Origin of the sequence: Pseudomonas sp. NPDC089401, assembly GCF_044749485.1 — a bacterium.
Taxonomy (GTDB): Bacteria; Pseudomonadota; Gammaproteobacteria; order Pseudomonadales; family Pseudomonadaceae; genus Aquipseudomonas.
Genome location: NZ_JBIVIA010000017.1, coordinates 1 through 55,849 on the forward strand (window position 1 = coordinate 1; position 55,849 = coordinate 55,849).

The 55,849-nt window shown below is 64.0% G+C and carries 56 protein-coding genes (1 of these 56 cut by a window edge); 28 read left to right on the forward strand and 28 right to left on the reverse strand.

Annotated elements, in window-relative coordinates:
* The coding region (locus tag ACIP21_RS26630) for a lipocalin family protein (RefSeq protein WP_400694304.1) at window positions 1–452 on the reverse strand (452 nt) is incomplete at its 3' end.
* Window positions 453–738: 286 nt separating this feature from the next.
* On the opposite strand from ACIP21_RS26630, the gene ACIP21_RS26635 reads away from it, so the two are divergent.
* From ACIP21_RS26635 to ACIP21_RS26660, 6 genes are read left to right on the forward strand one after another with little or no spacing between them, the layout of a single operon-like run.
* Window positions 739–945 carry a hypothetical protein gene (locus tag ACIP21_RS26635; RefSeq protein ID WP_400694306.1) on the forward strand — a complete coding sequence of 69 codons (207 nt, stop codon included), beginning with the start codon at window positions 739–741 and terminating at the stop codon, window positions 943–945.
* 55 nt (window positions 946–1,000) lie between these two features.
* Window positions 1,001–1,864 (forward strand): McbB family protein, encoded by an 864-nt coding sequence (locus ACIP21_RS26640; protein ID WP_400694307.1) that lies wholly within the window; start codon window positions 1,001–1,003, stop codon window positions 1,862–1,864.
* Window positions 1,861–2,655, forward strand: coding sequence for a SagB/ThcOx family dehydrogenase (locus ACIP21_RS26645; protein ID WP_400694309.1), 795 nt, complete (start codon window positions 1,861–1,863; stop codon window positions 2,653–2,655). Before ACIP21_RS26640 ends, ACIP21_RS26645 begins: the two co-directional genes overlap by 4 nt.
* Window positions 2,656–2,658: 3 nt before the next feature.
* Window positions 2,659–3,855, forward strand: coding sequence for a YcaO-like family protein (locus ACIP21_RS26650; RefSeq protein ID WP_400694311.1), 1,197 nt, complete (start codon window positions 2,659–2,661; stop codon window positions 3,853–3,855).
* Entirely contained in the window at window positions 3,852–4,604 is a 753-nt protein-coding gene (locus ACIP21_RS26655) for a hypothetical protein (protein WP_400694313.1), read from the forward strand. The genes ACIP21_RS26650 and ACIP21_RS26655 overlap by 4 nt, the downstream gene beginning before the upstream one ends.
* Complete coding sequence (locus ACIP21_RS26660) at window positions 4,605–5,306, forward strand: ATP-binding cassette domain-containing protein (protein WP_400694315.1); 702 nt, start codon at window positions 4,605–4,607, stop codon at window positions 5,304–5,306. It abuts the gene before it with no gap.
* Between the two features lie 47 nt (window positions 5,307–5,353).
* Here ACIP21_RS26660 and ACIP21_RS26665 read toward each other — a convergent pair whose 3' ends face one another.
* From ACIP21_RS26665 to ACIP21_RS26720, 12 genes are all read right to left on the reverse strand, one after another.
* Window positions 5,354–6,415 carry a lipocalin-like domain-containing protein gene (locus tag ACIP21_RS26665; RefSeq protein WP_400694316.1) on the reverse strand — a complete coding sequence of 354 codons (1,062 nt, stop codon included), beginning with the start codon at window positions 6,413–6,415 and terminating at the stop codon, window positions 5,354–5,356.
* Window positions 6,405–8,852, reverse strand: a complete 2,448-nt coding sequence (locus ACIP21_RS26670; RefSeq protein ID WP_400694317.1) for an ABC transporter permease — start codon at window positions 8,850–8,852, stop codon at window positions 6,405–6,407. The genes ACIP21_RS26665 and ACIP21_RS26670 overlap by 11 nt, the downstream gene beginning before the upstream one ends.
* On the reverse strand, window positions 8,849–9,508 hold the full coding sequence (locus ACIP21_RS26675) for an ABC transporter ATP-binding protein (RefSeq protein ID WP_400694319.1): 660 nt from the start codon (window positions 9,506–9,508) through the stop codon (window positions 8,849–8,851). The genes ACIP21_RS26670 and ACIP21_RS26675 overlap by 4 nt, the downstream gene beginning before the upstream one ends.
* Window positions 9,509–9,670: 162 nt before the next feature.
* A complete protein-coding gene (locus ACIP21_RS26680; RefSeq protein ID WP_400694321.1) occupies window positions 9,671–10,444 on the reverse strand; it encodes an IclR family transcriptional regulator in 774 nt (257 codons plus the stop codon).
* A gap of 59 nt (window positions 10,445–10,503) precedes the next feature.
* Window positions 10,504–11,961: an amidase gene (locus tag ACIP21_RS26685; protein WP_400694322.1), complete on the reverse strand. Its 1,458-nt coding sequence runs from the start codon at window positions 11,959–11,961 to the stop codon at window positions 10,504–10,506.
* On the reverse strand, window positions 11,958–13,268 hold the full coding sequence (locus ACIP21_RS26690) for a citrate-proton symporter (RefSeq protein WP_400694324.1): 1,311 nt from the start codon (window positions 13,266–13,268) through the stop codon (window positions 11,958–11,960). Before ACIP21_RS26690 ends, ACIP21_RS26685 begins: the two co-directional genes overlap by 4 nt.
* A 97-nt stretch (window positions 13,269–13,365) precedes the next feature.
* A complete protein-coding gene (locus tag ACIP21_RS26695) occupies window positions 13,366–14,541 on the reverse strand; it encodes a M20 aminoacylase family protein (protein ID WP_400694325.1) in 1,176 nt (391 codons plus the stop codon).
* A 234-nt stretch (window positions 14,542–14,775) separates the two neighbouring features.
* A complete protein-coding gene (locus ACIP21_RS26700) occupies window positions 14,776–15,522 on the reverse strand; it encodes an energy transducer TonB (RefSeq protein ID WP_400694326.1) in 747 nt (248 codons plus the stop codon).
* Between the two features lie 2 nt (window positions 15,523–15,524).
* The gene (gene tolR, locus ACIP21_RS26705) at window positions 15,525–15,968 is read right to left on the reverse strand and encodes a protein TolR (RefSeq protein WP_400694328.1); all 444 of its coding nucleotides are present in this window, start codon (window positions 15,966–15,968) and stop codon (window positions 15,525–15,527) included.
* Window positions 15,969–15,981: 13 nt separating this feature from the next.
* A complete protein-coding gene (gene tolQ, locus ACIP21_RS26710) occupies window positions 15,982–16,692 on the reverse strand; it encodes a protein TolQ (protein ID WP_400694330.1) in 711 nt (236 codons plus the stop codon).
* A gap of 71 nt (window positions 16,693–16,763) precedes the next feature.
* The gene (locus tag ACIP21_RS26715; RefSeq protein WP_400694439.1) at window positions 16,764–18,650 is read right to left on the reverse strand and encodes a phytase; all 1,887 of its coding nucleotides are present in this window, start codon (window positions 18,648–18,650) and stop codon (window positions 16,764–16,766) included.
* Window positions 18,651–18,685: 35 nt separating this feature from the next.
* The gene (locus tag ACIP21_RS26720) at window positions 18,686–21,154 is read right to left on the reverse strand and encodes a TonB-dependent receptor (RefSeq protein ID WP_400694331.1); all 2,469 of its coding nucleotides are present in this window, start codon (window positions 21,152–21,154) and stop codon (window positions 18,686–18,688) included.
* A 319-nt stretch (window positions 21,155–21,473) separates the two neighbouring features.
* On the opposite strand from ACIP21_RS26720, the gene ACIP21_RS26725 reads away from it, so the two are divergent.
* The 10 genes from ACIP21_RS26725 to ACIP21_RS26770 all read left to right on the forward strand — a co-directional run bounded on the left by ACIP21_RS26725 (window position 21,474) and on the right by ACIP21_RS26770 (window position 32,512).
* A complete protein-coding gene (locus tag ACIP21_RS26725) occupies window positions 21,474–22,868 on the forward strand; it encodes a fibronectin type III domain-containing protein (RefSeq protein WP_400694333.1) in 1,395 nt (464 codons plus the stop codon).
* A 157-nt stretch (window positions 22,869–23,025) separates the two neighbouring features.
* Entirely contained in the window at window positions 23,026–23,946 is a 921-nt protein-coding gene (locus ACIP21_RS26730) for a GGDEF domain-containing protein (protein WP_400694335.1), read from the forward strand.
* The gene (locus ACIP21_RS26735) at window positions 23,943–24,977 is read left to right on the forward strand and encodes an AraC family transcriptional regulator ligand-binding domain-containing protein (RefSeq protein ID WP_400694336.1); all 1,035 of its coding nucleotides are present in this window, start codon (window positions 23,943–23,945) and stop codon (window positions 24,975–24,977) included. Before ACIP21_RS26730 ends, ACIP21_RS26735 begins: the two co-directional genes overlap by 4 nt.
* Before the next feature lie 41 nt (window positions 24,978–25,018).
* The gene (locus tag ACIP21_RS26740) at window positions 25,019–26,041 is read left to right on the forward strand and encodes an NAD(P)-dependent alcohol dehydrogenase (protein WP_400694338.1); all 1,023 of its coding nucleotides are present in this window, start codon (window positions 25,019–25,021) and stop codon (window positions 26,039–26,041) included.
* Between the two features lie 146 nt (window positions 26,042–26,187).
* Window positions 26,188–27,837, forward strand: a complete 1,650-nt coding sequence (locus ACIP21_RS26745; RefSeq protein WP_400694340.1) for an MFS transporter — start codon at window positions 26,188–26,190, stop codon at window positions 27,835–27,837.
* Entirely contained in the window at window positions 27,834–28,976 is a 1,143-nt protein-coding gene (locus tag ACIP21_RS26750) for an HlyD family secretion protein (RefSeq protein WP_400694342.1), read from the forward strand. Before ACIP21_RS26745 ends, ACIP21_RS26750 begins: the two co-directional genes overlap by 4 nt.
* 114 nt (window positions 28,977–29,090) lie before the next feature.
* Window positions 29,091–29,723, forward strand: coding sequence for a hypothetical protein (locus ACIP21_RS26755; protein ID WP_400694344.1), 633 nt, complete (start codon window positions 29,091–29,093; stop codon window positions 29,721–29,723).
* A gap of 473 nt (window positions 29,724–30,196) precedes the next feature.
* On the forward strand, window positions 30,197–31,495 hold the full coding sequence (locus tag ACIP21_RS26760; RefSeq protein WP_400694346.1) for an MFS transporter: 1,299 nt from the start codon (window positions 30,197–30,199) through the stop codon (window positions 31,493–31,495).
* Between the two features lie 112 nt (window positions 31,496–31,607).
* A complete protein-coding gene (locus ACIP21_RS26765) occupies window positions 31,608–31,913 on the forward strand; it encodes a hypothetical protein (protein WP_400694347.1) in 306 nt (101 codons plus the stop codon).
* 47 nt (window positions 31,914–31,960) lie between these two features.
* On the forward strand, window positions 31,961–32,512 hold the full coding sequence (locus ACIP21_RS26770) for a YbhB/YbcL family Raf kinase inhibitor-like protein (protein WP_400694349.1): 552 nt from the start codon (window positions 31,961–31,963) through the stop codon (window positions 32,510–32,512).
* A gap of 60 nt (window positions 32,513–32,572) precedes the next feature.
* Here the strand turns inward: ACIP21_RS26770 and ACIP21_RS26775 are convergent, their stop codons facing one another.
* The gene (locus ACIP21_RS26775) at window positions 32,573–33,505 is read right to left on the reverse strand and encodes a LysR family transcriptional regulator (protein WP_400694351.1); all 933 of its coding nucleotides are present in this window, start codon (window positions 33,503–33,505) and stop codon (window positions 32,573–32,575) included.
* 122 nt (window positions 33,506–33,627) lie between these two features.
* Here ACIP21_RS26775 and ACIP21_RS26780 point away from each other — a divergent pair, with 122 nt between their 5' ends.
* The gene (locus ACIP21_RS26780; RefSeq protein ID WP_400694353.1) at window positions 33,628–33,894 is read left to right on the forward strand and encodes a DUF2790 domain-containing protein; all 267 of its coding nucleotides are present in this window, start codon (window positions 33,628–33,630) and stop codon (window positions 33,892–33,894) included.
* A gap of 1 nt (window position 33,895) precedes the next feature.
* On the opposite strand, the gene ACIP21_RS26785 is transcribed toward ACIP21_RS26780, so the two are convergent.
* Entirely contained in the window at window positions 33,896–34,591 is a 696-nt protein-coding gene (locus ACIP21_RS26785; protein ID WP_400694355.1) for a tRNA (adenine(22)-N(1))-methyltransferase, read from the reverse strand.
* Window positions 34,592–34,827: 236 nt separating this feature from the next.
* On the opposite strand from ACIP21_RS26785, the gene ACIP21_RS26790 reads away from it, so the two are divergent.
* From ACIP21_RS26790 to ACIP21_RS26820, 7 genes are read left to right on the forward strand one after another with little or no spacing between them, the layout of a single operon-like run.
* Window positions 34,828–35,094 (forward strand): helix-turn-helix transcriptional regulator, encoded by a 267-nt coding sequence (locus ACIP21_RS26790; RefSeq protein WP_400694356.1) that lies wholly within the window; start codon window positions 34,828–34,830, stop codon window positions 35,092–35,094.
* A 53-nt stretch (window positions 35,095–35,147) separates the two neighbouring features.
* A complete protein-coding gene (locus ACIP21_RS26795; protein ID WP_400694357.1) occupies window positions 35,148–36,920 on the forward strand; it encodes a primase-helicase family protein in 1,773 nt (590 codons plus the stop codon).
* Window positions 36,913–37,416: a hypothetical protein gene (locus ACIP21_RS26800; RefSeq protein WP_400694359.1), complete on the forward strand. Its 504-nt coding sequence runs from the start codon at window positions 36,913–36,915 to the stop codon at window positions 37,414–37,416. The genes ACIP21_RS26795 and ACIP21_RS26800 overlap by 8 nt, the downstream gene beginning before the upstream one ends.
* Window positions 37,417–37,427: 11 nt before the next feature.
* Window positions 37,428–37,673 (forward strand): hypothetical protein, encoded by a 246-nt coding sequence (locus ACIP21_RS26805; RefSeq protein ID WP_400694361.1) that lies wholly within the window; start codon window positions 37,428–37,430, stop codon window positions 37,671–37,673.
* Window positions 37,670–37,948 carry a hypothetical protein gene (locus ACIP21_RS26810; protein WP_400694363.1) on the forward strand — a complete coding sequence of 93 codons (279 nt, stop codon included), beginning with the start codon at window positions 37,670–37,672 and terminating at the stop codon, window positions 37,946–37,948. Before ACIP21_RS26805 ends, ACIP21_RS26810 begins: the two co-directional genes overlap by 4 nt.
* Window positions 37,941–38,255, forward strand: a complete 315-nt coding sequence (locus tag ACIP21_RS26815) for a hypothetical protein (RefSeq protein ID WP_400694365.1) — start codon at window positions 37,941–37,943, stop codon at window positions 38,253–38,255. Before ACIP21_RS26810 ends, ACIP21_RS26815 begins: the two co-directional genes overlap by 8 nt.
* Before the next feature lie 57 nt (window positions 38,256–38,312).
* Window positions 38,313–39,164 carry a hypothetical protein gene (locus ACIP21_RS26820; RefSeq protein WP_400694366.1) on the forward strand — a complete coding sequence of 284 codons (852 nt, stop codon included), beginning with the start codon at window positions 38,313–38,315 and terminating at the stop codon, window positions 39,162–39,164.
* A 30-nt stretch (window positions 39,165–39,194) separates the two neighbouring features.
* Here the strand turns inward: ACIP21_RS26820 and ACIP21_RS26825 are convergent, their stop codons facing one another.
* The 9 genes from ACIP21_RS26825 to ACIP21_RS26865 are packed head-to-tail and all read right to left on the reverse strand — an operon-like array spanning window position 39,195 to window position 46,408.
* Window positions 39,195–39,323, reverse strand: coding sequence for a hypothetical protein (locus tag ACIP21_RS26825; protein WP_400694368.1), 129 nt, complete (start codon window positions 39,321–39,323; stop codon window positions 39,195–39,197).
* A 12-nt stretch (window positions 39,324–39,335) separates the two neighbouring features.
* The gene (locus ACIP21_RS26830) at window positions 39,336–39,728 is read right to left on the reverse strand and encodes a helix-turn-helix domain-containing protein (protein WP_400694369.1); all 393 of its coding nucleotides are present in this window, start codon (window positions 39,726–39,728) and stop codon (window positions 39,336–39,338) included.
* On the reverse strand, window positions 39,725–40,681 hold the full coding sequence (locus tag ACIP21_RS26835) for a hypothetical protein (RefSeq protein WP_400694370.1): 957 nt from the start codon (window positions 40,679–40,681) through the stop codon (window positions 39,725–39,727). Before ACIP21_RS26835 ends, ACIP21_RS26830 begins: the two co-directional genes overlap by 4 nt.
* Window positions 40,674–41,237 (reverse strand): hypothetical protein, encoded by a 564-nt coding sequence (locus tag ACIP21_RS26840; protein WP_400694372.1) that lies wholly within the window; start codon window positions 41,235–41,237, stop codon window positions 40,674–40,676. The genes ACIP21_RS26835 and ACIP21_RS26840 overlap by 8 nt, the downstream gene beginning before the upstream one ends.
* Window positions 41,230–41,484 carry a hypothetical protein gene (locus tag ACIP21_RS26845; protein ID WP_400694374.1) on the reverse strand — a complete coding sequence of 85 codons (255 nt, stop codon included), beginning with the start codon at window positions 41,482–41,484 and terminating at the stop codon, window positions 41,230–41,232. Before ACIP21_RS26845 ends, ACIP21_RS26840 begins: the two co-directional genes overlap by 8 nt.
* Window positions 41,481–44,870: a hypothetical protein gene (locus tag ACIP21_RS26850; protein WP_400694375.1), complete on the reverse strand. Its 3,390-nt coding sequence runs from the start codon at window positions 44,868–44,870 to the stop codon at window positions 41,481–41,483. The genes ACIP21_RS26845 and ACIP21_RS26850 overlap by 4 nt, the downstream gene beginning before the upstream one ends.
* Before the next feature lie 6 nt (window positions 44,871–44,876).
* Window positions 44,877–45,824: a hypothetical protein gene (locus tag ACIP21_RS26855; RefSeq protein WP_400694377.1), complete on the reverse strand. Its 948-nt coding sequence runs from the start codon at window positions 45,822–45,824 to the stop codon at window positions 44,877–44,879.
* Between the two features lie 33 nt (window positions 45,825–45,857).
* Window positions 45,858–46,010: a hypothetical protein gene (locus ACIP21_RS26860; RefSeq protein ID WP_400694379.1), complete on the reverse strand. Its 153-nt coding sequence runs from the start codon at window positions 46,008–46,010 to the stop codon at window positions 45,858–45,860.
* Entirely contained in the window at window positions 46,007–46,408 is a 402-nt protein-coding gene (locus ACIP21_RS26865) for a hypothetical protein (RefSeq protein WP_400694380.1), read from the reverse strand. Before ACIP21_RS26865 ends, ACIP21_RS26860 begins: the two co-directional genes overlap by 4 nt.
* 723 nt (window positions 46,409–47,131) lie before the next feature.
* Between ACIP21_RS26865 and ACIP21_RS26870 the strand changes: the two genes are divergently transcribed.
* On the forward strand, window positions 47,132–47,698 hold the full coding sequence (locus ACIP21_RS26870; protein WP_400694382.1) for a recombinase family protein: 567 nt from the start codon (window positions 47,132–47,134) through the stop codon (window positions 47,696–47,698).
* Window positions 47,699–48,087: 389 nt separating this feature from the next.
* Here ACIP21_RS26870 and ACIP21_RS26875 read toward each other — a convergent pair whose 3' ends face one another.
* Window positions 48,088–49,404: a tyrosine-type recombinase/integrase gene (locus ACIP21_RS26875; RefSeq protein WP_400694384.1), complete on the reverse strand. Its 1,317-nt coding sequence runs from the start codon at window positions 49,402–49,404 to the stop codon at window positions 48,088–48,090.
* 194 nt (window positions 49,405–49,598) lie between these two features.
* On the opposite strand from ACIP21_RS26875, the gene ACIP21_RS26880 reads away from it, so the two are divergent.
* Window positions 49,599–49,973 carry a RidA family protein gene (locus tag ACIP21_RS26880; RefSeq protein WP_400694385.1) on the forward strand — a complete coding sequence of 125 codons (375 nt, stop codon included), beginning with the start codon at window positions 49,599–49,601 and terminating at the stop codon, window positions 49,971–49,973.
* 158 nt (window positions 49,974–50,131) lie between these two features.
* On the forward strand, window positions 50,132–52,234 hold the full coding sequence (locus ACIP21_RS26885; protein WP_400694387.1) for a TonB-dependent receptor family protein: 2,103 nt from the start codon (window positions 50,132–50,134) through the stop codon (window positions 52,232–52,234).
* Window positions 52,235–52,352: 118 nt separating this feature from the next.
* On the opposite strand, the gene ACIP21_RS26890 is transcribed toward ACIP21_RS26885, so the two are convergent.
* Genes ACIP21_RS26890 through ACIP21_RS26900 form a run of 3 tightly spaced genes read right to left on the reverse strand, consistent with a single transcriptional unit; the run spans window position 52,353 to window position 55,307 of the window.
* Window positions 52,353–52,667 carry a hypothetical protein gene (locus ACIP21_RS26890; protein WP_400694441.1) on the reverse strand — a complete coding sequence of 105 codons (315 nt, stop codon included), beginning with the start codon at window positions 52,665–52,667 and terminating at the stop codon, window positions 52,353–52,355.
* 2 nt (window positions 52,668–52,669) lie between these two features.
* Window positions 52,670–54,016 (reverse strand): acyclic terpene utilization AtuA family protein, encoded by a 1,347-nt coding sequence (locus tag ACIP21_RS26895; RefSeq protein WP_400694389.1) that lies wholly within the window; start codon window positions 54,014–54,016, stop codon window positions 52,670–52,672.
* A gap of 1 nt (window position 54,017) precedes the next feature.
* Window positions 54,018–55,307 carry a CitMHS family transporter gene (locus ACIP21_RS26900; protein ID WP_400694390.1) on the reverse strand — a complete coding sequence of 430 codons (1,290 nt, stop codon included), beginning with the start codon at window positions 55,305–55,307 and terminating at the stop codon, window positions 54,018–54,020.
* Between the two features lie 99 nt (window positions 55,308–55,406).
* Between ACIP21_RS26900 and ACIP21_RS26905 the strand changes: the two genes are divergently transcribed.
* Window positions 55,407–55,849, forward strand: the 5' portion of a protein-coding gene (locus ACIP21_RS26905) for a LysR substrate-binding domain-containing protein (RefSeq protein ID WP_400694392.1). Its footprint extends 436 nt past the window's final position; 443 of the gene's 879 nt are visible here — the first part of the coding sequence; its start codon is at window positions 55,407–55,409; its stop codon lies off the right edge, out of view.

The following is a 55,849-nucleotide window of genomic DNA, read 5'->3' on the forward strand; positions in this document are numbered from 1 at the left end:
TCCTGATCATGCGTATTAGCCTGTAAACCATGTCCCCGGTTTGGAATGTAAACGATGTCTCCGGTTTGTACCGCGGGTAAACCCGCTCCCACAGGATCACCACTGGTCCGAACATTGCGCGAGCCCTGTGGGAGCGGGTTTACCCGCGAAGAGGCCATCAGCCGCAGCACAAGTCCCCACAAATACCCCGTCATCTCCAGATACCCCCGCCCCTGCCCGCTGCCAGTCACCCGCACCGAACCTTCCCAGTAAGGGAAGCGCGTCCCCATCCAGGCCTTGCCCTCCATCGACCTCGCCGCTGACCCGACAGAGCAGTCAAATGGACTAACACGACCACGGGTCCGTGTGGAATTTATCTCTTTAGCCTTCAGCGCTCGGCAATATGCTCTCCCTGTCTGCTCAAACGAGTGCCAACTCACACTATTTACATCCTGAAACATTATGGCACACATGAAAGCCACGGCTAGTCAGCCGCGAAGATACGAGCCCAAGAAGCTATTAAAAGAAAAGAACTACATCGGAAGGTAACTTTTCCCGCATAAAAACTAATAACTCCCCACAAGCGCCCATACTCACGACTGATCTCTTTCGGGATTTTCGCAATATCTGACGGATATATCCTACTGCCACCCGTTATTTTCAGAAAACCAACCGAGCCAGCCCGCCTTGACTTTGAATATTTGATCTTCTATTGCTGAAAGTACCCCGGCACTCGGGGTAACAAACAAGGAGAGAGACATGGATAACCAATATGGCATTAGCCTCATGGAACTGTCGCTTGACTACACCTGCGATATGGAATCGGAGTTTTTCGGAGGATCCGGTGGCGCTGGTGGATGCGGTGGAAGTGGTGGGTGCGGCGGCGGCGGCGGGTGCAGCGGTGGCAGTGGCGGGTCTGGTGGTAGCGGTGGTAACGCTATTGAAAAGGATCACGCTGACCGCTAACTAGAATGCGGGTGTCATCTCGATGACTTGATGGCACCCGCCAATAGGTGACCTGATGAAAATGCTAAGAGTTCATAATTATGAAATTCTCAACTTTGAGAGTGACCCAGTCCTATTCACATCAGTTGGCTTCACACGATTAGTTGACCCTAAAATAACAAGAGCACTTGCTCGAATTGAGGGCATGAACGCTCAATACCTCTCGGAAAAAGAGCTTGAGACGGTTCTCCTCACAGAAGATCTTCAGCCGACATCGGCTACCCATTTTCTCAAATCATTATCGGTGATTGGAGAAGCCGCTTGCCTGCCTCACTTCAAGAGCGCAACAATTTTTACAGATTTACCCTTGCCAAACTCACTCAAAAAACATATGGAGGAGCAGCGATATGGGCGACTCAAAATCCTCCCGTTACCGGTAGAAGCCCCCTTTGCCGCGTCCCCTGCCTTGTACATTTTTGCATGCATGACACTGCGACCTCATACAATCAAATTTTTATACCATGATACTCTTAAGAAAAATCCAAGCTGCGCCGTCAGTATAGGTTTTGTCAGTGGGAACTCCTTCCACTTGACGGAGGCATATTTGCCAGAAATCGGGAATCCCTGTGCATTTTGCACGCTTGATCGAATTTCATATTATGAAAACTTAAGAGGCAGTCATCATAACTGGAGCAACATTTGGGCCTTCTGTAACTCCAATAACATGGATATGCCTACAGCACCGTTAAACGAGTATCAAGCAACGCTTATTATGGGGTCAATTGCTGAATATGCAGACAAACTGACACGCGCCCCGAAATTTCGGGTCACTCAGGATCGAAACCTCACCTCACGAACACTGAATTTACAGAACGGCGCTCTCACTGAAGACAGCAGTATTCATTGGCCGCTTTGTGAATGCATAGGCGGTGGATCATGAATGTCTCACACGATCAATATCTTAGATTTGTCAGCAATGGCTTGCTGGATGACGTATTGAGCTTTCACGCCAAAGGGAATTATGTAATACATTCAACCACTCAACATTTCAGCACCCTTCATCACGTTCCTGCCAGCGATCTCCAAAAGCTCTCAGGCGTTGAACTTTCACTCGATCCTTTGCCGCCTCCTGAAGGCCGAATCAGCCCTCTTCTGTGCGCCAGCCCACTGCAGCCCGATCACCCCTTACGGAGGAATGATTCGTGCGATCACTTCCAACCCAGGCCAATGACGTTCGAAACGGTTAAAGAGATTATTGCCCCTTTACTCCGAAAAACCAGCGACAGCAAGCGAGGCTATCCCAGTGGCGGGGGTATATACCCAATCGAAGTATTCTGCGTAAACGTGGGGGATCGTATTGAAGGCTGGCCAGGGGAAACCAATGCACTGCACCTGCTGGCAGCATCCAAAACGTTTGAGACTCACAGCCCATTGATTGACGCCCGGAAGCTATCCTGTTCCATCACGCCTTTAAACACACAAATAGGATCGCCCACACTCGCGCTTGTGTACTGCATGTACTTACCCAAGGCGCTGTTCAAGTATAGATACAGAGGATATCGCCTCGCACTGATGGAGGTAGGATCAATGTACATGTTGACTGATTTACGCTGCAAAGAGCTATCACTGGATAGCCGCCCATGGGCAGGGTTCACCGACCACCAAGTTACCAAAAGCCTTAATCTTAATCCCGCCTTGTTCCTCACCATCTGTATCCAATTGATAGGCTGAGCCATGAACAATTACAACGAAGTCCATAACCCCGGGATTGCAGACTTTGTGCATCTGCGGCCCAATGCAGTCACACCTATGCCTCACAGCGTGGAGTCCGGCTCTCGCTGGCGTACCTACGGGTCAAGCAGTGGATGGACATCGGACGTGTATGCTGCGGCACTGGGGGAGCATTTTGAACGGAAGCATTTCTACCTTGACGTGCCAATCGATGACACAGCTCCACTGCAAAAAACATTATCACCTGAAGAATGCCATTCTTTCGTAAAAGCCTTTTCTCAAACGTCAATTAAAACCTCAGTTCCGGCAATTGCAGGCCATGCATTTGATTTAACTCGCGCATTCAGAATTGATAACCTCACACCTTGCAGTGTGCCGACAGCTTGCATTTCAATTAGCCACTCAAATAACGAAGCAGACAACGACATCTACCCGACAAGAGACACCTGCGGCTGCAGTGTTCATCTGACGGTCGAGCAGGCAATTCTGGGCGCTTTAAAAGAGTCATTCGAAAGACAGTTTCTACTTCGCTTCTGGCTGACCAATAGTTGCACGGAAAAGATTGAATTCCATCAAGCTTGTCAACTACTCCAGCAAAGTCGGAGCCTCCCACTCTTGAGAAAGTTAAAACTGGCAGAGGAGCTGACAATCCTTGATCTCACCGACAGTCGCTTTCCAGGAGCCTGTGTTTTGCTATGTTATGGTAACTGCCAGCAAGGAAACGTCAGGGTCAAGTACTGCGCAGGAATGGCGTACAGCGACCATCTGAGTATCGCACTGGAAAAATCGATCATTGAATTATGGCAAACATTTCGATTCATGCAGTCTCATGACCACACTCAAACGACACACATCATCGACCCTTACCTTCGGCACTTTCTGAACTGTAACAATTACGATACCTACCAACTCATCGCCGACACCAGAGTATCTTCAATACGCCGGCCGACACGCAGCACTTTCGAGCCATTATCAGCCAGGCGACTGATAGACACAGCAAAAAACCTCAGCCTGAATGGCTATCTTTACTTAAACAACCTAAACACGCAACATGCACGCTATTCCTGTAAATATTTGTCGCCGAATGTATTCATGCACATGAATAATGCGCACAAAATCAACCTTGAAAACACCTATTCAACACCTTTCCTCCAAGAGATAATCGAATCCCGACTAAAATGCATGGTTCCCTTCCCATGAGCCGATCAGCACACACCTTATCATCAAAATTCATGACCATTACGAACATCATGAAAATCTTCCTGCTCGAACATCTACGAGAGCCCACCACTTTTCTGTGGACCGGCATCGCACCTTGCCTGATGTTCATACTTGTAGCAGACAATACCGTCTCCAACCCTGACGCCTCCTATAGGACTGCAGCCGCCTGGTTCTACTCCTACCTGTCATCCAGCTTCGCATTCTTTGGCTTCAGCTTCTATCTGGTCGGCAGAAGAGAAAGTGGTTTCGTTCGCTCATTCATCTACCAGCGTGATGCTGTTATTACCTTCCTGCTTTCGCACACCCTAAGCTATTCGATCTTGAGCCTACTTTATGCGAGCACCTTTTATCTAATAACGAAGCCTCTTTACGGGAACTATCAACTGTCTGAATTCGCGCATTTGACGGCGTGTTTTTATACCGGATATCTGGCATTTTCCTGCCTAGGGCTGATCGTGGTTGCACTGCCTTTGAAATTCAGCACCACGGGCACTGTCTTTTCCCTCCTTTCGTTCTGGATGCTGATTTCCGGTTACGCCGGGGCGTCTCAGCACTCAACGCTGGCTGTCTCAGTTGCATACTTCAACCCTCTAGCCCTCAGCGCAAAGCTCTACGATGGCCGTTTTCCACTGCTGTTCAGCTTCGCAACCGTACTGACGCTTTTACTGATTGGCCTCTATCTTTGCGCGAAATATTTCAGAATACATCCCGTATGGAGCAGATATTAGTTGAACATCCTATCCCTCTCGGACCTCACGTTTTCCTATCCTGGACGTCCGTTATTCGACAGCGTCAACCTTCATGTCAGCCAAGGTGAGGCCGTGGGCTTGCTGGGTATGAACGGCGCCGGTAAAACTTCACTTTTCGATTTGATATGCCAACTCAAAAAGCCACAAAGTGGCACCATCGTCAATCTGGCGCAGCAGCAGGCCTATCTCAGCCAAGTGCTCACGCCACCTCCGCTGTTGCGCATGCATGAAGCCGGAAAACTGATTACGTTATTCAACACCAGGCAAGCGCCGAAGCTTGAGGCGTCACGCGCTCGTTTATACAGTTGGTCTCCCCCCTTGGCCAAACGATACGCCGACATTGGTGAAAAACGGGCATCAACCTGCAGCTATGGTGAAATCCGCAGCTACTTCACATTGACACTCCTTCTGATGGGAAGTGACCTCATCATCCTCGATGAACCCACCGCGGGTGTAGACCCCGAATTCAGGCACTTCATTTGGTTAGGCATCCAGCATGCTTGCGATGAAGGCGCGAGCGTATTGGTGTCTTCACACTATACGGAGGAAATTGCTCAGCATTGCACGCGTTTCTACATGCTCGCTCACCGAAAGCTTGCGGCTTATGAAAGTGGCCAACAGTTCCTCGTACATTACAATGCAGACTCACTCGACACGGCTTTTATGAGAGCGTCTCTTTGAGGACGGGTGTGTCCTGCCAAGGGGGAAGCCTCGGGATTACAGGCCCACTAATACCCCGTCATCTCCAGATACCCCCGCCCCTGCCCGCTGCCAGTCACCCGCACCGGCCCTTCCCAGTAAGGGAAGCGCGTCCCCAACCAGGCCTTGCCCTCCAGCGCCTCGACTTGCACATCCAGCTGCACCGCCGGCACCTGCACCCGCCAGCGGGTCGGCAACTGCTTGCCGTTATCCTGCCGGGTCCACGCCAGCGGTGTCAGTTCGACCTCAGCGCCCTGCAATGCCCTCACCTGCCCCTGGGGATCGACCCAGGTCCCGGCCCGGTAAGGCGTGCCCTGGTCTTCGCGCACCTGGAACAGCATCAGCTTGGCGCCATTGGCCAGATGCAGCGAAAACCAGTCCCAGCCACTTTGCCCGGCTGCCAGCGGCTGGCTGCTCCATTCCCGGTCCAGCCACGCCTGGCCCGTGACCGGGAAGCGCTGCCCACCCCGCTCGACCTCGCCGCTGACCCGATAAAATGGCTGGCTGTAGTAATACGACGCCTGGCCCTTGCCGGATTTCTCGCTGTAGCCCTGAACACCCTGCAGCACCAGTGGCTTGTCGCTGCTCAGCGTCAGATCGTAGCGAAACCCCTGGCCATTGGCGGCCATGCGCAGGTGATCGATGTCGTCGCCCTGCAACGCCCAGTCATCGATCCAGGCGCGAAACGGCTGGGCCTCGACGCCTGCCTGGCCGATGCCCCCGCGGGCCAAGCGTTCGCCGACCTGGTGCCCGCCCGGACCGGTCAGCGCGGCATGGCCCATCCACAGGTTCGGGCTGTTCCAGCCCAGGGTCTCCGGGCCTGGGCGCAGGGCCGAGCGGAACAGCGTCCACTGCACGCCCCAGTCGCGCCCCTGGGCATCCTGCAGGTTGGCGGTGACGTACCACCATTCGATGCGATAACCATCGTGGGCACCATGGTCGCGGGGAAACACCAGCGGCACGCCAGGGGTGACCGGCTTGAACGCCGCCGCCTCGCTGCCAAGCCCGGCGAAGCTCTTGGCCGGCGGCACAGGCGCATCACACCCGGCCAGCAGCAGGCAGGCCAGCAGACAAAGGGCTTCAACTTTCATCGGCGAACTGCCGCAACAGGTCACTGGGCTGGCGCTGTGCCAGTTGCCACAGCGGCCAGGCACTGGCCAGCAGGCTGGTCAGTACACCCAACAGGGCCAATTGCACGAGCTGGCCGGGGAACACATGCCAGGGCAGCCGCCAACCGAACGCCTGCACATTCACCACCGCCACCAGGCACCACGCCAGCAGCAGGCCCAGCGGAATCGCCAGGGTCACGGTGAACCCACTGAGCATCAGCGTCTGCCCCAGGCTCAACCAGGCCAGCCGGCGCCGCGGCACGCCCAGCGCCCACAATGGCGCCAGTTGGCCCAGGCGGCGCTGGCCGAGGGTCAGCTGGCTGATGAACAGAGCCACGCCGGCCACGCCGAGGGTGAGGCTGTTGAGCGCGGCGGTGACGGCGAAGGTGCGGCTGAACACCTGGTTCGACCAGGCCTTGAGGCTGGCCTGCTCGACCAGTTGGTTGTCGTCCAGGGCGAAACGTTGCCGCAACCCGGCTTCCACGGCGGCGAGCTGCCCGGGCTGCAGCAGCAGGCTGAGGCCTGCGAGGCTGGCAGCGGGCGCGTGGGCGCGTAGCCAGTCGGCATTCACCAGCACATGCCCTTTGGGATTGCCGTAGTCGGCGTAGAGGCCCACCACCACCATCCCCTGCGGCGGCTCGCCCGGGAGCAGCACGGTATCGCCCAGCCCGACCTGCAGGCGGCGGGCGAGCTGCTCGCTGAGCATTGCAGCGTGCCCGCTGGCCAGGCGCTCCCAGGCCTGCGGCGCTTGCTCCAGCAACGGCCAGTGGCTGCGGTAAAACGCATGCTCGATCACGCCCTGCACCTGCACTGGCCACTGTTGCAGGCGCCACTCCACTCGCCAGCTCGGCAGTACCGCAAGCACTGCGGGGTCGCCCGACAGCTGCGCGGCGATCTGCTGCCCCTGGCCACTGTCATGCGGCGTGAGGTAAAGGTCAGCCGCCAGGCGCTGGTCCAGCCAGCCGACGAAGGTGCGCCGAAAGCCCTCGGTCATGCCGCCCACCCCGACACTGGCGGCCATGGCCAGCAACAGCGCCATCAGGGCCAGGCTCAGGGCCGGCAACTGTTGTCGGCTGTCGGCGACAAACCATTGCGAGAGCGGCCGCCGGCAATGGCGTGCCAGGCCCGCCAGCAGCAAAGCCAGCGCCCCGGGCAGCAACAGCGCTGCACCCAGCAGCAGCGCGGCCAACATCACGAACGCGCTGGGCAAGGCGTTGCCGAGGTAACCGCAGCCCAGCGCGACCACCAGCAAGGCCAACCCTGCCAGGGCCTGGCGCTGCAACCACGGCACCTGCGCCAGGCGCCAGGCCTGGGGTTGCGCCAGGGCCAGCAGCGGCAGGCGTGCGGCGCGCAGCAGGCTGTCGAGCCCGGCCAGCAACGCGCCGAACAGGCTCACGCCGATACCCGCCAGCCACCAGTACAGCGGCAGGTGCAACTGCCCGGCCACCTGGGCGCCGTACAGGCCGCGCAGGCTGGAAGCAAAATCAGGCAGCAGGGACGCGGCCAGCACATAGCCCACCGCCACCCCGCAGATGCCACCTGCCAGGGCGAACGCGCCCAGCTCCAGGGCCAGTGCCGTCAGCAGCACCCGCAGGCTCACCCCGCAGGCGCGCAAGGTACGGATCAGCCCGCGGCGCTGCTCCAGGGCCAGGCCGATGGCCGCATGGGCGATGAACAGCCCGACCACGAAGGCCAACAGGCCCAGTGCGGTGAGGTTGAGGTGGAAGCTCTCGGTCAGGCGTTGCAGGTCGGCGTTATCGCCAGGCGGTTGCCGCTTGAGCTGGCTGGCGACGTCAGCCGGCAGCGCCCGGTCGCTTTCGCCCAGCAACCGTGACAGTTGCCCTGGGGCGCCAAGCAAGCCTTGGGCCTGGCCGATATCGACCAGCACCACACCGGGGGCCAGTTGCTCGTCGAGCATCAGCGGCGGTAATGGCTTCCCCTCTGCCGTGTGGGCATTGCGCCCCAGTTGGCGCAACGTATCCGGCCCGACCCAAGCCTGCCCTGGCGTGCCGATGAAGGCCGCCAGGTCGAAGCCGGCCGGGTCGGCACCGGCCACCGCCATGCCGGCCGGCAAGCTGAGCGGTTCAATGCCGATCAGCCGCACCGTGGTGTCCTGCTCGCCAATCAGCCGTAGCCGCCCTTCGAGCACCGGCGTCAACTGCCAGCCGAGCCTGCGCAGTTGCACGTAGAGCGCCTGGCCGAAGCGCTGGCCGTCACGCGCCAGCCACTGCGCCTGTGCCGGGCCGCTCAGCACCGCGCTGGCCTGGGCATAGTCGCTGCGGGCCTGGGCGTTGAGGGCCTGCACCCCGGTCCACAAGGCGGTGGCCAGCCACAGGCCGGTGAAGATGGCGATGCCTTGCAGGCGATGACGGCGCCAGTGGCTGGTCAGCGCCTGCAAGGTGATCGGCAAAGGGTTCATGGCCGCTGCACCCGGCCCTGCTGCAACACGCAGCGTTGTTGCAGGCGCGCGGCCAGGCGCGGGCTGTGGGTCACCATCAGCAGGCTGCTGCCGGCCTCGCCGACCAGTTGCAGGAGCAGCTCCAGTACCTGGTCGCTGCTGGCCTCGTCGAGGCTGCCGGTGGGCTCGTCGGCCAGCAGCAGCGCGGGCCGGCTGGCCAACGCCCGGCCAATGGCGACCCGCTGCTGCTGGCCGCCGGACAGTTGCTCGGGGTAACGCCCAAGCAGTGCCGCCAGCCCCAGGCGTTCGGCCAGGTAAGCCAGCCAGGCCGGATCGTGGCGCCCGGCCAGGCGGGCCTGGAAGGCCAGGTTGGCGGCCACCTCGAGGCTGCTGATGAGGTTGTACTGCTGGAACACCAGGCCGATGCCCTCGCGGCGCCAACGGGCCAGGGCCGTCTCGCCCTGGCTGTCGAGGGGCGCGCCATCGATCAGGATGCGCCCGCTGTCGGCGCGGTCGAGGCCGGCCAGCAGATGCAGCAAGGTACTCTTGCCGCTGCCGGATTCGCCCATCAGCGCCAGGCTGGCACCACGGGCCAGGGTCAGGTCGACACCCTGCAGGACCTGGAGCGGACCCTGGGCGGTAGGGAAGGATTTGTGCAGGTGTTCGACGACCAGCATGGGGGCCTTGGCCTTTTGGTGAAGTCAGACTTTAGGCATAGCTGCTGGTGGCGCTTGCTGGCAAATGGATGTGCGGGTTTCGAGGGCCCCTTCGCGGGTGAACCCGCTCCCACAGGGATCGCACAATGCCTTGGCTTCAGTCATGAGGCCGGCACAGCTGGCCTAGTTCACCAAGGCCCGCTGCACATCGCCGACGGTCGCCGCCAAGCTGTCCAGATGCAGGCTCAACACCCGCTCCACCGGCGCCTGGTCCAGCGGCCAATGCAGGGCGATGCTCCCGGCCAGGCGCCCCTGCACCCGCACCGGCAAGGCAATCGCGCGGATCAGGAACGGCAGGCGCACCGGGTACTCCCAATACCCCTCGGTGCGCTGCCCGAAGCCCTTCTGCGCATCCCCCTCCAGATCCCGCAACAGTTCATCCCCGGCACCCCGCTCATGGGCCGCCAGGCGCTGTACCTCCTCCTCGGCCAACTCCTTCAGGCAAGCCCGCCCCATCGCCGAATGGAACAGGCTGGCATGGTGCCCGACGATCTGGCAGTTGTTCGGGTAGCGCTTGCGCAGCACCTGGGGAATCGAGCTCTCCATCACCTCCAGCCGCTCGCCGTCGAAACACGACAGGTCCGCCACCAGCCCGGTGCGCTCGCTGAGCGCCAGCAGCCATGGCGCCGCGCATTCCACCAACTGCCGCTTGAAGCGCAACTGACGATCGCCGAACAGCCGCCGCGCGCACAGGCGATAGCGCCGGTCGCTCAGGCCGCGGTACACCCAGCCCTGTTCCTGCAAGGTGGCGAGCATGCGCGACGCCGTGGCCTTGGGCAGCCCCGTGAGGTAATGCAGCTCTTCCAGCCCCAGCGCCTGGTGTTCGCCAAGCAGCTCGACGATGGCCAGCGCCCGTTCCACCGAACGAACGCCGCCGCTGTCTATTGCAGTGCCCATGGGTTAGACCTCCCTGCCTGAACGTGGATGGTCAGCATGCGCAGCAAGATACGGGCCGACTACCCTGCCAGCAAGCTCGGCGGCGGGCGCCGTTCGACCCAGCGGGTCAACTGTTCATGGGCGTACGCCAGTTGCAGCACGGCGTGGTCGGCCTGGCTCGGGCCTATGATCTGCAGGCCCATGGGCAGCCCCGCGGCATTGAAACCGACCGGCACGCTCATGCTCGGCAAGCCGGCCAGGGTCGCGCCGATCACCACCTCCATCCAGCGGTGATAGGTGTCCATCGCCCGCCCGCCCACCACCTTCGGCCACGCCTCGGCTGCGTCGAAAGGGAACACCTGGGCCGCCGGCAACAGCAGGAAATCGTAACGTTCGAACAATTTGCCCAGGGCCTGGTACCAGGCGCTGCGGTCCAGCGAGGCCTGGTAAACGGTCGCTGCACTCAGCTGCAAGCCACCCTGCACCTCCCATTGCGCCTCGGGCTTGAGCAGCGCCCGCTTGGCCGGGTCGGCATAGGCCGCGCCCAGGTTGCCGTGCACCAGAAAGTGGCGATGGGTGAGCCAGCACTGCCACAGGCGCGCCAGGTCGAAGCCCGGCTGACAGGCCTCGACGGTGCAGCCCAGCTCGGCGAAGTCGGCCAGGGCCGCTTCACACAAGCCTATCACCCCGTCGTCCATCGCCAGGTAGCCATCGTAGTCACCCAGCCAGCCCAGCCGCACGCCCTTGAAGTCCCGCGCCAGCTCCGCCGCGAAGTCCCGCCGGCCCGCGTTGATCGACAGCGGCGCGCGCAGGTCATGCCCGGCCTGCACTGTGAGCAGCCGGGCGACGTCGGTCACGCTGCGGCCCATCGGCCCCTCGGTGGCCAGTTGCTGGACGAACAGCTCCGGCGTCGGCCCGTAGGGCACGCGCCCCAGGGACGGGCGCAGGCCATAGACGTTGTTGAACGCCGCCGGGTTGCGCAGCGACCCCATCATGTCGCTGCCATCGGCCACCGGTAGCAGGCGCATGGCCAGGGCCGCCGCCGCACCGCCGCTGCTGCCACCCGCCACGCGCGTGGGGTCGTAGGCGTTGGTGGTGGTGCCGAACAGCGTGTTGTAGGTCTGCGAGCCCAGGCCGAACTCCGGCACGTTGCTCTTGCCGACGATGATCGCCCCGCTGGCCCGCACCCGTGCCACGCTGATGGCATCGTGCGCCGGGACGTTCTCGGCGAACAACGGCGAGCCCAAGGTGGTGCGCAGCCCGGCGGTGGCCGCCAGGTCCTTGATCGCCTGGGGCATGCCGTGCATCCAACCCCGCGACTGGCCACGCGCCAGTTCCCGGTCGCGCTGGTCCGCTTCGGCCAGCAAGGCCTCGCCGTCGCGCAGCGACACCAGGGCATTGACCTGCGGGTTGCAGCGTTCGATATGGCCCAGGTAGGCCTGCATCACCTCGCGGCAGCTCAGCCGGCGGGCATGGATGGCCTGAGACAGCGCCTCGGCGTCGAGGGCGACGATCGGGTCGATGGCTAACGCGTTCACGGTTTCACTCCAAGGGTGTAGGCCGCGGCCTTGCCGGCGCGCGGGGCTTCTTTCAGACAATAGGTGCCCAGCAGCGTCAGCAGGCAGGCGAACAAGACGTAGAACGACGGCGCCACCGGGGTGCCGAGCGCCTGGCTCAGCCAGGTGACGATCAGCGGAGCGAAGCCGCCGAACACCATCACCGCCACGTTGTAGGCCACCGACACCCCGGTAGAGCGCACCTCGACCGGGAACTGCTCGGCCAGGGCGGTCGGCGCCGGGCCGAAGAAGCCGCCGATGGCCGTGCACAGCAGCAGTTGCATCACCAGCAGGCGCTCGATCGACGGCGCCGCGGCCACCCACACGTACAGCGGGTAGACCATGACGAAGAACGCCAGGGTGAAGGCCATCAGCACCGGGCGCCGGCCGAGTCGGTCCGATAGCGCGCCGGAAAGCGGGATCACAATGGTCATCAGGCCCACCGCGAGCATCTGCACCAGCAGCACCTGGTCCAGCGGCAGGCCGAGGTTCTTGTGGGCGAAGGTCGGCATGTTCACCAGCACCACGTAGAACGACACCGTCGCGCCACAGGCCAGGCCCATCGACACCAGCAGGCTGCGGCGGTGCTCACGCAGCACCTGCATCAGCCCCGGCGCCTCGCCCTTGGCCTGCCTGCGTGCCTCCAGGAACTCCTCGGGCTCCTCCATGTGCTTGCGGATCCACAGCCCCACCGGGCCGATCAGCAGGCCGAGCACGAACGGGATCCGCCAACCCCAGCTGTCCAGTTGCTGGGGCGTGCACAGGTGGGTCACCAGCGCGACCATCGCCGCTCCGGAAAACACCGCCAAGCACTGCCCCACCAACTGCCATGAGCCATACAGCCCCTTGCGCTTGGCCGGCGCACTCTCCACCAGGAAGGCCGTGGCGCTGGCGTACTCGCCGCCGGTGGCAAAGCCCTGCAGCATGCGCGCGACCACGATCAGCAGCGGCGCGCCCATGCCGATGGCCAGGTAATTGGGGGCGAAGGCGATCAGCGCGATGGACAGGGTCATCAGGCGGATGATCATCTGCATCGCCGCCTTGCGCCCCTTGCGGTCGGAGTAGATGCCCAGCAGCACGCCACCCACCGGGCGCATGAAGAAGCCCACGCCAAAGGTGGCCAGGGCCATCAGCAGCGAAGCGTACTCGTCGCCCGAGGGGAAGAACTGGCGGGCGATGATGCTCGCCAGGAAGCCATACACGATAAAGTCATACCATTCCAGCGCATTGCCGATGACCGCCGCGACCACTTGCCGGGTACGCGACGCGCTGTTTGGGGAAATCTGCATGGGGAACGCTCCATCATCTGTTGACCAGCAAGGTTCAGGTGATCACCCGGGCACAGCCGCGCCCGGGTTCCAGCGGCAGAAAGCAAAAGGAGGCGTGTCAGGCCGGCTCGAGCCAGCGCTCGGTCAGCGCGCCCCAGTAGGCAGCGCCGGTCAGCAGGATGTCGTCGTTGAAGTCATAGGCGGGGTTGTGCACCATCGGCCGCTTCTCGCCGTTGCCGATGAACAGGTAGGCGCCCGGGCAACGCTGCAGCATCCAGGCGAAGTCCTCGCTGCCCATCAGCTTGCGGGTGTTGCCGTCGACCTTGTCGGCGCCGAGCAGCTCGACCCCGACCTGGTGGGCAAAGGCATTTTCCGCCGCATGGTTGACCAGCACCGGGTACGCCGGGCGGTGCTCGATGGTCGCGGTGCAGCCAAAGCTCTGGGCCTGGCTGACGATGATCGCCTGCACCCGCTCCAGGGTCTGCGCCCGCACCTGGGCATCCAGCGCGCGCAGGCTCAGGCGCAGCAGCGCCTGCTGCGGGATCACGTTGGCCGCCTCGCCCGCCTGCAGCGCGCCGACCGTCACCACCGCCGCCTCCTGGGCATCGATGTTGCGCGCCACCACGGTCTGCAGGGCCATCACCACACTGGCCGCCGCCACCAGCGGGTCGACCGTCAGGTGCGGCATCGAGCCGTGGCCACCGACGCCGTCGAGGGTCACCGTGAGCAGGTCCTGCGAGGCCATCATCGGCCCCTCGCGAAAGCCCAGCTGCCCCGCTGGCAGCCCGGGCATGTTGTGCATGCCGAACAGCGCATCGCACGGGAAGCGCTCCAGCAGCCCGTCGGCGAGCATCGCTTCGGCGCCGCCCTGGCCTTCCTCGGCCGGTTGGAAGATCAACGTCAGGGTGCCGTCGAACTGCCGCGTCGCCGCGAGGTAGCGCGCCGCGCCCAGCAACATGGTGGTGTGCCCGTCATGGCCACAGGCGTGCATGCAGCCTTGGTGGCGGCTGCTGTAGGCGGCGCCGGTGGCCTCGTGGATCGGCAGCGCGTCCATGTCGGCGCGCAGGCCCAGCCGGCGCGGGCTGCTGCCATTGCGCAATACGCCGACCACACCGGTCTTGCCGATGTCGGTGTGTACCTCGTAGCCCCACTTGCGCAACAGCGTGGCGACCAGGGCCGAGGTGCGGCTTTCTTCGAAACCGAGTTCGGGGTGGGCGTGGATGTCGTGGCGGATGGCGTGCAGGTCGCTGGCCACATCGTTGAGCCAGGCCAGGATGTGCTGGTGTTTCAGCATGGGGAATCTCCTCGCGCGGGTGGTCCCGTTCTTGTTGTTCGCTTGAGATCACGACGGTCAAGGCAGGTCGTGCTGGTACACAGCAAAGCGCGGGGGGCTCGGGAGCACAATCGTTTGTTGTTCCGTACCGTGGAACATGGCCTGGCAAGGGCAGAACCTGCGGTACGGTGCATGTCTCAGGCACAGTGGAAACCACTGTGGGAGCGGCTTCAGCCGCGAAGAGGCCGGCAGGCCTCAGCGGATCCTGTAGGTGAAGGTGTTCTTCACATTGGCCACCGCCACCGCCTGCCCGTCGACCACCCGTGGCTGGTAGCGGAAGCGCTTGGCTGCCGCCAGCGACGGTTTGACGAACAACGGGTGGCACTGGCCGACCACCTGCGGGTCGCTGACCCGACCGTCCGGCGTCACGGTATAGGCCACCGTGCACTCACCTTCGATATTCCGGTCCAACGCCCGCTGCGGGTAATCCGGCGCCTCCTTGGCGATCGGCAGGTACTGCCGGCTGGCCGCCTCGGCCGCAGCACGGGCCTGGGCGGCGACGGCGTCACGCGCCTGGGCCTCGCGGGCCTGTTGCTGGCGCGCCTGCTCCTGCCGGGCCAGTTGTTGTTCGCGACGTTCTGCCTCCTCGCGCTGCTGCCGGGCTTGCTCCTGCCGCTGCTGCTCGCGCTTTTGCTGTTGCACGCGCTTGAGGGCCAGCGCCGCCTCGTCGACAACTGGCGTCGGGACTTTGGGCGTCGGCGGCGCGGGCTTCTCGGTCACCGGGGTGGCTGCTGGCGGTTCTGGCACCGCCATGGGCGTGGGCACAGGCGCGGGCAATTGCACCAGCTGTGTCTGGATTACAGGTGCTGGTGCCGCAGGCAACTCCGGCGTGTGCGACAGGTTGATCAACAGATAGGCCACCCCCGCATGCAGCGCCAGGGCTACGCCGAAGGCGGTGCCGTGGTCACGCCAGGCCGAGGTCTTGAACGTCGGGCTGCTCATGGTCAAGGCACCTCGGTGATCAGGCCCAGGCGGCTGACGCCCCCGCGCTGCAATTGGGCGATGCCGGCGACCACGGCGGCATAGTCGGTCCCCTTGTCGGCGCGCAGGTAAACCTGGGTCTGCGGGTCCTGGGCAACGACGGCGGCGATCTTCTCGCGCATCTGCGCCGTGTCCACGGCGCTGTCGGTCTGGCTGAGCGTGTCCACCTCGCTGCCGAGGTTCCAGTAGTAGCTGCCATCGGCTTTCACCGACAAGGTGACGATACGCTGCTGGCCCGGCGCGGGCAGCGCTTCGGCCGCCACCTTGGGTAGCTCGATCTGCACGCCTTGCACCAGCATCGGCGCGGTGACCATGAAGATCACCAGCAGCACCAGCATCACGTCGATGTAGGGCACCACGTTCATTTCGGCCTTCAGGCCATGCTTGCGGACGGGTCTGACGAGCATCGCGTATTCCTCCTCAGGCCGCTGCCGCCAGGTTGCCGGCCTGGCCTTGCAGCCGCCGCTGCAGGCGGCCTTGCAGTTCGTTGCCAAAGGCGTAATAGCGGCCGATCAAGGTCTGGCTGCGCGCCGAGAAGCGGTTGTAGGCCATCACCGCCGGGATCGCCGCAAACAGGCCGATGGCCGTGGCGATCAACGCCTCGGCGATACCCGGGGCCACGGTGGACAGGGTCGCCTGCTGCACTTGGGACAACCCCAGGAACGCATTCATGATCCCCCACACGGTGCCGAACAGGCCGATGTACGGGCTCACCGAACCGACCGTGGCCAGGAATGGCAGGCCCTGCTCCAGGCGCTCTTCCTGCTCCGCGATAGCGACCAGCAGGCCGCGCTCGACACCCTCGAGCACGCTATCGGGCTGCTGGCCGGTCTGCAGTTGCTGGAACGCCTGGTAGCCGGCGACGAAGATCTGCTGCAAGCCGGCGTCGGCATGCGGCTGTTGCGTCTTGAGGCCTTGGTACAGCTGGCCGACTTCGCTTTCGCGGAACTGCTTGAGAAAGGCCTTGCCGTGCACTTCGCTGCGGCGCAGGCGGATGCCGCGCTGGACGATCAGGTACCAGCTGAGCAGCGAGGCCAGGACCAGGCATAGCATCACGGCCTGGACCACCAAGCTGGCGTCGCTGACCAGGCTCCAGACGGTGGTGTGTTCGAGCGGGGTCGGGGTTTGCATCGGGGATATCCTTTCGATTCGGTTAACAGTCAAGAACAGTCAGGTTGCGGCGCGATGACAGGCCGGGCGGATCAGTCCAGGCCCAGCGCCTCGGCCACCACCGCCCAGGGCACGTATTTGTAGTTCTGGTTGCCTTCGGGCATCCGCTTGCGCCCGTCCTGCACCACCAACAGGCCCTTGGCCCAGGGCCCGCCGAGGTTGGCCGAGGCCACCTCGAGGCCGTCGGTTTCCGACGCGCCGTCGATGCCCTGCTGCGCGTTCAGGCCGACCTGGAAACTGCCGCGCAGGCGATACGGTGGTTTGCCATCGAGCACCACGTAGCGGTCGTTGCCCTGGCTGGAGATCACCAGGTAATCGCCGCCGCTGCCGTGGTACAGCGCCAGGCCCTCGATGTCGTCCTTGACCGGGCCGCCCACGCCGATCACCTTGTCCAGCCGGGTCGAGCCTTCGGCGCGGGCGTCCAGGGCCCAGACCGCGACATCCTCCTCGCCGATGAACAAGCGCTGGTTGCGGTCATCGGCCACGCAGCCTTCCGACTGGGTCGCGGTGCTGAAACTGCGCACCAGGGTCCCGGCCGCCTGGCCGCTGCCACCGTCGAGGCGGTACTGGACGAACCGGCCGTCCTTGTCGTTGGCGATGGCGTGGATGGCCGCATCGCTGTCCTTGAACAGGCACAGGCCGTAGATGTCCTTGAGTTCAGTCGGCACCTGGCCGATCTCGCTCAGCTCGCCAGTGGCCGGGTCGATGGCGAACAGGTGCAGGCTGTTGCGGTCGCGGTTGCTGGCCACGGCCAGGTCGACCTGGCGGTCGCCGAGCTGGAAGCCGCCGCGCACATCGACATTGTTCAGGCGCCCCACACGCAAGTCCTGCAGCTGCTTGCCGTGCAGGTCGTAGGCCAGCAACCCGCCCTGCTTGTCGGTGCCGAACACGCGGCTCAGCTCGGGCTGGCGGGCATTGACCCAGATCGCCGGGTCGTCTGCGGCATCGCCCAGGCTCGGCACTCCATCGGTTTGCACCTGCGCCTTGATCTGCACCAGCGGTGGCTCGGCTTTCACTGACTGCGGGGCCCAGCCCAGGCTCGCGCGGTGGGTGCCCCGGTCATCGGCCAGCAGCAGCTCCAGGCCCTTGCCCGCCACGCGAGCGCTGACCTGCTCGGGCTTTTTCAGCCCTTGCAGGCCAAGGGAGCCGGCGCGCAACCACTGCCCGGCACTGCGCTGATAGAGGTGCAAGGCGTTCGCGGACGGGTCCAGGGCCAGCAGGCCGCCGGGCACCAGGGCGATGCCGGCGGCAGCCTTGGCCAGGCTGCCGAACGGTGCCACCAGGTCCACGGGCTCACGCAGCAACGGCGCTTCGGCAGCGGCCTCATAGCGCCACAGGCCGACATTTTCTTCGTTCACGTACAGGCTGTGGCTGCTGTCATCGGCCTGGCAGAACCCGCTCTGCGGCGGCAGGCTCAGGGCACGTACCAGGCGTGCCTCGGCCAGCGGCTGGCCGTGCTCGGCAACCAGCCACTGTTCGCCAACGCCCTCCTCGCCAACCAGGAACAGGAAATCGTTCGCGGCGCTGTCGCGGTACAGGCACAGGCCTTCGATGGCATAACGGGTTTTCGGCAAATAGTGCGGCGTGCTCCAGCCGATCTTGGCGTCGAAGCGTGCCAGCAAGGCCTTCTGGCGTTTTTTATCGAGGGTGGTGACCAACACGCCGGCACTGTCGCCACGCTGATCGAGGCCCTCGAAGCGGCCCGGCAGTTCGCCGAGCACGCGGCCCTGGCCATCGACCACCTGCAAGGCCTTGGCGGCCAGTTGCAGGCGCTGGGCTTGAGCGAGGGCCGGCGATGCAGCCAGCCACTGGCTGGCTTGGGCGTCGATGATGTGCTGATCGAAGGTCAGGCTCGGCGCCGCAGTGACGCCGCCATGGGCCAGGGCGACACACAGCCCCAGCACCGACAAAGTGAACATACGCATGAGCAGGCAATATCCCTAGAAGCGGTGGATCAGAAATGGGTGAGCGTCAGGCCGATCTTGTAGGTCGGGCCGTATTCCTCGTACTGGGCGTTGTAGCGGCGGTGGCCGCTGTACACGTAGTAGGGTTCGTCGGTGATGTTCTGCGCCTCGAACGTCAGCTGCAGCTCGGGGGTGAGGAAGTAGCCGGCCTTGAAGTCCACATGCACCTGGTCGTCGGCGTACTGGTCATGGGCCTTGTCGTCGAGGGCGCCGACTTCCAGCAGGTAGCCGGATTTGTAGTTGGCTGCCAGGCGCAGGTTGAGGCGGTCGTTTTCCCAGCCGACCATGAGGTTGCCGACCGTGTCGGACTGGTTCGGCAGGTCGATGCTGCGCTTGCCGCCCACGCCTTCGAGGGTCGCGTGGGACTTGCTCATGGTCAGGTTGGCGCCCACCAGCACGCCATTCCAGGGCGCCGGGAGCCAGTCGAACTTCTGCGAATAGGCCAGTTCCAGGCCATAGAGCCGGGCGCCGCCACCGTTTTCAAAGGTGAGCGCCTCGTCGAAGTCGACCCAGTCGCCGGTGCCGGCCAGGTCGGTGCTGTAGATGAAGTGGTCGATGTCCTTGTAGAACAAAAACGCCGAGGCGGTACCGGCACGGCCCATGTAGTGCTCGATGCCCAGGTCCAGGTTGGATGACTCCAGCGGCTTGAGCTCGGGGTTGCCGAACGAGGCGTCGGCGTCGTCGATGACGAACCCCGGCGCCAGCTGGCCGAAGGTCGGGCGCACCACGGTGTTGGTCCAGGCGGCGCGCAGCGCGGTGGCCGAGCTCAGCTGGTAGCGTGCATGCAGGCCTGGCAGCCAGTGCTCATAGCGGTTGCTGCTGTCGATGCTCTCGTACACGCCGTTGCGCAGGCCCGTGCCCTTGGCGTTGAACTCGGTGCCTTCGTAACGCAGGCCGGCGATCAGGCGCAGGTCGCCAATGTCGACGGTGTTCATCAGGTAGGCGGCGTTGATGTCCTCGCGCATGTCGAAATCGTTGATACGGGACGCTTCCTCGTCGTAGAACGCCGCCCGGTCGAGGTTGCCGATCAGGCCCTTGATGGCGCTGGCGCTGATGCCGTTGCCGAAGTTGCCCAGGGCATAGTCGACGTTGCCGCCCTGGTAGTTGGCCAGGCTGACGTCATCGAAGTCGTCGTAGACCCAGGTTTCGGTATCGCTGGTCTTGTCGCGGCGGCTGACCTTGCCGCCGAACTTGACTTGGGCGGCGTCGGCAAAGTCGTAGTCGCGGGCCAGGTCCAGGCGGATGTTCTTTTCCTGGTCCTTGCCGCTGACCTTTTCCCACTCCACCTCGTCGAGGGTGAAACGGGTCGGGTCGTAGAAGTCGTTGCCCACGCTCAGGCGCGGTTTGCGCGTGCCGTCGAAGCCGACTTCGTCAAAATCGGCGACGAACTTGGCACCGGCGATGCCGCCCGGGTCTTTTTCGCTGGCCTGGCTGTAGCCGGCCTGGGCGCTGACGGTCCACTGGTCGATGATGCGTTCGCCGCCGAGCACGTAGGACTGGATCTCCTGGGTGTCCTTGCGGGACTTCAGGTCGCGCCAGCCTTCGGCTTCGCCCCGCTGGCCGCTGGCCTGTGGGTCGGCGAACTCCAGGCCTTCGGCGTTGCGCGTCTCGGTGTCCTTGAACTTGCTGTAGAGGGTGCGCAGGTAATAGCTGGAGAAATCGTCGGGCTGGTAGTCGAAATTCAGGCCCAGGCCGGTGCGCTCACGGGTGATCTGGTAGTCACGGGCTTCGACTTCCTCCAACCGCGCGCCGTCGTCGAAGTCCCACTTGCCGCCGGTCTCGACGTTGTCGGAACCGAACTTGCGTTTCTGCCAGCTGAACGCCGCGGCCACGCCGAAGTTGTTCACGCCGTCACCCAGGCTGAAGCGGTCGCTGACCGCGCCGGAGAATTTCGGGCTGTTGCGGCTGACGTTGGTGTCATGGCTGGCCTCGCCGCTCAGGGTGTAGAACAGCCCGTCGTGGTCGAAGGCCGACAGGCTCTCCACCTCGATGGTGCCGCCCAGGGAGTTGGCGTCCATGTCCGGGGTCAGGGTCTTGACCACCGACAGCGACTGCACCAGCTCCGCCGGCAGCACGTCCAGCGCCACGGCGCGGCGGTCGCCTTCCGGGGCAGGTACCAGGGTGCCGTTGATGGTCACGCTGTTGAGGTCCGGGGCGATACCGCGCACGCTGACGAAGCGGCCCTCGCCCTGGTCGCGCTCCACCGACAGGCCGGGGATGCGCTGCAGGGCTTCAGCGGCGTTGTCGTCAGGCAGTTGGCCGACGCCATCGGCATGCACCACGCTCTTGATGCTGTCGGCGCTCTTCTGTTCGCGCAGCGCCTTGTCGATGCTCGCCGCCTGGCCGATCACCTCGACCCGCTCGACCGCGTCGTCCTCGGCCCAGGCCGGTGCGGCGGTGATGGCGATGGTCAGCAGGCTGACCCTGAACCCGGCGTTGCGGATGTGACGAAACGGCATTGCCACCTTGGAACCCTCGCTAGCTGTGGCCCGGTGAGCCCGGGAATGGCAGCGAAAGCTAGGAAGAGTGTGTGGCACTTGCGTGACAAGGGGTGGGCTTGGGGGCTCTGGATGGCGGGTTTTGTGGGGGTTTTCGGGGGTTTTGAGCTGAAATGACCTGGGGCGGGATGGGTTCGGCTGGGGATTTTCAGCGCCTGTGGGATCGAGCGCCGCTCGCGCGGCGCTCGATCACCTGAGCCCAATCGACCCCCCACCCGGTAACCCAACCGTCATCCGCCTTTGTTTCCTTTGCGCCCCATCAAGCCACCGAGGAAACCCCATGCATCGCCGCCTGCTACTCGCCACCCTGCTTTGCGCCGCGCTTGCCCAGGCCAATGCCGACACTGCCCTGCCACGCTCGCCTGGCCAGCCCTATGCCGCCGGCGTACTGGCCGATCGCATCGTGCTCACCCCCGGCCAGGACGCCGCCACCCAGATGGCAGTGAGCTTTCGCACCGACCTGGCCCAGGCCGAGGCCATGCTGGAACTCGGCCCGGCCCTGGCCGGCCCGTCACTGGCAAGCAAGGCCAGCCCGCAAGGCGGTAGCACCCAGCGCCTGGACAGCGACAACGGCCCGGCCAACTACCACCAGGTGCGCCTGGAGCACCTGCAACCGGACACCGCCTACGTCTACCGGGTCAAAGGCAGCGCCGGCTGGAGCGAGTGGCACCAGTTCCGCACGGCCAAGGCGGGCTTCGCGCCGTTCTCGTTCATTTACCTGGGCGACACCCAGAACGACATCCTCGCCATCGCCTCGCGCACCATCCGCCAGGCCTTGCGCAGCGTCGCGCACCCGGCCCTGGTGGTTCACGCCGGCGACCTGGTGGCCTCGCGCGACGACCTCGCCCACGACGATGAATGGGGTGAGTGGAACCAGGCAGGCGGCTGGTCGTACGCCGCCATCCCGCAGCTGACCGCGTTCGGCAACCACGAATACCTGGAAACCCTCGACCCCGACGGCAGCGAACGCCGCAGCCTCAGCCCCCACGTGCCGGCGCAGTTCGCCCTGCCGCGCAACGGCGCCCCTGGGGTGGATGCCACCAGCTACTTCAGCGATTACCAGAACGTGCGCTTCGTGGTGCTCGATGGCACCTCGGCCCTCGATCTCGGCACCCTCAAGGCACAGACCGACTGGCTCGAAGGTGTGCTCAAGAGCAGCAAGGCGCAGTGGAACATTGTGGTCATGCACCAGCCGCTCTACACCTGCGCCCGGCCGCAGGACACCGAGGCGCTGAAGAGCGCCTGGCAGCCGCTGCTGGAGCGCTACAAGGTCGACCTGGTGCTGCAAGGGCACGACCACTGCTACAGCCGCCTGACCCACGCCGAAGGCCGCCAGGCGACCCAGGCCGCGCAACGCGCGAAGCAGGCCATCGGCCCGGTGTACATGGTCTCGGTGACCGGCTCGAAGATGTACGGTCTCAACGAGCGCGCCCGCAGCCAGCCGGACCGCACGGCCGAGGATACCCAGCTGTACCAGACTGTCGCCGTCGAGCGGGACCGCCTGCAGGTGCGTACCTATTCCGCGGACGACAGGCTGTATGACGCGTTCGACATCACCCGCGATGCCAAGGGGCGCAAGTTCCTGCATGAGCCGAAGCTGGCCATGGCCAGCGAACGTTATTGCCAGGCCAGCATGGGGCCGGACGGGCTGCCATGCACGGCGCGGGGCAAGTGAGCGTCATCGGATTGAGATAAAGCCCTTGCATGCTGCTTCGCCAGTGCTGGCTCTTTCGCGGGTAAACCCGCTCCCACAGGGGTTATGTGATCCCTGTGGGAGCGGGTTTACCCGCGAAAGAGCCAGCACTGGCAACAACAAAACCACAGGACGCCCCATGCCCCTCAGATCCCTCCTCAAGCAACACGGCCTTACCCTGACCGGCCTGCTCCTGGCCGCCAACGCAGGCCTGCTCATCTACCTGGCCGCAGGCACGCTCAAGGCCTGGGCCGAGATCAACTGGATGGACGTCGCCGGCGAAGGTGGCACCTGCCTGATCCTCTGTGGCTGGCTGGTCATGCTGTTGCGCGGGCGGCCCGCCGGGCGTGTCACCCGCCTGCTGTCGCTGGGCCTGTGCTTCACCGCCTTCTCGATGTGGATGGACACCCTCGACGAGTTCATCCGCCTGCCCGCCGACGCGGTCTGGGACAACTGGCTGGAAACCGCGCCCATGCCGCTGGGCATGCTGCTGCTGACGCTGGGCATGTACCACCTGCAGCAGGAGCAGCACGCCATCACCGCGCAGATGCGCAAGCGCGAGCAGCTGTTCCGCGAGCACCGCCTGTTCGACAAGCTCACCCCGCTGTCCGGCGCGCAGTACCTGCGCCAGCACCTGCAACAGGCCATCGCCCAGTCCGCCAGCGAGCAGCAGGCGCTGTCGCTGATCGCCATCGACCTCGACGACTTCAGCCAGATCAATCAGCGTTACGGCCAGGCAGAAGGTGACCTGGTGCTGCAGGTGGTCGCCCAATTGTTGCTGCTCAACCTGCGCCAGCAGGACATGCTCTGCCGTCTGGCCGGCGACCGCTTCGTCGCGGTGCTGCCCAATACCGGCGAACGGCAAGCCCAGGCCATGGCCGAGGCCCTGCGCCAGAGCATTGCCCACCTCGCCCACCACACCCGCGGCCATGGTGAACGCCTGCAACTCGCGGCCACCGTGGCCTGCGCCATGGCGCTGGATGAAGACGAAGCACAGCTGCTCAAACGCCTGAACCAGGCCTTGGCCCAGGCCAAGCCCCGCCAGGCGCGCCGGGCATGAACGGCTACGACGGCGACAGCCGTTTCATCAAAGCCCACCAACTGCCGGCCGCGCTGATCGACCTGGCGCGTTCGCGGCAGATCGACACCCACCATCTGTTGCGCGGCTGCGGGCTGTTCTACGACGACATCATCACCGGCCAGGTGCTGATCAGCCCCCAGCAGTTCCTGCGCCTGATCGGCAATGCCCAACGCCTGCTCGCCGCCGACGACAGCAGCTTTCTCTATGGCCAGCGCCTGTGGCCCGGGCACTACGGCGCGGCCAGCCTGCTGCTGGAGCAGGCCGACCACCTGCTGCAGGCACTGGAGCGCATCGTCCAGTACCGCGCGCTGCTGTCGCCCTTGCTCAGCCCGGTGCTGCGCCTGGACGAGCAGCACCTGCACCTGTACTGGCGGGAAAGTTGTGCCATCGGCGAACAGAGCCACTTCCTGCTGGAGGCGAGCATGACTGCGGTGGTCGCCCTGGCCCGGCGTCAGCAGCAGGAAAAGCTGCCTTGGCGCTTCCAGTTCAGCCATGCCGAGCCGGCCTACGTCGAGCAGTACTGGGTGCACCTGGGCGACGCCCTGGCCTTCGATTGCCCGTCCACGGTGATGAGCCTGCCCCGCGAATACCTGCTGCGACCCTGGCCCGGTGCCGGTTCCACAGCCCAGCAGGTCGCGCGACAGGCGTGCGACCTACAACTTGTGGCCTGGGGTTGGCAGACGAGCTTTCTCGACCAGGTTTTCGAACACCTGCACGGTCAGATCCGCCAGCCGCTGAACCTGGAGCGGGTGGCAGCAGCCTTTGCCACCAGCCCGGCGTCGTTCAAGCGGCGCCTGGCGCGGCACGGGTCCAACTTCCAGGAGCAGTTGGACCGGGTGCGGCGTGACCAGGCGTTGTACCTCTATCAGGTCAAGGGCTACAGCAACGATGAGGTGGCGCAGTATCTGGGCTTCAGCGACAGCACCAACTTCCGCCGCTCGTTCAAGCGCTGGACCGGGCGGGTGCCCAGCGAGCTGGCCTTGCTGGCGGATTGGCAAGGCGCTGGCTGAACTACACTTGCCAGGCTTCGCCAACCCACTGGAGGTGCCCCATGAGCAATGCCACACCGTTTACCGGCTGGGCCGCGACCGCCGCCGGCGCGCCGCTGGAGCGCTACAGCTACGACCCAGGTGCCCTGGCGGCCGACGATGTGGAAGTGGCTGTCGAGTACTGCGGCGTGTGCCACTCCGACCAATCGATGATCGACAACGAATGGGGCATCAGCCGCTACCCGTTCATCCCCGGCCATGAGGTGGTCGGCAAGGTGGTTGCCGTGGGCAGCGCCGTGCAGGGGCTGCAGGCCGGGCAACGGGTCGGCATCGGCTGGTACAAGGGTAGCTGCATGCACTGCGCGCCGTGCATGGAAGGCGCGCACAATCTCTGCGGCTCGGTACGCCCGACCATCATCGGCAGCAACGGCGGCTTCGCCGACCGCGTACGCGCGCACTGGGCCTGGGCCATCCCGCTGCCGGCCGGGCTCGACCCGGCCCTGGCCGGGCCGCTGTTCTGCGCCGGGTCCACGGTGTTCAACCCGTTGCTGGCGTTCGACGTCAAGCCCACCGACCGCGCCGGGGTGGTCGGTATCGGCGGTCTCGGCCACCTGGCGCTGCGCTTTCTCAATGCCTGGGGCTGCGAGGTCACGGCCTTTACCTCGTCGCTGGCCAAGCAGGACGAGGCCAAGCGCCTGGGCGCGCACAAGGTGGTGGCGTCCACCGACAGCGCGGCGCTCAAGGCGATTGCCGGGACCCTGGACTTCCTGCTGGTGACGGCCAATGCCGACCTCGACTGGACGGCCATGATCGGCACCCTGCGCAACCGCGGCCGGGTCAACTTCGTCGGCGTGGTACCGGGGGCGATTCCGGTGCATGTGTTCAACCTGATGCCGCAGCAGAAGAGCCTGTCGGCGTCGCCGGTCGGTTCGCCGGCGGGGACGGCGAAGATGCTCGAGTTCTGCGCCCGGCACCAGATCCTGCCGCAGGTGGAGGTGTTCCCGATGAGCCGGGTGAACGAGGCGATCGAGCATTTGCGCAGCGGCAAGGCGCGCTATCGGGTGGTGCTGGATGCCGGGGCCTGAGGCCACCTGACAGGGCCTCTTCGCGGGTAAACCCGCTCCCACAAGGATCGCGCGCTGTACCTGTGGGAGCGGGTTTACCCGCGAAGAATCCACCGCGCTTCATCAGACTGTTCCCACAACCACAGCCCTAAAGTACAGTCTGCCCCATGGACAAATACGCCCCCCGCCAGTGGCTCCCCCACGAAAAGCCCAGCCTCCCCGGCTCCCCTTCCACGCCCCTGCACAGCCCGGCCAGACGCCTGGCCTACGGCGTGGTCGGCCTGCTGGTGGCGATCACCGGCGGCCTGGGCAACGCACTGGTCACCGCCAACCTGGTGTTCCTCCAGGGCGCACTGGGTGCGACGAGCGCCGAGATGGCCTGGCTGCCCGCCGCCTACGTGATGACCAACGTCTCCATCAACCTGCTGCTGGTGAAGTTCCGCCAGCAGTTCGGCCTGCGCGCCTTCACCGAGGTGTTCCTGGTGCTGTATGCCCTGGTCACCTTCGCCCACCTGCTGGTCAACGACCTCAATTCGGCGATCGCCGTGCGCGCCGCCCACGGCATGGTCGGCGCGGCGCTGAGCTCGCTGGGCCTGTACTACATGATCCAGGCCTTCCCCGAGCGCTGGCGGCTCAAGGCCATGGTGCTGGGCCTGGGCGCCTCGCAGCTGGCCCTGCCGCTGGCGCGGATCTTCTCCGAGGACCTGCTGCAGATCGCCGAATGGCGCGGCCTGTACCTGTTCGAGCTGGGCCTGGCGCTGGCCGCGCTGGGCTGCGTGCTGATGCTCAAGCTGCCGCCCGGTGACCGCTTCAAGACCTTCGAGCCACTGGACTTCCTCACCTTCACCCTGATGGCCAGCGGCACCGCCCTGCTCTGCGCGGTGCTGTCGCTGGGGCGTATCGACTGGTGGCTGGAGGCACCGTGGATCGGCATGGCCCTGGCCGCCTCCATCGCCTTGGTGTTCACCGGCCTGGCCATCGAGCACAACCGCCAGAACCCGCTGCTGATGACGCGCTGGCTGGGCAGCGGCGCGATCATCCGCCTGGGCCTGTGCGTGATCCTGATCCGCATGGTCACCTCCGAGCAGTCCACCGGCGCCGTGGGCTTCCTGCAGGTGTTGAACATGGGCAGCGAACAGATGCGTTCGCTGTACTGGGTGATGCTGCTCGGCGCGGTGGCGGGCCTGGCCACCAGCGCCATGACCATCGCCCCGACGCACTTGATCATCCCGCTGTTCGTCTCGCTCGGGGCGATGGCCACCGGTGCCTTCATGGACAGCGCTTCGAGCAACCTCACGCGCCCGGCGCAGATGTACCTGAGCCAGTTCCTGCTGGCCTTCGGCAGCACCTTCTTCCTCGGCCCGTCGATGGCCCTGGGCATCAGCCACGTACGGGCTAACCCGCGCAACCTGGTGAGCTTCTCGGTGCTGTTCGGCATCTGCAACAACCTCGGCGGCCTGATCGGCGCGGCCTTGCTCGGCACCTTCCAGACCTGGCGCGAGAAGTTCCACTCCAGCCACCTGATGGACCGCCTGAGCGCCATCGAACCCCTGGTCAGCGCCCGCGTACAGAGCGGCGGCGCCGGTTACGCCGGGGTCTTCGCCGACCCGGCCCTGCGCAGCGAAGCCGGCCTGCGCGCGCTGGCCACGGCAGCCACCCGCGAGGCCAACGTGATGGCCTATAACGATGTATTCGTGCTGATCGGCAGCATTGCCGTGCTCACCATGATCTGGATCACCATCCGCGGCTCCTGGCTCCGCTACAAGGCGCGCCAGGCCGCTTCATCCGCCACCCCCAGCGGTACCGCCGAGCAATGACAGAAGAAACCCGCAGCACCACCACCACCGCCCTTGCCGAAACCCCGGAAGGCGTCGCCCCGCCCAGCGAACCCACCAGCCCGGTGCGCACCCGGCGGGTGCGCATCCTTTCTACCTTGAGCTTTGCCTGCGTGGCCCTGGCCGGCATCCTGCTGGTGCTGTATGCCTGGCGCCTGCCGCCGTTCGGCAGCCCGATCGAAAGCACCGAGAACGCCCTGGTGCGCGGCCAGGTGACGATCATCGGGCCACAGCTGAGCGGCTATATCGTCGACGTGCCAGTGCACGACTTCCAGTTCGTCAAGGCCGGCGACCTGCTGGTGCAACTCGACGACCGCATCTACAAGCAGCGCCTGGCCCAGGCCCTCGCCCAGCTGCAACAGCAGCAGGCAGCGCTGGCCAACAATTTGCAGCAGCGCAACAGCGCCGAAGCCACCATCGCCCAGCGCCAGGCGGCCATCGGCGACGCCCAGGCCCAGGCGACCAAGGCCAAGGCCGACCTCGGCCGCAACCAGGCGCTGGTCAGCGACGGCTCGGTGTCGCGCAGTACCCTGGACCTGTCCCGTGCCAGCGAGGCCGCTGCCGTCGCCAGCCTGGCCCAGGCCAAGGCGGCGCTGGAGATCGCGCGCCAGGACCGCGAGACGGTGATCGTCAACCGTGCCGCCCTGCAAGCTGCGGTGGAGAACGCCAAGGCCGCCGTCGAACTGGCCCGTATCGACCTCGACAACACCCGCGTCACCGCCCCGCGTGACGGCCAGCTGGGGCAGATCGGCACGCGCCTGGGTGCCTACGTCAACTCCGGTGCCCAGTTGATGGCGCTGGTGCCCGACACCCTGTGGGTGATCGCCAACATGAAGGAAACCCAGATGGCCGACGTGCGCATCGGCCAGCCGGCGACCTTTACCGTCGATGCCCTCGACCACCTGGAACTGCGCGGCCATGTGCAGCAGATCTCCCCGGCCACCGGCTCGGAGTTCGCCCTGCTGCAGGCCGACAACGCCACCGGAAACTTCGTCAAGATCGCCCAGCGCATCCCGGTGCGCATCACCGTCGATGCCGACCAGCCCGAGGCGGTTCGCCTGCGGCCAGGGATGTCGGTGGTGGTCAGCATCGATACACGCGAGCCGCGCGGGCACCATTGAGGCCCGCTTTGTGAACCCTGTCCAGATGCCGTCCTGCCACGATTGCGCCGCTCTAGCCCGTGGGGTCTAATCCCGACCCACCGGTTCATATCTGCAATCCAAGGACGCTTGAACATGTACAGGACGATCGTACCGCTGGCGCTGCTGGCCACCCTGGCCGGCTGCTCGGACACCCAGGACGCCAGCGAGGCCAATTTCCGCAAGGCTGCCCAGGCGTATCTCGACACCCAGTACCCGCACTGTTTCGTGACCACCGACTTCCCCACCAAGACCCAGGACTTCGACGTCAACGGCACCAACAAGGCCCTGCATGCCCTGGCCACGGTCGGCATCGTCAGCGAGAAGGAAATCTCCCGGGTCGAAGTGCCGGATCGCCTATGGCAGAAGGCTCGGACCGACATCTACTACGCCTTTGATCTGACCGAGGAAGGCCGCAAGTACTACAAGGCCGATGCGCAGACGATGCTCAACGGCAAGCTCAAGGGGGGCTTGTGCTTTGGCAAGGCCGAGGTGACCGCGATCGAGCAGTTCAGCGAGCCGGGGCAGATGATGGGGCACACCATTTCCGATGTGACCTATGCGTACAAGGTCAACGGTTTGCCGGCCTGGGCCAGTGATGACAAGGTCCGCGGCAGTATTCGAGGCCTGGATGAGGCGCTGGCGACCCGCGAGGCGCCGGCCCGGGAAAAGCGGGTGATGGTGCTGACAAACAACGGTTGGGTGCATGAACGGTTGTTCGATAAATAGCCTGCACCGGCCTCTTCGCGGGTAAACCCGCTCCCACAGGTATTGCACAGCATCCAAGGGCCTGTGCAGTTCCTGTGGGAGCGGGTTTACCCGTGAAGAGGCCCGGCAGCCGCCAATGTTGTCGGATCTGGACACAAACCTGTCGCATCCCGCCCTGCGTCGTCTCGTCGCAGGGCTTAGCCTCTTGGGCAAATCCGTCACAACCCGTAGAATCGCGCTTCCTTTTCGCCCGTCGCCTTGAACGGTGGCAACCGGCAGCAACGACAGAGTCCAGGCCTGAGCACATGAAGCCCATGTGAAATAGGCTCAACCGACCCCGCCCGGCCCAGCATCCACAGGGTCCAGCGGTTGAGTCTTGCCCAGGTCGCATCCAGCCCAGGCACATCCGTGCACCCCTCCGGCCCTTCATGGGCCTGTTTGGCGTGCACGTTCGAAGAGGCGTTCACTTACCGCCACTCCAACTTGAGGTATGTATGTCTCCGCGTTTGCTGGCCATGGCGCTGGCGCCCCTGCTCGGGCTGTTCATCATTGCCCTGGGCAACGGCTTCATGAACTCCCTTACCACCCTGCGCCTGGACGCTGCCGGGGCATCGGCAACGACCATCGGTATCGTCTCGTCGACCTACTTCATCGGCCTGACCCTCGGCGCCATCTTCAACGACCGGCTGATCCTGCGCATCGGCCACATCCGCGCCTACACCAGCTTTGCCTCGCTGATCGCCGCGACCATCCTGCTGCAGGGGCTGTTCTACGACACCACCTGGTGGTCGGTGCTGCGCCTGATCAACGGCTGGGCCGCGGTCGGCGTGTTCCTGGTGATCGAAAGCTGGCTGTTGCTGGCCGGTGACGCGAAGATCCGCGGGCGCCTGCTGGCGCTGTACATGATCGCCTTCTACGGCGCGGGCGTGATCGCCCAGGCCGGCCTTGGCGTCATCACCCAGCTCGGCGACAGCGCGCCATTCATGCTCGCCGGCATGCTGGCGGCGCTGTCGGTGCTGCCGATCGTGATCCTGCCGCGGGTGTCGCCACTGCTGGACCAGGTCGAGCCGCTCAAGCCGCGCCAACTGCTGGGCGTCGCGCCCTCCGGGCTGGTCGGCTGCTTTGGCTCCGGCGTGGTCATCGCCGGCATCTATGCCCTGCTGCCGCTGTACCTGCAGCGCATCGGCCTGGACGTGGGCGAAGTCGGCACGATGATGGCCTGGGTGATCCTCGGCGCCATGCTGTTGCAGTACCCGGTGGGCCGCTGGTCCGACCGCAAGGACCGCCAGGACGTGCTGATCGCCTTGGCCGCGGCGTGCATGGTGCTGTCGCTGGTCACCGTGTTCCTGCCTTCGGACTCGGTGCTGCTGCCGGCGGTGATGTTCCTGCTCGGCGGTGGCGTGTTCGCGCTGTACCCGGTGGCGGTCAGCCATGCCGCCGACCGCGCGCCTTCGGATGCGCTGGTGCCGATGATCCAGGGCCTGCTGCTGATCAACTCGCTGGGCTCGGCCATGGCGCCGCTGGCGATTTCCCCGGCGATGACCGAGTTTGGCGAAGTGGGCCTGTTCTGGGCTTTCGCCGTGGTCAACCTGGGCATGGTCTGCTTCTTCCTCTGGCGTCGCGGCAAGCGCCCGGCGGCGGAGCACCCGGCACCGTTCGCGCCGTCGGCGACCTTCTCGCCGACCGGCGCCGAACTGCGCGTCACCGAGGACCTGATGCACGCGGCTCAGGAGCACCCGCCGCTGGAACCGGTGGAGCCCGTTGCGCCCACCCCCCAGGCAACTGCCAAGTAAGCCAAAGGGCCGCTTCTGCGGCCCTTTTTTTCGACCGTTCGTCGCCCAAGCGGCACCCCACTTGCCGCCGCCAGCCCAAAGAATGACAGATCATCCGCCCAGGAGAGTTGCCATGATCCGCATTCAACCCTTGTTGCTCGCCCTCGTGGTAGGCCTGGCTTCGGCCACCAGTTACGCGGCCACCGACGCCACCAACACCGACAGCCACCCGAAAACCGACCAGCAGGGCGGCAAGACCGCTGGCGAAGGCAGCAGCGTCAACAGCCCCGGCAGCGGCCAGGACAATGACAGCAGCGACACCGGTACCGACTCCGACGCTGCGGACGGCGCTGCGGGCGGCTCCAACAGCACCGGCGAGGCGACCGGCTCCGGTGCCGGCCACAGCGGCGGCACCGCCGAAGACCAGGACAGCCGCTGACACGGCCTGGTCTACACTGCGGCGATCAAGCCCGCCAAGGAACCTTCATGAACCTCAAACCCTGGCTGCTCGCCGCCCTGCTGCCCTGCGCCGCCCTGGCCGCCGGCGGCGATTCCGCCGCGCTGTCGATCAGCTCGTCGTCGTTTACCGATGGCGGGGTGATCGCCCTGCAACAGGTCGGGCCCGACCCGGCCTGTGGCGCCGGTGAAGAACGCACCCCGCAATTGAGCTGGAAGAACCTGCCCGCCGGCACGCGGTCGCTGGCCCTGGTGATGTTCGACCCGGACGGTGGCAAGGGCATCGGGGTGGTGCACTGGATCGCCTACAACATCGACCCGCAGATGAACGGGCTGGACGAAGGCACAGGCGGGTTGTCGAGCCAGATGCTCATGGTCGGGCGCAATTCACGGGGGACAATGGCCTATCGCGGGCCTTGCCCGCCGGCCGGCGACAAGCCGCATCATTATGCGTTGACGCTGATTGCCACCGATTTGCCGCTGGGGACCTTGCCTGAAGGCCTGGATCGCACGGCACTGATGGAATTGCTAAAGGGTCATGCCCTGGGGGCACAGAGCCTGGTCGGGCGGTATGGTCATTGAAGATCGATGCCTGCGCGGTCCCTGTGGGAGCGGGTTTACCCGCGAAGAGGCCGGCACAGGCTAAAGCCAGTATTTCGGGTCATCGACAATCCTGGCATGCCCTTTGAACAACGGCGGCAGCTGTTCCTTGAGGTAATCGATCCAGGTGCGCACCTTGGCATCCAGGTAATGCCGCGACGGATAGATCGCATACAAGGCATTCTCCCGTAGCCGGTAAGGCGCCAGCAGCCGCCGCAAGCGCCCCTGCTCGATGGCCTCACTAGCTGTGTAGAACGGCAGCAGGCCAATGCCCATTCCCAGCTCGCTGGCCACCAGCATGGCGTCGGCCACGTTGGTCATGAAACTGTCCCGCGGGGCGATCACACAGTGGTCAAGGCCCTGGGGGAACACCCAGTCGCCTTCGTACATCGGATAGGCCATGCGCAGGCAGCGGTGCTCGTGCAGGTCTTCCGGCCGTTCGGGGATACCGTGCTGCTCCAGGTAGCTGGGCGCGGCGCAGGGAATGCTGAAAATGTTGCCCAGCGGCACGGCGATCAGCTGCGAGTCGGGCAACGCCTCGTCGACGGTGATGACCACGTCGTGCCCTTCGGCCAGTGGGTCGGGGTTGCGCTGGGACAGGATCAGCTCGATCACCACCTCCGGGCAGACCGCGTTGTAGCCGGCCACCAGCGGCATCAGCAGCATGCCCAGGCCATGGGGGCAATGCAGGCGCAGGTGGCCACGCGGGGTCAGGTGCGCGCCGCGGGCCTCATCCATGGCCTCATCGGTGAGCTGCATGATCTGCCGCGCCCGTTCCAGGAAGCGCTCGCCCGCCTCGCTCATGCGCAGGCGGCGCGTGGTGCGGTGCAGCAGGCGGGTCTGCAGCTGGTTCTCGAGCTCGGCGACGATCCGCGACACCTGCGCCGCGGAAATGTCCAGGGCATTGGCGGCGGCGGCGAAGCTGCCGCACTCCACCACCCGGGCGAAAGTGCGCATGGCGTGCAGCATGTCCATTCGGATGGCTCCCTATCGTCTGAGATTCGTACGTTCCGGGCAGGAATCTATCACGAGTTAGCCCATTTATTGTGGATCACCAATGAATACATCATGGGCAAACATTGAAAAAGGAGCCTGCCTTGAAACTTTCCCTCGCTTTTGTCGCCCTGTCTGCCGCCCTCGCCTCGTTCGGCGCCTTCGCCGACAACGCGACCCCAGCGTCTGCCAGCCAGGGCGCCAACTACGAGTACGGCATGCCGCTGGACGTGGCCAAGGTCATTTCCATCACCCCGGCCAGCAATGCCGCCGACTGCCAGATCGGTACCGCGCACATGGTGTATGTCGACCACCAGGGCCAGCGCCGTGAAGTGAACTACCGGGAAATGGGCAACTGCTCGCAGCAGTGATTCAGGCCAGTACCGCGTTGATCCAGCCTATCTGCCGGGCGAACTCGCGCAGCTTGTCCTGCGGGATGGCGTCCCGGGCCCGCTCGAAGTTGGCCAGGCTCTGCTGCTTCTGGCGCAACATGCGCTGCCACTTGGTGATGAAGGCCGGGCCTTTCTCACGCATCAGCAACGGGCCGAAGTACAGCTCTTCGGCACTGTAGGCCACCGCCTCGCAAGGTTCGGCGACGATGATCTCGTAGTCGAAACGGTTTTCCCGCAGCAACTCCTCGCTGACGATCCGGTAGCCGTTCTCCATCAGCCAGCCACGCAATTCCCGCTCGCCGCCGTTGGGCTGCAGGATCAGCCGTTGCTGGCCGCTCAGGCGATCCTTGCCGCGCTCGAGGATCTCGCACATGGTCAGGCCGCCCATGCCGCACAGGCTGATGGCGGTGATGCCGTCCGACTGTTCGATGGCGTCCAGGCCATCGGCCAGGCGCACGGTGACCTTCGCTTGCAGGCCATTGCGGCGCACATTGCGCTGGGCCGAGGCATAAGGCACCTGCGCCACTTCCCCGGCCAGCCCTGCTTCGATCACCCCACGCAACGCCAGGGCCACCGGCAGGTAGCCGTGGTCCGAGCCGATATCGGCCAGGCGCGCGCCCTGTGGCACCTGCGCCGCCACGCGCTCCAGGCGCATCGACAATGTCTGTTCGTTCAACTCAAGCCCCTTGCTCATCAATCGGGCGCGATTCTGACGGCCAGGGCGCGGTATTACAATCTGCAAGCGCCCGGTGGAGCGTTCGGCTCGACCCATCGGCCGGGCTCGCGTAGGCTTGCCGCTTACCTTCCGTTGCTAGTGAACACTCGCCCTACTCGCCCCCTCTAGCACGGGGCGCTCAGCACAGACCATCGAACTGTTAACCCCCAAATGAACCACCAGTGGGAGTAAAGACGATGGGCAACCCTAGAATCGAAGTTCCTGCACCGATAGCCGACGCGCTGGTGCACCCTACCCCTCTGTGCCAAGCCTTGGGAATCAGCCGCGCAACCCTCGATCACTGGGTCGCGGCCGGACACTTCCCGGCCCCTATCGTGATCGGCCAGATGCGCGGGAGCGGCAAGGTTTCGCGCACCGCCTTCCTGAAAAGTGAGGTCGACGCCTGGATCGAAGCCCGCAAGGCTGAGCGCGATGCGCGCCGCATCGAAACCCTGTCTGCCTGAAAAAGAAAAAGCCCCGACGGATCAGGTCAGGGCTCAATGGGGAGTGTGTATGTATGTCCAGTATATCCGATGGCGGCAATGCCGCAAGCGGCTTCGACCTCAAGGCCTTCACCCGGCGTGAAGATGAGAGGACTGCCGCTGCCGAAACGGCCTTAGCTGCAAAGAGGGCGGCCAAAGCCTCAGCCAGCGCTTGTATCACCCCGCCACCCAGTGTCATCACTGGCAGTTTCCGGCAAGCGCTCGTCTCCCTGCGCGCCGAACTCGCTGCCAATGAACAAGAGGTTGCCGTGGAGCAATCCTCGCTGCAGGGCTTACCCTCCGTCGAGTTCGGTAATAACTCCACCGTGCAGGCCAACCCTGTGCAAGCGGCACCGAGTCGCGACAACGTGGTGAAGATGGTACCCAAGGCCGAGGGCCACTCGGCATTCAAGGTCGGCGACATAGACCCGGAGTCCCGCGAGATCCTGCGCTATATCAGCGAGGACTTCATTCTGGTGACGGGTGACGGCGCAGTGTACGCCTACTACATCAAGCGCGGCTGCCGGCTGACCAAGGAAGGGATGAAACACCAGTGCGCCAAGCGCCACGGCACGATTGAACAGGTTGCGAAGATCGATAACGGCCGCGTCGAGTGGAAATCCCTGCCGGCTGGTGACATCTGGTGGGAGTGGAAGGGCCACGAGCGCCGGGTCGTGATGTACCTGGTGATGGAGCCGACCGCCGTGTCTGAGGGCGACGACGACCCCGACGTATTCAACCTGTGGCACATCCGCAAGCTGGAAATGGTCGAACGCACAGAGGGTGCTGTCTTCGGCGACATGACGATCCTGTGGAACCACCTGCTGTATCTGGCAGACGGTGACACTGGCGCGGTGGTCCGCTTCCTGTGCTGGCTGGCCTGGCTCTACCAGCACCCCGACGACAAGATCCCCACCGCCTGGCTGTTCTATTCGGAACATCGCCGAGTCGGCAAGAACCTGATCGGTCGTCTGCTTGCACGGGTGTTCGGTCCATCAATGGTGCTGACCGATGGCGACGGCAAGCTGCTCACCAGCAAGTTCGACGACGCGCTGTTAGACCGGCGTATCGCGTTCCTCAACGAAGTACGGTTGGCGGGGAAAGAGCGCGCCAACTTCGAGGTGTTCAAGAACAGGGTGTCCGCTGAGAAGGTGGTGATCGAGCCGAAGGGCCGCCCAGCCCGCGAGGTCCGCAACACTGTGCATTACATACTCACCAGCAACCACGAGGATGCGCTGCCGCTGACCGAGAACGAGGGCCGTATCAACGTCATGCGCTGCCTGGCACCACGCAAGCCCGACGCCTACTACGAAGAGCTTGTGGCCTGGATCGACGGTCCCGGCGCGGGCGTGTTCGCCAATGTCCTGGCCACCTGGGGCTTCAAGAACTGGAACCCTCACGCACCGGCACCGGAAACCGAAGCCGCCAGGGACATGCAACTGGCCGCCAGGGGGCCAGGCATCAACTTCCTGCAAGAGCGCGCCGCGTCCCGCGACGGTGCGTTCGCACTCCAGATCGGCCGCTGCCAAAGCATCTACATGGAGCTGCAGAAGCTGTACCCCGATCTCGTCAGGGACTACGGCATTACACCGCAAACCCTGCCGAAGATGCTCAAGTCCCTGGGCTTCACCCAGCTGTTCAAGGCAGGTAAAGACGGCAAGCCTTCAGGCAACCCGAACACCAAGGTGTGGTGTTTCTGCAATCACGATTGGTGGGACGGACAACTGGCCAGTGTGTGGAACGACTACCTGAAAACGCAGACGGCGCCAGAAGGCATGCCGCCTCATGGAGGTGATAGCCATGAATGAATCCATTTCCGGGTCGGTGAGTTCGCCGGCCCTACCGCCCGTGTCGTTCAGCCTGGAGGTGTACGGGTCGGCCGCGCGACGTTTTGAAAGAGATGCGGCCAAGCGCCAGGCTGATGACGCCGCTGAACACAAGGCGAAGCTCCGGCGCATCAAGGAAGAGGTGGAAATCAAGGCTGCCGAGTTCGCCTCGATCATGCTGGACAAGCACATTGCCGAAGCGCTCGACCCCTCCATCGAGCCGCGCTTGCGCCGCGACCTGCGCAATGACGTGTTGAATCGGGGCATCGGTCGCCCGGCCGAGGCTGAAAAGGACGACGCGAAAGCTCGCGACACCGCTGCACAAAATCTCCTGGATGTGCTGGCGGCGATGTCCACCAACAACCGCACAATCGAGAGCGCTGGCAAAGCTGTGCCCCGGATCGAGCGCGACGTGACGCCCGAGCATGCGGAGTTTCTGGAGATAGACCTGAACCAATTCAACGTGACTGAAGAGTGAGGCACGCCATCATGGAGCTCATCAAACGCATCATTCTGAACACCGGCATCGTGATCGTCGGTACGCTCGTCAGCGTGTTCTGGTGGTCGTATGCCAGTTGGTCTATAGCTGGATGGTTCGGCGCCAGTGATGAAGCGGTGGCGGCTATCCAGCTGAATGCAATCCTAGCCGCTGCAACCATCACACCATGCGCCATCATCCTGGCGATGCTGGTGACAGCTGCCCGCGAAGCCAAGGCAAAGAGGAGTCAGTCATGAACGACTTCGAGGAACGGGTCAAGGCGCTGATGATCATCGTCAACGACCCCAATACGCCGGATGACGCCCGCTTCGAGGCGAGGAAAGAACTCATCGACATGCACAGTGACCCGGATAGTCGCCGCCGGGCGGCCCTGCCGTACTTGGATGAAATACTAGAGGGGATGCGGGATACGGCACAGAACTCGCCCGACCCTGAGCAGCGGCGACAGGCCAAGGAGTACGTTGAGTACCTGGAATTCAGGAAGCGCGCACTGGGTGAGGACGATGAGTGAACCCCTCGATTTCAACAAGGCTGCACTCGCCAAGGTAGTCGCCAGGTACAAGGCCGGCGAGCGTGATCCCGCGTGGGAGCACAACCCAGCACTGACGGCTGCGCTCAGGGACGGGCCGGAGTATGTGCAGCACGCCGACTGGATGGTGGCCATCTACGAGTCGATGCCGGAACCCATACAGCGCATCGTGGCCACCCTAGCCAAGGTAGAGACGGCCGATGTGCCCGAGAACGAGCGCAAGGATGCGTTCATGGCCGCGCTGCTGCGCCTGCTCAGGGAGTGGGCGAGCCGGCACAATTGCCCCTGACCTGCACCGCCGCTATCATCGCTGGCCTTGTGCCATGGATAGAGTGGAGAGGATGCAATGGCGGGTTTGTGGGAGCCGGTTGGCGGGGTGTTCTGGAGTTCGCCCCCGGACGAAGGGCTGCCGTTCGTACGCTGGGCCATTTTGTCGGTGTTCGCAGTCGTCGCTGTTGCAGTGCTAGCAATTCGCATCGCCAGGAAGCGCCGCGAACCAGAATGGCATCTGCGCCAGCACATGGTGGATATCGGCGGGGCTATCACGCTGGTCTATTTGGTCGGCATTACTGCACTGACATGGGGTCGCATCGGCACGTTGAGCACCATGCCGTTAAACGAAGTGGGCGACTTCCTGGCCGGCGCTTTTGGTCCAGTGGCGTTCCTATGGCTGGTCCTGGGCTTCCTACAGCAAGGTGATGAACTGAGGCTGAGCACTAAGGCACTGGAAGACCAAGCAGGTGAACTCAAACGTACAGTTGAGCATCAGTCAACTATGGCGTCTGCCGCGCTGGATCAGATAGACGCACAGCGCGAGTCTTTGCAGATGCAATGGTACGAGCGGGAAAAGACTCTTAAAGCGGTGTTCTCGATTAACTATGGCTACCCATCACATTCTTCACCGAATGTCAGAAATACAATCTACATCACGAATCGTGGTGCTGACGCAGCCCATATGGATTTGACGTTCGAGCCTCAAATCTCTGAAGAAAGGATCCATCTGGCGGATATGCGCTCAGGTGAGCAAGAGAGTTTCTCCTTTAGTTTCAATCCTCAAGAAAGCCCACGCTCCGGTTTAGTCACTATTACGTACCTCGATGCAGAGGGAAAACCCAGGCATCAACGCTTCGTCTATGAGCTTGGTGAAGGGGATGTTTACGAGTTCAAGAGATATTTCGAGCAACCGCCCGAACGCTAAGGGGCCTCCCTGCCCCTGTGCTGAACCCCCTCATTTCCCCCGGCTGCCTTTCCCGCCCTTGCCGGACTTGCCACGCTTGAGCGTGTCGGGGTGCATCTGCGGAAAGCGCGTCACGTCGCGCACCGGTTTTCGGGTAACGCCTGGTCGTTTGTCAGCCATTTTCGATCACCTCTACTGTGCCAGTGCGGCACATTGTTGGGCGCGCTCTTCGCGCAGTTGCTTGCACCGATGCACCGTGGACCTACTGCAGTGCATCAGCTTGCAAACCGTGTTGAACGACATGCCCTTTTCCAGCAGCGCGATGATCTGTTCGGCGCGCTCCGGTATCGGGTCAGGGGTGGCATGTCGCACGGTCACTGGTTCCTCGGGCACAACACCCAGTAACTCATACGCCAGCTCGCGGGACAGACCCTCCAGCGTCGGTGCGTCGGCCATGGCGAAGAGCGCAGCGCGCATGCCACGCATGATCTGTCGGCGCTTGGGGCGCAGATGCACAGGCGACCGCTCCACCAGCCGCTGTAGGTTGCGCATCAGGTAGTCAACATCCGGCTCGGAGACGTTCATGCCCACGGCACCTGGGTAGAGGACCGTTCCATGTCCTTCCAGAACGAATCAAATTCCTCCGTGGACATGGCGGCCACGGCCTTGACGTTCAGGTTGCCGCGCTGGTCTGGAGCCCTGCCGGATCCTGGGAGCGTCGACAGGCTGGTCGGGGCCTTGGTGCTTGGGGCACGGCGAGTCGGTTGGAAGCCCAGCATCTGTGCCTTTGCGAATACCTGCTCGCAAGGGTTGAGTCCGTTGACACGGCAGTGCTGAACAAAGCCCAGCAGAGCGCCTTTCTGGACCTGCTGTAGCTCGGCCTCGCTGGCCTGCGGGTACATCAAGCGGATCTGCTCCATGGCCGACGCATTCACATGCGCATAGGCTGCGTCATAGTCCGGGTTGCTGGCCCGGAATGCCTCTTCTGCCTGCCCTGCGTAGGCCACTGCGTCGGCTGCTTGTGCCTGGAACTGTGCCTGGAACTGAGCCTGCTGATGCTGCCCCTGCATGTCGGCAAGGCGCTGCTCGAACTGCGCGGTCAGCGCCTTGACGTGGCCTTCCGGGTCATCAGAGAACTCGGGGATGGCGGCTTGCTGTTCGGCCTGTTGCTGCTGGGCAGCCTGCTGTTGCTGCTGAGCCTGGAACTGGGCCAGCTGTGCCTGCAGTTGGCGGGCCTGCTCTTGGGCCTGCTGACGGATACGCCGTTCTTCCTGCAGGGCACCGAGCGGCACAAATTGCTTGCGGCCTTTGTCTTGCGGCTGTTGCTGCTCGACCTGCTCGCCTTCGTCATCGTCGCCCGGTTGTTCTGCCAGGTGTTCGTCACGCTGATCGACGTGCTCGGTGTACGACTCAACTTCATCAGCGATGTGGTTGGGCACAGGTTCGTCGTCACGTGGCTGCGGTGGCAACCCAACGCTATCAGTCAGCTGTGCAGCCAGGCTGTTGGTCAGATCTTCATCCTGTCCGAAGTCACTCATGGCTGTTCACCTCTTTGCGGTTGGCACGTTTGGTAGGCTTGCCGCTGATAGCGGTGGTGCCTGGTTTAGGCTTGGCCGGCGTACGCGGGGTCGTGACGTTGTACCTGTTGGCCAGGTCAGCAGCAGCTTGTGCGGCAGCAGTGCGAGCGGCTTGCTCGCGTAACGCGGCAGCCAGCTCGGCTTCCAGCTCGGCTACCTTGTTGGCCGGGTTGGTCCTGGCCTCGAACGCGGCGATCTCTGCGTCGGTCAGCGGCGTGCGGTTGATCTGGTCACCAGACCAGCCGACTACGGAACCGATGCGAATACGGCGACGCTCAGCGACGCACAGCTTGATAAGGCCGTCGAGAAGCGCGAACTCTGCGCCTTCAGCACTGCGGGCGTGAGTACGGCGCTCCGGTACGCTCTCTGCCCAAGGGCCGAGCGGCACGACTGGCGCTGGAAGCACGACGTCGTAACCGCCGTCAGGGTGTACGACCAGCTTGGCGCGCTGGCGATCGATGTGGTGCAGGTCAGCGCTGGCGCGCAGGTTGTCGAGTTGTCGGATGTCGTCATACATGGCTTGGTCCCTCTTGGCGGGCAGCGACGATTGCGGCGGTGAGTCGGTCAATTTCGGCCTGTTGGGTTGCTGCAACGGCGCGGCCATCCGCCTGGTTCAGCCGGCGCAGCTTGGCGCTGGCGGCTTCGAGTTCCTGGCGAGCCTTCGGCAGTGCGTCGCTGACCATCGCCTGAGCATGTTCCAGGTCATCGATGCGAGCGCGGGCAGCCTGCACAGCAGCGTGCGCCTGGGTGATCTGATCGTTCATTTCCTGCTCCCGGCCTTCGCAGCCGTCTGCTTGCGGTAGAGATCGATGGCGCCCCGACTGCCGTTGCGCAGGTATGGGGTGAACGCCTGTTTAGCGCTGCGACGAGCACCGGACATGACCTTGTCCAGGGCCTCGGTACGCTCGTCATCGTCCATGCTCTGCCACGCCTTGGAGCGCATCAGCGCAGTGGCGTCGGCGTGCATTCGGTTGTTGGCCAGCTCGTTCAGCTCGCTCTGCTGCGCCATGGTCAGCTCGACTTTTTCGCTGCGCTGGTGCGGGGCCGTAGGCTTCAAGGTGAAAGCGCGCTTCATCGCCTGCGGTGCCCAACCAAGGCGCCCAGCCTCTACGCGTACCGGGTCATCGCTCGGCACAGTGGATGGGATAGGGCCGATGCGTCCGATCTGCCGTTGCGGCTCCAGCAGTGCGGCGCCGAATTGGTCACGCTTGATCGGCAGCGATTCACGCAAGCCAGGCAGGCGGTACTTGAGCTGGTCGGTGAAGCTGTCGCGGTCGGTTTCGCGCTGGTACGGGTCCAGGTAGCGGCCGACGTGGGAGAGGATCGTGGCTGGCTGCACAAGTGTGGCAGCGGCGCGGTTGACCCAGCTGCCGCCGTAACGGTCGGGGTCGGTCATCGCTTGCATCACGCCACTCAAACCCTGGAGCCAGGTTTTCGAGGTGAAGTTTCGGCCGATGGCCTTTACCAGTTCAGCGAAACCGAGTTCTTGTTTCTGCGCGCCGCTGGCCACGTCGGCGGCGATCCCCACCAAGGTAGCCATAGGCTCGATACGGCTGTACTGCTGCCACTGTCCGTTGATCTTCATGCTGTAAGGTTGGTTGCCAGCGGCGAGCCAGGCGCGGCGCTCTTCCGGGTCACTCGGGCCGCCACCGGTAAGGTTGCCAGCCGTGAGGCCTACCGCACCGAGGGAGATCAGCAGGGAGCCAATGCCCATCCGTGCCAGTGCTTCTTCCTGGCGAGCGCCACCGGCCTTGAGGTCTGCACGAACTTGCTTGAAGATCGGCGCCGCTGGGCTGTGCTTTGCTGCGTAGGTGATCAGGTTCGCTGGTGTCTTAAGGAACGGAAAAACGAGATTGCCGGACCCGTAGGGCAGCGCGTGGCGCAGACGATTCACGGCCTGGGTGATCTCACCCGCCCGGTTGTTGAAAGTGTGGAACAAGGCCGCGTCTTCACCAGCTTCAATCAGTTCCTTCGAAGGGTCAGCGATGATTTCCTGCACCCGCTTGTGCACAGCTGCGGGACCTTGGCCTTTCATTTCCTGGGCGGCCATGCGGTAGGCACCGGCATACCGGGCCATGCCGTCGTTCAGGTATTTGAAGAACTGATCTTCCGACTGCAGCAGGCGCAGCGGCACCCCCCACACCTTCTGGCCAGGGTAGTCAGTGCGGTACACCTCTGCCTTGTTCTCGTTGCCGAACGCATCTTCGCCTGTCTTCCAAGAACTGACCGCGCCACGGGCACCGTTGACAGCGCCCTCCAGCATGCCGCCCAGCTGGTAGACGGATTCACCGACACGTGTTTCCCCATTCAGACCAACCAGGCGCTTGGCGGCACCGATACCTCCAGCCAGTGCGCGGGTGGGAACCTGCATCAAGCTGGTAGCCAGGTTCGACAGCACGTTGACGAAGTGGGTGTCGGGCGACGACAGGAGCATGGACTTATAGAAGGTCCAGAAACCATCGCTGCCAGCCTGGCGCGCCAGCTTGTTTGCTGCCTCAACGCCACCGATACGGGCCGCATTGGTCAGAGCGTCGGCAATTGCCTTGGCGCCTTGGGCACCGCCGACAGAGTCCAGCATATGGCCGGCCTGTTTCATCGTGGTCACGTCGGCGCGCATGGCGGACATGGCCCGGCCGATCTCGGCGCGGCTGGCCATCACGGCCCTCTGCGTAGTGCGCAGGTCGGTCAGTGCCTGCAGGAAATTGGCCTGCTCGATCTCGGTGGCGTTGCCGCTGCTGACCTTCTGACTCAGGTCCATGGTCTTGAGCGTCTGGTCTTTGAGCATGCGAGTCGCTGCGACCTGTTCTTCGGCATTGAACGCCACGCCTACGCGATGCTTGCGCAGCTTCTCGATGGTGGTCCCAGTGAGCGCAGCAAGTCGGCCGGTTTCTTCCCAGCTGATGGCGCCACGGCGTGCGGCTTCGATGTTCGGCTCGTCGTCGGCGAGCAGGGCCAGACTGCTGTCCATTTGCTGTTGGTCCATGCCCATCGCCTGGAACAGGGGCCGGACATTTGTCGAGCCAGCAAACGGCGTTTTCGGCACAGATGGTGGGGCCGCCTGTGGGGCCGGTGGCGTTGGCGGCGCGGCGGGAGCAGGGGTAGCCATGGCTTCGGCTTCTGGCGCTGCGGCTGGGGCCGCTGGCGGCTGTTCTGCGGGGGTGTTCAGGTTCGGCCGGCTGACCAGATTGGCGCCGCCACCCATCGCGGCACCGAGCACCGCACCTTGGCCGGCCGCGTTGGCTATGCCCTCCATTGCCGGGCGGCCGGTGGCCAGGTTGGTCAGCAGTTGCTGCTGCGCGCTCTGCGATAATTCTTCAAAACTCTCGACACCGGTTCCCGTGAGCGCCCGGTTGACCAGCGACTTGGCCACATCGGTGCCGTTCTGCCCGGCCAGCATCGCGTCCACATCACCAATGCCGAGCGCGCGGCCGATGCGTGCACCAGCAGCGCCAAGCAGACCAGTCATGCCACCCGACAACAGGGCCAGGCCAGTTTGTCCTGCAGTGAGGCCGCCGGTCTGTTGCACAGTTTGTGCAGCTTGCTGGCCAGCCGCGGCCAATCCTTCACCGCCACCTGCACCGAGTGCGCCGGCAATGCCCGGAGCGGCACCGGCCAGCTTGGCGCCAGCTGCGATACCACGACCTGCCACGCCACCGGCCACCATGGACGGAACGCTTTCGATCACCTGGCCAGCGGCGTATGCCGGGTTGCGGAGGACAGCCTCCGCTGTATCGAGGAAGCCTTGTGCGTCCGCCACTTCCTTGCGCTGGGCCAGGGCCTGCGGAGACATTTCGGCATCGAGCGCAGCGCGAGCCTTCTGAGAATCCAGGCCATGCTCTGCAAGCCACGGAGTGACCGCGCCACCCGTGGCGATATCACCCAGACCGGCGATGGAGTCGAACAAGCCGTAGGCACCACGGCCGATGTGGGCACCGGTATCGGTAACCCACTGGCCGGCACTACGGTTGGGGAGGTCAGCCGGCTGCACAGGTTGCGATGGCTCGGCGTCGATGGGATCACCGAACGCCGACAGCGGGTCACCGAACGCGCTTACCTGCGGCTGCGCTGGCGCCGCCTGCGGTTGGCGTACTGCAGGAGCAGGCGCCGCTGGTTCGTCATCGAGGTCGTCACCGAAAGCACTGGTGGCCATTGCACGTTAACCTCGCTTAGTAGCGGTCTTGCCGCTCACTGGATCAACGTAGGGGGCGCCGGCTGGCAAGGCGTCGTAATCTGCTCGGGTCAGCGGGCGTGCGATCTGCGCCTGGCCGGGCACGCGGGTGCCAGCTTTCGGGGCTGGCTTCTTCGCAGCGCCGCCACCGGCTGCAGCCATCGGCAGTACGCCGACCGGGGCCTGCGGTTGCGGGGCGTAGCTCTGGAGACTGCCGGTACCTGGCAGGCTGCTGGCATCTGGCACAGCTTTGTCGCCAGGCTCGGTGCCGTTCAAGATCGCGTCAACCATACCGTCTGCACCGGACTTGGGCTTGGCTTTGCGGCCTGGACTGTATTGGCTGAACGGCTCACCCCAAGGGGCGTAGTCGTTGATGCTCGGGTCGAACTTGTACCGCTGCATCTGGTTGTTGCCGATGGGTTGGTCAATGTAAGGACGCGGTGCGGGGGTGCGTGGCTCGGACGACTGTCCGCCACCTTGATGTGCCTGGCGGGTATCGAACTGGCTTTGCTGTTGTTGCAGCGTGGCGGCGCGGTGAGCCCGCAGGGCGTCGTTGGCGTTGGCGCGCAGCACAGCTTCGGGGTCGAGGCCTTGCGCGGCCAGGGTGCGAGCGAGCGGCCCGAGCTGGGCCTGTACGCTTGGGTCGGCGAACGCGGCCTGCTGGCGCTGCTGGGCTTCCTGTTTGGCCTGGGCGGCCTGCATGGCCATGGCCTGCTGCTGTTGCTGCAGGGCGGTCATCTGCTGGCGGTACTGAGCCAGCTCCTGTGCCCGGCGTTGCTCCTGCAAGAGCACAGCAGCTTGGCTGCCGGCCTGACCCAGCGCTTGCGAGCTGGAGCCCTGACGCCCCTGCGCCATGAGCTGCAGGCCGAGCATCATCCTCGGGTCTTGCATCAGGTTGCCGACGTTCTCGGCGCTTAGCAGGTCGGAAAATGCCACGGTTGTCTACTCCACCAGCACGGCGGCTGGTAATCAATGAATGGTGTCGTTGCCCTGGATGAGGGGCGAGCGCATCAGTGCCTCGGCCAGCGCCATGGTGGCGGCGTGGGCGGCATCAGCTTTGGCCTGCTGTTCAGTGCTGAGCACAGGTGGCAGAGGCATGGCGAGTGCAGTAGAGAAGTTCATGGCTGTTGCTCCTGTTGGGTGAGGGCGACGCGCAGGTCGCGCTGTTCTTGAAAGGTGAGGTCGGCGAGGTCGAGCTGGCGGCGCATGGCAAACGTGCCGTCGGGGTTCTCGGTCAGGTAGAACGGTCCGAACTTCCCGCTGCGAGTACGGGCAGGCTCGGTACGTCTGGCCAGCGCCAGGCGCAAACGGCACTCGGCTTCTGTGAGGTGGGCAGTCTGGTCGTAGGCGAAGGCGGCCAGGTCACTCAACGCGTAGACATGCTGATCGCGTTTGCCGATGCGGGTGATGAAGTGGGAAGGCAGGTCGTCGTGGTGGCACAGCGCGCTGCGAGTGACAGAGCACAGGTCAGCCAACTGCGTGGCGGTGACGGCGGCGGTGACACTGGCTGGCTGGTCCATGGTTGGGAACCTCCCGTTAAGTGCACTCAACTGTATATAAGTTGGTTGTCTATACAATAACTTTCCGACGAACGGCATGATTATTGCATGGCTTGTTTTAGTTGCGTGTCGAAGTTTCCGTGTAGTTGCGTTTGCGAACGGCACAGTGATGTGGGTTTATTTTAATTAATGATTTATGTAAGCGGCTGATTTTGGTAGGTGATTTTAAGTTGCGTTCTCAAGCTGGGATTAATTTGGGTTTGAATTTTTAACTGTTTGGGCACAGGTTTTAGGCGGGCTGAGTGTGGGGTTAGGGCTTGGATTTTTGGTCAGAAATTTAGGAAAAATTTGGAAATTTCACACCTCTAGTTATATGTTCACAACGATGCGCAACCGGAGCATGGCACCCGGGACGGTCGACTTTCTGCCCCTGGAGGACTTTTCCCTGCGCTGCCAGCTAGTCAGCCCCGTCGTCGATGCCGATCTCGCTGAATATGAAGCGTTTCAGCAATATCAATCAACCTTTGTTAATGCAGACCCACAGCTTTTGGGATGACCCCTCTTTTTGGTAGAGGCTGCGCCGAAGACCTGACCCCCTCGATCACTTCAATATAGTCATTAGGGTATTGTCTAATGACCATCTGTCGGATGACCATCTTGTCGCTGGCTCCAGCCTTGCTATTCAGGTCTATATCGACCACCTTGTTAATGTCTTAGACCCTAATGACCAGATCGAGGTGGACCATGGCCAAGGCAAAGCACATTGGATACAAGCGGGTTTCCACTGAGGACCAGAACACCGACCGCCAGCTGGATGGCGTCGCCTTGGACGATGAGTTCGTCGACCACGCCAGTGGCGGCACCACTGATCGCCTGCAGCTGGCACAGATGCTTCGCATGGCCCGATCTGGTGACACGGTGCATGTCCACTCCATTGACCGCCTGGCGCGCTCCCTGATCGACCTGGAGGCGCTGGTCAAAGAGCTGAACAGTAAGGGTGTCGATGTCAAGTTCCACAAGGAGAGCCTTGTCTTCCAGGCTGCCGACAATGGCGACGACGCAGGCATCAATACCCTGATGCTGCAAATGCTGGGCGCCGTCGCACAGTTTGAGCGGACCTTGATACGTGACCGTCAGCGCTTCGGCATCGAGCGCGCCAAGCGAGAAGGTAAGTACAAGGGGCGAGCCAAGAAGGCCGACGACGCCAGGATGGTGGAACTCAAGAACAGCGGCATGACCTACCAGCAGGTGGCCGACAAGATGGGCGTCAGCGTCAGCACAGTGCAGCGGGCACTGAAGGGGCGATCATGAATCTAGGGGTCAGGGATGGCACCAACCTAATAACGAGACTAATAACGAGACTAACAAAGCCTCAAACCCGCACCCTAGAGCGGTCCTTGTTACTTTTATTAGTTTTATTACCCAAATTGACCTACCCGGCTCCTGGCGCCGCCACCAGCACAGCGTTATTACGCTTATGCGATTTTCAGTGTACACCTGCACTCTCTCTCTCTCTCTCTCTCTCTCTCTCTAGTAGAAAACCTAATAAAACTAATAAAAGTAACAATCGACCGCTCTGTGCCGGGCCTCCGAGCCTTATTACCTGTGCTCAGCAACCTAATAAAACAGACCCGAAACCTAATAAAATTCAGCTGTGCAGCCGCGCCAAAGACCCAAGATCCTCGACAAACCACGCCCCTCTATAATCCGACAAGCGCAGATTCAGCCTCAGACCTGGACACCCCGTTACTTGCCTCCCAGCACAGATTCTCGATGAAGTCGGCCCACTTCTGCATGGCCACTCGGCGCTGGGGCAGCAGCTGCGTGCGGGCGTATGCTTCCTTTAGCGGCCCCGGCTGGCGATGCCCAAGGCTCAGCTCTAAGACTATCGGGTCCAGCTCGAGCACTTCGTGCCCAATGCTGCGCAGTGTGCTCCGAAAACCATGTGCAGTCAGTTCGTCTTCGCTGTACCCGAGGGCGCGGATGGCGAGCAGCAGTGTGGTCGGACTGAGGTGCACCGAGGGGCTACGGTCGGACGCGAACACCCACCCACCCTGCTCCGGCTGTCGCTGCACCCTACCCCCAAGCCCGAACGGCGTGGGCACAGTTGCAGCCATGCCGCGGCGCTCTTTGATAAGGCTCAGCTGACCAATGACCTGACTGGCCAAAGGCACGATTAGCCGGCGTCCCGTCTTCGTTGGTGTAAAGCTCCACTGTGCTTGCTCGAAGTCGATGTCTTCCCACCTCATGCCGCACAGCTCGGACGGTCGCACAGCAAGTAACGGCAGGAGCCAAAGCGCCCACGTCGCAGGCTTATCAGGCGGAGCCATATCCATGACCCGACCGAAGTATTCGCGCAGCTCGTCGGTGGTCTGCAGGCCCGGATGGTGGCGAGTCTTGCGCGCATTGACCAGAGTCTTGCCCCGCCCAACTGCGACGTTGTCGTCGACCGCACCCAGGTCCACGGCGAAATCCAGTATCTGCTTGATGGTCACCCGCGCGTGGGCTACAGCGGTGGGACGGGAGCCGAGATCAACCAGCAACCGACTGATGTGGCGCCAGGTGATCTCGTGCACAGGCTTTGCGCCAAGAGCTGGCAACAGGTGCAGGTCGAGCGTGGTCCGGTAGTTCAGCAAGGTTTTCTTGGCCAAGTCGCCCCGCCCTGCCAACCACTGCTTGGCCACCCGCTCGAATGTCCACCCCTCACGCTCCAACTGCGCTTCCGCTGCTGCCTTCTTGGCTTTCAACGGATCGACACCCTCAGCTATCTGTGCGCGAGCCTCCTCAGCAAGAGCACAAGCTTTCGCGAAGCTGATGCCTGGCCACGCGCCGATCGTGAATGTGTTTTCCACGCCTCGTATGCGGTACTTCAAGCACCACGTCTTGGAGGTGGGAGTGACCTTCACAAACAGACCAGGCACAGCGCCTGTGCTGTACTTGCCCGGAGCGACCAGCTTTGCGACAGCGGCATCACTGCCGGCCCGCTCTTTTTGAGGGACTGGGGTATCTTGGTTCAAGGTGGTGGTATCCGCACTGCCATGGGGGTATGAGCCAGGGGTAGCTTACCACCACATTCGGCCCATTTACAGGGTATGAGTTTGGGGGTATATTGCACTTACAGCAAGCGCTAACCCAGTAATATCAAGGCCTGCGCAGATGGATGCTGAAAGTAAGGCGAACCTCAATCCTTCCGTTGCAAGGCAAAAGGCCCATGGCAAACATCATCTACACCCCGGATTCCGACGCCGAGTCGATCTCCTCCGACGTCGCCGAGTTCAACGGCATCCTGGTCACCACCCAGATTCCCACCGACGCCGACGGCAACCTGGTGCTGGGCGATATCGTGCAGCAGAGCGAAAGCACGCTGCAGGCCCTGAAAGTCGCCCTGGAAAAGGCCGGCAGCGGCATGGACAAGGTCATGCACCTGACCATCTACCTCACCGACATGGCCGACCGCGCCGCGTTCAACGAGGTCTACCAGCGCTTCTTCAGCAAACCGTGGCCGGTCCGTGCGGCGGTGGGTGTGGCGGCATTGGCCTACCCTGAGATGCGCGTGGAAGTCACCGCCATGGCCGCCAAGGCCTGATCCGAACTTTTCAGCAATCTGCTGATTCGCTTGTGGGAGCGGGTTTACCCGCGAATGCGTCATACCAGCCATCGACGCTGGGCCTGCCGACGCCTTCGCGGGTAAACCCGCTCCCACAGGGTTCGGCTTGATTGACCGCTCATCAAGCAGGAAGCTGCATGTATTACCCCCCTTTTCGCCGCAAGGCCCTGATCGCCCTGCTGCCCAGCCTGGGTTTGTACCCGCTCGCCCAGGCCGAACCGGCCACCACCTTCAACCTGCTGGAACCAGTGGTGGTCACCGGCACCTACGCGCCGAACCCGAGCTTCGACCTGCCCTACTCCATCGACACCGTGAGCCGCGAGCAGATCGCCGACGGCCAACTCGGCGTGAACCTGTCCGAAGCGCTCAACCGTGTGCCCGGCCTGGTGGTGCAGAACCGCCAGAACTACGCCCAGGACCTGCAGATTTCCTCGCGCGGCTATGGCGCCCGCTCGGCCTTCGGCATCCGCGGGATCAAGCTGATCAGTGACGGCATCCCGGCCAGCACCCCCGATGGCCAGGGCCAGGCCGCCTCGCTGAACCTCGACGTGGCCGACCGCATCGAAGTCCTGCGCGGCCCGGCCTCGGCCATCTACGGCAGCAATGCCGGTGGCGTGATCCAGATGTTTTCCCGCGACGGGTCCGGCCCGCCCAAGGTCGGTGCCGAAACCACCTTCGGCAGCGATGGCTTCAACAAGAACCACGTCTACAGCGAAGGCGGCAATGAAAAGGCCGGTTTCCTGATCGACGCCTCGCGGCTGGACACCGACGGCTACCGCGACCACAGCGCCGCGCGCCGTGACCAGACCTTCGCCAAGGTGCACGTCAAGCCTGACGAGGACAGCCGCCTGGCGCTGATCTTCAGCACCCTGGAGCAGAACGGCACCGAAGACCCCCTGGGCCAGACCTGGGATGCCTACAAGCATGACCCACGCTCGGTGTCGTCGCGCGCCGAACAGTACGACACGCGCAAGAGCATCCACCACCAGCAGCTGGGCATGAACTACGAGCGTTATTTCGGCGACGCCACCTTGCAGTTCAACCTGTATGCCGGCAAACGCAGCGTCATCCAGTACCTGTCGATTCCCAAGGGCACCGCGCCGAACAACCGCGGCGGCGGCGTGGTCGACTTCGACCGCGAGTTCCACGGCGGCACCCTGCGCTGGATCCAGCCGATCAGCGCCGCCCCCGGCAACCTGACCCTGACCTTCGGCGCCGACTACGACCGCAGCCGCGACGACCGCCGCGGCTACCAGAACTTCAGCGGCGACACCCTGGGCGTCAAGGGCGAGCTGCGCCGTGACGAAAAGGACACCGCCACCAGCCTCGACCCCTATGTGCAGGCGCACTGGGAGCTGGACCGCTGGACCCTCGACGCCGGCCTGCGCCACAGCAGCATGGAGATGGAGGTCGACGACCACTACCTGGCCAACGGCGATGCCAGCGGCTCGAAGAAGTACCAGCGCACCACCCCGACCCTGTCGGTGATGTACGCCTTCACCCCCGACCTGCATGGCTATATCAGCGCCGGCAAGGCCTTCGAGACCCCGACCCAGGCCGAAATGGCCTATGCGCCGGGCGCACTGGAAGGGTTCAACTTCGGCCTGGAGCCGGCCACCAGCACCCAGTACGAACTGGGCCTGAAAATGCGCCCGGATGAGCGCACGCGGATCAATGCGGCGGTCTTCGAGATCCGCACCAAGGACGAGATCGTGGTCGCCGCCTCCACCGATGGCCGTACCAGCTATCGCAATGCCGGCAAGACCCTGCGGCGCGGCTTCGAACTGAGCGTGCAGCGTGAGCTGAACGAACAGTGGCAGGCCAACCTGGCCTATACCTTGCTCGATGCCACCTATGACGAGGCGTTTACCCAGGGCAGCAACACCATCGACAAGGGCAACCAGTTGCCCGGCGTGCCGCGCAGCAGCCTGTTCGGCGAACTGGTGTGGAAGCCGCGTGACGGCATCAGCATGGGGATCGAGGGGCAGTATCGGAGCCAGGTGTATGTCGAGGACACCAACGACCAGCATGCGGCGCCGAGCTATGCGGTGTTCAACTGGCGGACCCGGTTCGAACAGCATGTGGGGCCGTGGACATTCCATCAGCTGGTGCGCCTGGACAACCTGCTGGATCGGCAGTACGTGGGGTCGGTGATTGTCGGGGATGGCAATGGCCGGTATTACGAGGCGGCGCCGGGGCGATCCTGGTATGCCGGTGCTGGGCTGGAGTACCAGTTCTGACCGTTTGGGCCGCCTCGCGGCCCTTCGCGGGCAAGCCCGCTCCCACAGGTCATGCGCAGACCTGTGGGAGCGGGCTTGCCCGCGAAGGGCTGCGAAGCAGCCCCGGCATTCTTGATGCCTAACGCTGCACTTCCATTTTCAACAATGCCGCCCCCAGGCACTTGCCATGGGCATCCAGGGCCAACGACCGCGTCACCCCTCCCCGCAACAACCCCGGCAACACGAAATTCAACGCATGCAACTGCGGCATCTCATACCGCCGCACCGGCCCCGCATTGGCATCACGCAGATGCGCAAACCAGGCCTCGACCTTCTCCGCCGTCACCTCCCGCAGCAACAGCGGATAATCCTCGGCCTTGAACGCAATCAGCGAAATGTTCGAGGTATCGCCCTTGTCCCCGGTACGGGTATGGGCGAGTTCATGCAGTAACACAGTCATGGGCATACCTCCAGGTGGACACAGGGCATGGCGAGCTCGCGCGGCAGGTTAAGGCTGGCCACTGCCAGCACCTCACGCACCTGTCGGGTGGCACCGCCACCGCCTGCCGGGCCGTTGGTGTACAGCGTCTCGACTTCGTTGGCCAGGGCTTGCGCCATGGCACGGCTGGCGCAGCGCCCGGCCACCCGCAGGCGCACCTCCCAAGGCTCGCCCGGCTGGCCGAAGCGGCTGCCGTGCAGCGAATCGACGCCCAGCAGCTCGCAACGCAGCTCCTCGACCGCGACACCGGTCAGCGCCAGGCGTTGCTCCACCACCTGCCCGGCCAGGCGCGCGCGGGCCACGGCGTTGGGGCCGCCATAGGAAATCTGCCCCTCGCCGATCCAGCCGTCGCGGTAACCCACCGTCACTTTCAATTGATCGGGACGCTGCGTACCACTGGCTCCGCTGGCCGCGACCCGGTCGGGCGCCTGCTGGTCGAAACGCACGGCAGAGAAGTCGGCCACCACATCCGGTGTCAGGTAGCAGCGCGGGTCATGCACTTCGTAAAGCAGCTGCTCGGTGCAGGTCGCCACATCGACGCGCCCGCCGCTGCCGGCAACCTTGGTGATCAGTGCGTGGCCGTCGGCATCGATCTCGGCCAGGGGGAAGCCCAGCCGCGCCAGGTCGGGCACGTCCTTCACCCCCGGGTCGGCGAAGTAGCCGCCGCTGACCTGTCCGGCGCATTCCAGCAGATGCCCGGTCAAGGTGCCACGGCCGCGCCGCAGCCAATCATCCGCCGCCCAGCCGAACGCGTGCAGTTGCGGAGCCAGAAACAACGACGGGTCGGCGACGCGGCCGGTGAGCACCACGTCGGCATCCTGACCCAGTGCTTCGACGATGCCCTCGACGCCAAGGTAGGCATTGGCCGACACCAGGCGCTCGCCCAGGTCAGCCACGCGCTGCCCATTGTCGAGGGGCCATTCGGGGTGCTGGCGCAGCACTGCCAGCACATCATCGCCCTCCACCGCCGCCACCTTGAGCCCGTGCAGGCCCAGCTCGGCGGCGATCGCCAGCACCTGGCGCACCGCGCCACGGGGGTTGGCCGCGCCCATGTTGCTGATGATGCGCAGGCGCCGTCCAGGTTGACGCACATAAGGCAGCACGGCGCGCATGCGTGTGGCCAGCAACGGGTCGAACCCGGCCTCGGGGTCCGCCAGGCGGGCCTGCTGGGCCAGGGCGATGGTGCGCTCGGCCAGGCATTCGAAGATCAGGTAGTCGAGCTGGCCGTCGCGGGCCAGCTCCACGGCAGGTTCCAGGCGGTCGCCGGAATAGCCGGCGCCGGCACCGATACGCAAGGTTTTCATGTCAGAAGACTCCCAGTGCCAGCGCGGTCAGGGTCATCAGCACCGACGCGGCGAACAGAAATGGCAAGGTGAAGCGTTGGTGGTCGGCCAGGTCGAGCTTGCACAGGCCTACCAGCAGGAAGGTTGCGGGGGTCAACGGGCTGACCGGGAAGCCCGTGGTGTGCACGCCCAGCAGCGAGGCCTGGGCCACCTGCACCGGGTCCACGCCCAGCGAGCGGCCGACCTCGGCTATCACTGGCATCACCCCGAAGTAGAACGAATCCGGGTCGAACAACAGGCTCAGCGGCATCGACAGGAAGCCCACCAGCGCCGGGATCAGCTTGCCGTGGCCCGGCGGGATCTGCTGCACGGCAACTTCGGCCATGGCCTTGAGCATGCCGGTGCCCTGCATGATGCCGGTGAACACGCCGGCAGCCAGGAGGATGCTGGCCATGGTCAGCGCGGTCTTGGCGTGGGCGTCGATACGCGCGCGCTGCTGGTCGACCCGCGGATAGTTCAGGCACAGCGCGGCCACCGTGCCGAGCATGAACACCACCACCGGGTCGACCCAGCCGGCAATCATCACCGCCATCACCAGCACGGTCAGCAGCAGGTTCGGCCAGAACATCCGTGGCCGGCGCAGGGTCTGCTCCTCGTCCGTGAGCACGCGCTGGGGCGCGGCGATGTCGCTGCCGGCCAGCAGGCCCAGGCGTTTTTCCTCACGCCGGCCCAGCCACCAGGCGCAAGCGAAGACGAACGCCAGGCCCATCAGCTGTACCGGGATCAACGGCTGGAACAGGTCGGCCACCGGCACATGCAGGGCGGCTGAGGAACGCAGCACCGGCCCGGTCCAGGGCAGGAAATTGACCCCGGCGGCCATCGCTGCCACGCAGGCCAGCACCCGCCGGTCGATGCCCAGGCGCGTGTACAGCGGCAGCATCGCCGGCACCGTGACCAGGAAGGTCACCGCGCCCGAGCCGTCCAGGTGCACCAGCAAGGCCAGCAAGGCGGTGCCGCAGACGATGCGGGTCGGTCGCGTGCCAACGGCGCGCAGGATGCGGTCGATGATCGGGTCGAGCATGCCGGCATCGGTCATCACCCCGAAGAACAGGATGGCGAAGATGAACATGCCCACCACCGGGGCGACGTTCTTGATCCCGATGAGGATGAAGCCGCTGGTTTGCAGGCCGAAACCGGCCAGCAGTGCGGCCGCGACGGGAAAGGCGATCAGCGCCACGAGGGGCGAGATGCGCTTGCTCATCACCGCGACGAGCAGGGACAGGATGGTAATGACGCCGTAGAGGGCGAGCATGGGAGACTCCGGCTTGTTTTTGTTGTTGCCCCGAGTATCGGGATGGGCCGGCATGCGTGTAAATTGCAATTTAACGCCAGGCACATTCGAAAAAACAAAATGAAGAATGCTCTGCAGCACATCCGTGCCTTCCTCACGGTCGCCCAGCGCGGCAACTTCGCCCGCGCCGCCGACGACCTGCACTTGTCGCCCTCGGCGCTGACCGTGCAGATTCGCCAGCTCGAAGGCTGGCTCGGGGTCGCCCTGCTCGAACGCAGCCCGCGCCATGTGGCGCTGACCGCTGCCGGGCGCGAGGCGTTGCCGGCGATGGAGAAACTGCTGCTGGACCTGGGCAACATCGTCAGTGCCAGCCAGGACCTGGCGGCGATACGCCGCGGCGTGGTGACCGTGGCCGCCCTGCCCTCGCTGTGTGCCGGCGCCCTGCCCGAGCGGCTGGCGGTGTTTCGCCGCGACTACCCCGGCATCGAGGTGCGCCTGCGTGACCTGGTGGCCGAGCGCATCATCGAGCGGGTACGCGATGGCGATGTCGACTTCGGCCTGGG

Excerpts from the sequence above, each read along its gene's own strand:
- ACIP21_RS26635 (WP_400694306.1), top strand. The coding sequence starts at position 739 with ATGGATAACCAATATGGCATTAGCCTCATGGAACTGTCGCTTGACTAC.
- ACIP21_RS26640 (WP_400694307.1), top strand. The coding sequence starts at position 1,001 with ATGAAAATGCTAAGAGTTCATAATTATGAAATTCTCAACTTTGAGAGT.
- ACIP21_RS26645 (WP_400694309.1), top strand. The coding sequence starts at position 1,861 with ATGAATGTCTCACACGATCAATATCTTAGATTTGTCAGCAATGGCTTG.
- ACIP21_RS26650 (WP_400694311.1), top strand. The coding sequence starts at position 2,659 with ATGAACAATTACAACGAAGTCCATAACCCCGGGATTGCAGACTTTGTG.
- ACIP21_RS26655 (WP_400694313.1), top strand. The coding sequence starts at position 3,852 with ATGAGCCGATCAGCACACACCTTATCATCAAAATTCATGACCATTACG.
- ACIP21_RS26665 (WP_400694316.1), bottom strand. The coding sequence starts at position 6,415 with ATGAAAGTTGAAGCCCTTTGTCTGCTGGCCTGCCTGCTGCTGGCCGGG.
- ACIP21_RS26670 (WP_400694317.1), bottom strand. The coding sequence starts at position 8,852 with ATGAACCCTTTGCCGATCACCTTGCAGGCGCTGACCAGCCACTGGCGC.
- ACIP21_RS26675 (WP_400694319.1), bottom strand. The coding sequence starts at position 9,508 with ATGCTGGTCGTCGAACACCTGCACAAATCCTTCCCTACCGCCCAGGGT.
- ACIP21_RS26680 (WP_400694321.1), bottom strand. The coding sequence starts at position 10,444 with ATGGGCACTGCAATAGACAGCGGCGGCGTTCGTTCGGTGGAACGGGCG.
- ACIP21_RS26690 (WP_400694324.1), bottom strand. The coding sequence starts at position 13,268 with ATGCAGATTTCCCCAAACAGCGCGTCGCGTACCCGGCAAGTGGTCGCG.
- ACIP21_RS26695 (WP_400694325.1), bottom strand. The coding sequence starts at position 14,541 with ATGCTGAAACACCAGCACATCCTGGCCTGGCTCAACGATGTGGCCAGC.
- ACIP21_RS26700 (WP_400694326.1), bottom strand. The coding sequence starts at position 15,522 with ATGAGCAGCCCGACGTTCAAGACCTCGGCCTGGCGTGACCACGGCACC.
- tolR (WP_400694328.1), bottom strand. The coding sequence starts at position 15,968 with ATGCTCGTCAGACCCGTCCGCAAGCATGGCCTGAAGGCCGAAATGAAC.
- tolQ (WP_400694330.1), bottom strand. The coding sequence starts at position 16,692 with ATGCAAACCCCGACCCCGCTCGAACACACCACCGTCTGGAGCCTGGTC.
- ACIP21_RS26715 (WP_400694439.1), bottom strand. The coding sequence starts at position 18,650 with ATGTTCACTTTGTCGGTGCTGGGGCTGTGTGTCGCCCTGGCCCATGGC.
- ACIP21_RS26720 (WP_400694331.1), bottom strand. The coding sequence starts at position 21,154 with ATGCCGTTTCGTCACATCCGCAACGCCGGGTTCAGGGTCAGCCTGCTG.
- ACIP21_RS26725 (WP_400694333.1), top strand. The coding sequence starts at position 21,474 with ATGCATCGCCGCCTGCTACTCGCCACCCTGCTTTGCGCCGCGCTTGCC.
- ACIP21_RS26730 (WP_400694335.1), top strand. The coding sequence starts at position 23,026 with ATGCCCCTCAGATCCCTCCTCAAGCAACACGGCCTTACCCTGACCGGC.
- ACIP21_RS26735 (WP_400694336.1), top strand. The coding sequence starts at position 23,943 with ATGAACGGCTACGACGGCGACAGCCGTTTCATCAAAGCCCACCAACTG.
- ACIP21_RS26740 (WP_400694338.1), top strand. The coding sequence starts at position 25,019 with ATGAGCAATGCCACACCGTTTACCGGCTGGGCCGCGACCGCCGCCGGC.
- ACIP21_RS26745 (WP_400694340.1), top strand. The coding sequence starts at position 26,188 with ATGGACAAATACGCCCCCCGCCAGTGGCTCCCCCACGAAAAGCCCAGC.
- ACIP21_RS26750 (WP_400694342.1), top strand. The coding sequence starts at position 27,834 with ATGACAGAAGAAACCCGCAGCACCACCACCACCGCCCTTGCCGAAACC.
- ACIP21_RS26755 (WP_400694344.1), top strand. The coding sequence starts at position 29,091 with ATGTACAGGACGATCGTACCGCTGGCGCTGCTGGCCACCCTGGCCGGC.
- ACIP21_RS26760 (WP_400694346.1), top strand. The coding sequence starts at position 30,197 with ATGTCTCCGCGTTTGCTGGCCATGGCGCTGGCGCCCCTGCTCGGGCTG.
- ACIP21_RS26765 (WP_400694347.1), top strand. The coding sequence starts at position 31,608 with ATGATCCGCATTCAACCCTTGTTGCTCGCCCTCGTGGTAGGCCTGGCT.
- ACIP21_RS26770 (WP_400694349.1), top strand. The coding sequence starts at position 31,961 with ATGAACCTCAAACCCTGGCTGCTCGCCGCCCTGCTGCCCTGCGCCGCC.
- ACIP21_RS26775 (WP_400694351.1), bottom strand. The coding sequence starts at position 33,505 with ATGGACATGCTGCACGCCATGCGCACTTTCGCCCGGGTGGTGGAGTGC.
- ACIP21_RS26790 (WP_400694356.1), top strand. The coding sequence starts at position 34,828 with ATGGGCAACCCTAGAATCGAAGTTCCTGCACCGATAGCCGACGCGCTG.
- ACIP21_RS26795 (WP_400694357.1), top strand. The coding sequence starts at position 35,148 with ATGTCCAGTATATCCGATGGCGGCAATGCCGCAAGCGGCTTCGACCTC.
- ACIP21_RS26800 (WP_400694359.1), top strand. The coding sequence starts at position 36,913 with ATGAATGAATCCATTTCCGGGTCGGTGAGTTCGCCGGCCCTACCGCCC.
- ACIP21_RS26805 (WP_400694361.1), top strand. The coding sequence starts at position 37,428 with ATGGAGCTCATCAAACGCATCATTCTGAACACCGGCATCGTGATCGTC.
- ACIP21_RS26810 (WP_400694363.1), top strand. The coding sequence starts at position 37,670 with ATGAACGACTTCGAGGAACGGGTCAAGGCGCTGATGATCATCGTCAAC.
- ACIP21_RS26815 (WP_400694365.1), top strand. The coding sequence starts at position 37,941 with ATGAGTGAACCCCTCGATTTCAACAAGGCTGCACTCGCCAAGGTAGTC.
- ACIP21_RS26820 (WP_400694366.1), top strand. The coding sequence starts at position 38,313 with ATGGCGGGTTTGTGGGAGCCGGTTGGCGGGGTGTTCTGGAGTTCGCCC.
- ACIP21_RS26825 (WP_400694368.1), bottom strand. The coding sequence starts at position 39,323 with ATGGCTGACAAACGACCAGGCGTTACCCGAAAACCGGTGCGCGACGTG.
- ACIP21_RS26830 (WP_400694369.1), bottom strand. The coding sequence starts at position 39,728 with ATGAACGTCTCCGAGCCGGATGTTGACTACCTGATGCGCAACCTACAG.
- ACIP21_RS26835 (WP_400694370.1), bottom strand. The coding sequence starts at position 40,681 with ATGAGTGACTTCGGACAGGATGAAGATCTGACCAACAGCCTGGCTGCA.
- ACIP21_RS26840 (WP_400694372.1), bottom strand. The coding sequence starts at position 41,237 with ATGTATGACGACATCCGACAACTCGACAACCTGCGCGCCAGCGCTGAC.
- ACIP21_RS26845 (WP_400694374.1), bottom strand. The coding sequence starts at position 41,484 with ATGAACGATCAGATCACCCAGGCGCACGCTGCTGTGCAGGCTGCCCGC.
- ACIP21_RS26850 (WP_400694375.1), bottom strand. The coding sequence starts at position 44,870 with ATGGCCACCAGTGCTTTCGGTGACGACCTCGATGACGAACCAGCGGCG.
- ACIP21_RS26860 (WP_400694379.1), bottom strand. The coding sequence starts at position 46,010 with ATGAACTTCTCTACTGCACTCGCCATGCCTCTGCCACCTGTGCTCAGC.
- ACIP21_RS26865 (WP_400694380.1), bottom strand. The coding sequence starts at position 46,408 with ATGGACCAGCCAGCCAGTGTCACCGCCGCCGTCACCGCCACGCAGTTG.
- ACIP21_RS26870 (WP_400694382.1), top strand. The coding sequence starts at position 47,132 with ATGGCCAAGGCAAAGCACATTGGATACAAGCGGGTTTCCACTGAGGAC.
- ACIP21_RS26880 (WP_400694385.1), top strand. The coding sequence starts at position 49,599 with ATGGCAAACATCATCTACACCCCGGATTCCGACGCCGAGTCGATCTCC.
- ACIP21_RS26885 (WP_400694387.1), top strand. The coding sequence starts at position 50,132 with ATGTATTACCCCCCTTTTCGCCGCAAGGCCCTGATCGCCCTGCTGCCC.
- ACIP21_RS26895 (WP_400694389.1), bottom strand. The coding sequence starts at position 54,016 with ATGAAAACCTTGCGTATCGGTGCCGGCGCCGGCTATTCCGGCGACCGC.
- ACIP21_RS26900 (WP_400694390.1), bottom strand. The coding sequence starts at position 55,307 with ATGCTCGCCCTCTACGGCGTCATTACCATCCTGTCCCTGCTCGTCGCG.